The organism is Limosilactobacillus reuteri (genome assembly GCF_013694365.1).
Taxonomy (GTDB): Bacteria; Bacillota; Bacilli; order Lactobacillales; family Lactobacillaceae; genus Limosilactobacillus; species Limosilactobacillus reuteri_E.
The window spans coordinates 519,042-576,712 of the sequence record NZ_CP059275.1; the positions used below are offsets into that span (position 1 = coordinate 519,042).

Here is a 57,671-nt window from a genome sequence, read left to right on the forward strand (position 1 = left end):
ATATGTGCTTGATGAAAATAGTTTCCCTGCTGATCATCATTTTACGGCCGGGGAACAGACCTATACTATTACCTTAAAGAAATTAGTAGCAGTAACCCCTCATGGTAATAGTGAGGCAGAATCAACAATCGAACAAATTAAGTCGAACGATGATGATAAAACTGGAAATAAAAAGGAAATCTTTGCTGCATTTAAAGGCTATTTTAAATAAATGATGAAGATGACAAATAAAGTTTTAGCAAGTTCATTAGTAATTTTAGCAGCCCTTGGACTAGCTGGGTGTACCAATAGCGCAGCAGCTCCAACAAAGACATCTACTTCTGCGACAAAAGTAAGTCAACAAACAAGTAAAAAGGCGGCCTCCTCCACTAGTAGCGAAAAGGCAAAGGAGCAAACCTCTGCACCTACTAGTGTACAGTCCACTTCTTCAACAAATACAAGCTCAACAAGCGCAAACTCAAAGGTAGCTAACAGTTCAGAAAAATCAACTAATCAAACGGTAAAAGCTCCTAGTTCATCCATAACTAGTAGTTCTAGCAGCCAATCAGCAACTACCAATTCCACTTCCTCAGCACAAAACGATCAACAAGTCCTAACGAGTTTTGTCAAGACAAGTGGTGTTCAACAAGATGGCAATCATTATTACATGACTAAGAATAATCAAAATAATAATTATCAAATTGAAGTTCGCAATAACCAAGGCGGCGATCCAAATGTAGCTCACCTTACTGGTACCTATCAATATGACCCCGCTACAAATCAAATCCATGAAATGAACCCAATCACCGGCAATTATGATAATTAAATGAATAAATACGATTTAACAATTACTAAATTACACCAAATGGTTAAAGAGGGAGTTGTTCCAGGAGTTAGCTATTTGATTTTTGATCATCAACATACGATTAAGGAAGTAACAGGGATGGCCCAAATTTATCCCGAGACTGAAATATTAAAACCAGGCATGCTCTATGATATTGCTTCACTAACGAAAGTGATAGGAACAGTTCCGGTTATTGCCCAGCTTATTCAGAAAGGAACATTGTCTTTAGATGATCCGGTAAAGAAGTTCTTACCAGAATTTAATGATGACCGACCAACTATTCGCAATCTTCTTACCCATACTTCTGGGATTACTGGTTATATTCCCCATCGTAATGAGTTGACTGCCTCCGAACTAAAGAATGCTTTTTTGACGAAAATGCATGTGGAGGATAGCTTGAACCGCCAAATCAAATATGCGGATGTAAACTATTTGTATTTAGGATGGATTATTGAACGAATTTATAATCAACCAGTTCAAAAGGTTATTACAGAACAGGTCCTTAAACCATTAAATATGCCAACTGCGACATTTAGGCCTCAACCAGCTAACTGTGTACCAACAGAAGTACAAGAAAAACGGGGCTTAATTAGAGGAGAAACTCACGATCCTAAAGGGTATATTTTGGGAGAAAGTTGTGGATGTGCTGGCCTCTTTGCATCGTTGAAAGATTTAGAGGTCTTTAGTCACGCACTTATTGAAAATAATTTAAAAGGTCTTCTTACTTCTGAAACAACTGATCTTCTTTTTACAGATCAAACACGAATTCCTGGTCCACATAGTCGCTCTCTTGGATGGAAACTGTTTCACGCTAAAGACCACCACCTTTTGATTAGTCACACTGGATTTACGGGAACTTGGATGGTATTAGATCGTCAAACTGACCAAGGCTTTATTGTATTGACAAATCGCGTCCATCCCAGTGCTAAAAATCAAGAATATTTAGATGCTCGTGACCAACTTTTTGCAATTTATTTAAAAGAAAAAGAAAAAACTTTGTGAATGCAAAGTCCAATTCACGTTACATCAGAAATTGGAAAGCTTAAGACAGTTATGTTGCATCGACCAGGTAAGGAAATCGAAAATGTTTATCCTGAAATTCTTCACCGGATGCTCGTAGATGACATTCCATACTTACCGATCGCTCAAGAAGAACATGACCTTTTCGCCCAAACGTTACGCGATAATGGCGCTGAGGTATTGTATCTTGAAGATTTATTAACAGACGCACTAGCAGATGATAATATCAAAGAAGAATTCCTTGAAAAGATCATTGCTGAATCCGGTTATGCTGCTGGAGCAATCCATGACGGCTTAAAGGAATTCTTACTTAGTTTCAGTACTAAGGACATGGTTAACAAGATTATTGCTGGTGTACGTAAAGATGAGATTAAAACTAAGTATGCTTCTCTTACAGAATTAGCAGAAGATAGGGATTACCCATTCTATATGGATCCAATGCCAAATGCATACTTTACTCGTGACCAACAGGCATGTATCGGGGATGGAATTACCATTAATCACATGACCTTTAAGGCACGCCAACGTGAATCTCTCTTTACTGAGTACATCATTAAGCACAATAAGCGTTTTGCTGACAAAGGTGTTGAAGTATGGCGAAACCGTTATCCTGAAGGCCGGATTGAAGGTGGAGATGAATTAGTTCTCAGCGATCATGTATTAGCAATTGGTATTTCTCAACGAACATCTGCAAAGGCTATTACAGAATTAGCTGAAAGTCTCTTCGAAAAGTCTGATTATGATACAGTAATTGCTATCCATATTCCTCACAATCACGCAATGATGCACCTTGATACTGTGTTTACAATGATTAACTATGATCAATTTACAGTTCATCCAGCAATCTTACATGATGGCGGACATGTTGATGCATACATTATGCAGCCAGGTAATAATGGTGAAATTTCAATTACTCATGAAACAAATCTTAAAGAAATTTTGAAGAAGGCACTTGATAAGCCGGAAATTGATTTGATTCCTACTGGTGGCGGTGACCCAATTATTGCCCCACGTGAACAGTGGAATGACGGTTCTAACACACTAGCAATTGCCCCTGGTGTAGTTGTAACTTATGATCGGAACTATGTCTCAAACGATTTGCTGCGTAAGCATGGTATTCTCGTTCACGAGGTTCGTTCAAGCGAATTATCACGGGGTCGTGGTGGTCCACGGTGCATGTCATGTCCAATTGTTCGTGAAGATCTCAAGAAATAAATGGATCGAAAGGCAAGAAGAAAATATATTGAACAAGTGGTTAATGATCGTAAAATTGAGACACAAGAAGAATTGCTTAAGCTGTTAACTGAGGCGGGTTTCGAAACAACACAAGCAACAATTTCAAGAGATATTCATGCGTTGAATATTGTTAAAGCAAATGATGGCGATGGTCATACCCATTATGTTCAACTTCATGTGACACCCGAACATAATTTTGAGCGCTTATATCAAGGGATTCATGATAATGTGCGGACAATTGAAACTGTTCAATTTATGAACGTAATCAAAACCGCACTAAATTCTAGCTATGCGACGATTTTGGCTGGAATGTTTGATGAACTTGATATTCCGGAAGTTGTGGGCACACTTGCTGGAAACGACACCTTGATTATCATCAGTAAAGATAATGATGATGCTAAAATGGTCTATGACTTAATCATTCAACATATGCATTCATAAATGGATGAACAAAAGAAAGGTATTGGTAGAGGCGAATTAATCGCCTTAATTGTAAGTTCATGTATCGGTACCGGAATATTTGGTATCACTAGTGATGTAGCGGCAGCGGCAGCGCCAGGACCTGCATTATTGGCCTGGATCTTTGTTGGAATTGGCTTTTTAATGCTGGTTCTCTCGCTAAATAATTTATCCGAAAAGCGACCAGATCTTACTTCAGGGATTTTCTCATACGCTGGTGCCGGCTTTGGACCATTAGGTGAATTTATTTCTGGATGGTCTTACTGGTTATCCGCATGGCTGGGAAACATTGCTTTTGCCACCATGTTGATGAGCTCGATTGGAACGTTCTTTCCAACATTTAAAGGTGGTCAAAACTTACCATCAATTATTATTGCCATCATCTTCTGTTGGCTATTGACAATCTTAGTTAACAATGGTGTTGAAAGTGCATCCTTTGTTAATATGATTGGGACAATCTGCAAGGTTTTACCATTGGTTATCTTTATTATAATGATGGTTGTTTGCTTCAAAGCCGGGATGTTTACAGCAGATTTCTGGGGACGGGTTGCTAATAATGCTTCTCGCGGTACCACAACTGGTTCTGTTTGGGAACAAATGAAAGGTACCCTAATGACATTAATTTGGGTATTTATCGGTGTTGAAGGTGCCTCTGTTATGGCAAGTCGTGCTAAGTCACTTACAGCCGCTCGTGAAGCTTCTCTTATTAGTTTTGGCCTTTTAGTAGTTATTTATGTATTGATTTCGATTTTGCCTTATGGTGCATTAACTCGGGCAGAATTAGCTGGAATGGGTCAACCAGCTATTGGTCATGTTCTTCAAGCAACTGTTGGTAGTTGGGGCTCGATTTTAATCAATGTTGGTTTAATCATCTCAACAATTGTTTCCTGGCTTTCTTGGACAATGCTTCCAGCCGAAACAACGATGTTAGTTGCCGATGATAAAGCAATGCCAAAGCTTTGGGGAAAGGTTAATGCTAAAAAGGCACCAACTGCTTCCTTGATGATTACAGCGGTATTGCAAACAATCTTCTTGTTCTCGTTGCTTTTCACTGATAAAGCCTATGAATTCGCATATTCCTTATGTAGTGCAGCAATTTTATTCTCATACTTATTTGTTGGACTTTACCAAATGAAATACAGTTCTGCACACCAAGAATGGGGACAATTTACAATTGGTTTGCTCTCGGCTGCATTTATGTTCGCATGTATGTTCCTTGCTGGATGGCAAGAAGTATTATTAGTTTCAATTAGTTTTATTCCTGGATTCTACATTTACTACTTAGCATGTAAAGAAAATGATCGTAAAGTTACAACTGCTGAAAAGTGGACAATGGCGCTGATTTTAATCCTAAGTATCATTGCAATTTGGCTTGTTGCTAATGGAACTATTGCCATTAGCTAGGTGAAGGAAAAGAAGTTAAATCTCTTCCTCTTAATCACCTTAATTGTAGGAACGATTATTGGTGGTGGGATTTTTAATAGTCCAACCGATTTGATTTTGAAAGCAAATCCAATGGCTGCGTTAATTGCATGGTTAATTGGTGGCTTCGGAATTTTGATGTTAGTATTAGTCTTCTACAAGCTTTCTGTTGTCAAACCGGAGATGAACGGTGGAATTTATACTTATGCAAAGGAAGGCTTTGGCAACTATATTGGTTTTAACTCCTTTTGGGGATATTGGATGGGAGCAGTTTTTGGTAACATTGCTTTTATCTCGCTCTTTTTTAAGACCTTAAATAGTATGCTCGGGACGCATCAACTTTCGCCATTAATGTGTTTTATCGGGGGCTCAATTATTCTGTGGGGATACACTGCGATTACATGGTTTGGTGTCCGCGAGGCAAGTATTCTCAATGCCATTATTACGATTATTAAGATCTTACCGCTTTTATTAGTTGTTATTGTTGGTGTTTTTGCATTTCAGCCGCATGTTTTTAATGTTCCTGATTGGACAAGCATTCTTGCTGTTAATCAAACGCATGTCCCATTTAAAGACCAAATTAGTGGTGCGATGAGTACTATTGTGTGGTGTTTTGTTGGGATTGAAGCAGCTGTTTCAATGTCACGTCGGGCAAAGCAGCCACGTGATGTTGGATTAGCAACGATTATTAGCTTTGTAATTGTATTGGTCCTCTATATTTCAATCTCTATTATTCCAATGGGGATTCTACCTGCTAAAGAACTTAGTCAGACTTCAGTTCCACTGGCAGCAGCCCTTAGTCATACAGCATTAGGAATAGTGGGAAGCCTTATTATTAAAATTGGCTTACTGATTTCTCTATTAGGAGCATTATTGAGTTGGTTTATGATTGGACCAGAAATTGCATATGTAACCAGTTATGATCGGGATATGCCGCGAGCATTTAAACTTGTTAATCGCCATGGTGTTCCTGGGTTTGCATTAATTGTATATACAATTATTATGCAAGTATGTTTACTAGTTTTACTGCTTCCACAGCTTCAAATGGCCTATACAATTGCATATACTTTAGCTGCGACGATGACCTTAGTTGCTTACCTGCTCTCTGCGTTATATGGGTTGAAATTAGCAATTAGCGAAAAGATGGGCCTCGGCTTTAAGATTATTGCTACGTTAGCTTCTCTTTATTCCGTCTATATGTTAGTTGCTTCGGGACTTGAATATGTATTTGCAAGTGCGATTATTTTTGCGCTAGGAATACCATTATTTGCCAGGGCTCCTAATAAAATGAGTAAGAAAGAAAAGTGGTTAGCAACAATTATCGCCTTAGCAGCTGTGATTGCGCTGATGCTGATTATTACTGGAAAGATTAATTTTTAAGTGAACCAAACCATAACATTTGTATTTACCATTATTTTTTTGCTAGAAAGTTTTTGTGAAGTCCGTCTTTTCTCCCAACTACAAGCACTAGCCATTCAAAATCCAACTAGAATCCCACCACGCTTTGCAAAAGTTATTCGTCTTGAGCGTCGTTGGAACTGGATATCTTGGATCCTAATCATCTTACTATTTCTTACTTCATCAAATTTCACGATTTTATGGGTAAGCCTAATCACATTGATTGAAACCTATGTTGTCTGGCGAATGGATAACATGAAAAGTAAGATGACTAGCGAAGATTAGATGGCAAAATATCACTTACACCTCGCCCACCTCTACGGCGATTTATTAAATACTTATAGTGATGTCGGTAATATTATCGCCCTTCAATATTACGCTAAACAGATGGATACCGATATTAATGTCAAAGTCATTAGTATCGACAACGACTTTAATCCACAAGATTTTGATTTAGCTCTTTTCGGCGGTGGACAAGATTACGAACAACTTGTTGTCTCCAAAGATCTTCCAAACAAAAAAGCAGGCATTGACAAGTTTATTAATGATGGAAAGCCGCTGCTTGCTATTTGTGGAGGTTATCAACTTCTCGGCCACTATTATATCGGTGCTGATGGCGAAAAGATTCCGGGGCTTGGCATCCTTGATCACTATACTTTAAGCCAGGATAATCACCGTTTCATTGGTGATATCACCATCAAAAACGAAGAAAGCAATCAAGAGTACCATGGTTTTGAAAATCACAACGGCCGCACATTCTTAGGAAAAGGTGAGCGTCCGCTTGGTAAAGTAATTTCTGGTAATGGAAATAACGGTGAAGATCATACCGAAGGAGCAATCTATAAAAACACTTATTGCTCTTATTTCCACGGTCCCATTCTTACAAGAAATGGTGAGATTGCTAAAAAGATTCTTTTAGCAGCTCTTGAGCATAAATACCCCGATGCCGACTTAAGCAGTCAAAAAGCCCTAAAAATTAAACCTACATTTTAAATGACAGTTCGAAGTTCATTTGCCGAATTTGCCGGGCGGTCAAGCTATTGGTTCCTCCATACTTTTATGAACGGAGGAAGTTCCCTTCCAGGAAAATTAACCTTAAAGCTTGATCCAAATATTCTCCAAGCCTTTAGCAAAAAGTACGACCTTGTTATTGTAACAGGGACAAATGGAAAAACATTAACCACCGCATTAAGCGTACGAGTTTTACGGGAAAAGTATGACCAAGTTCTTACTAATCCGACTGGTTCCAACATGGAGCAAGGAATCGTAACTACCTTTATTACGGCTCCCTATCCAAAGAAAAAAGGGCTGGCCATCCTCGAAGTCGATGAAGCAAATGTAGTTAAAGTATGTAAATACATCACCCCAATTGCCTTTGTCTTCACCAACATTTTCCGTGATCAAATGGATCGTTACGGTGAAATCTACACCACTTATAATAAAATCTTAAAGGGGGTTAAATTAGCACCAAAAGCAACCATCATCGCTAACGGGGATGAACAACTCTTTAACAGCAAAGACTTGCCTAACCCAATCATCTATTATGGCTTTAACCACGAAGAAAAAGAGCCTTTCAACGCCCCAGCTAACACTGATGGTCTCCTTTGTCCTAAATGTCAACACATTCTAAAGTATCGAATGCGAACTTATGCCGGGCTAGGTAACTACTTCTGTCCAAATTGTGGTTTCCATCGACCAGAATTAACGTATGCTGTTACCAAAATTGATAAGCTTACCCCCACGCATTCAACTTTTGAAATTGATGGGCAAAAATACACCATCGGAATCGGTGGTTTATATAACATCTATAATGCTCTTGCCGCTTACTCTCTTGGTCGTTTTCTCGGAGTGAGCCAAGCACAAATTAAAGATGCTTTTGAATCAGACGAACGAGTTTTTGGCCGCCAAGAAGTCATTAATATCGATGGAAAACAAGTTACTTTGATCTTAGTTAAAAATCCAGTTGGTCTTAATCAGGTTTTAGATATGATTGAGACAGATGACAAGCCCTTTAGCTTTGCCTTCTTACTAAATGCTAACTATGCTGATGGAATTGATACTAGCTGGATCTGGGACGGCGACTTTGAAAAACTTACCCAACATCAAATCCCACAATACATGACGGGAGGAGAACGCTATAAAGATATTACCACTAGATTAACAATGGCTGGCGTAAAAGATATGTGGCATGAACCAGACCTTACCCAGGTAATTGATAAAATCAAGGAAATGCCAACTGAACATGTCTATATTCTGGCAACATATACAGCCGTTCTGCAATTACGCAAACAACTAGCAGAAAAGGGCTATATTAAAGGAGGAATGGACTAAGTGGCACAACTATTCTTTAAATATGGCGCGATGAATTCTGGTAAGTCAATCGATATTTTGAAGGTTGCTCATAACTATGAAGAACAAGGGAAACCGGTTGTTTTAATGACGAGTGGTGTTGACGATCGTTCTGGTCGAGGCATCATTGCTAGTCGGATTGGCCTAGAGCGTAAAGTAAAACCAATTATGGATGATACCAATATTTACGATTATGTTAATAAGATGGACCGTAAGATATATTGTGTATTGATCGACGAAGCACAGTTTTTAAAGAAAGAGCATGTCTTACAATTAATCAAAATTGTTGATGAGCTAAATATTCCGGTAATGGCTTTTGGACTAAAGAATGACTTTCGGAATGAATTATTTGAAGGTTCAAAATATTTACTGATTTATGCTGACAAAATTGAAGAGATGAAAACAATTTGTTGGTTCTGCCCTCATAAAGCTACAATGAATTTACGGATTCATAATGGCAAGCCAGTATATGAGGGAGAACAAGTCCAGATAGGGGGAAATGAATCATATTACCCAGTATGCCGGAAGCACTATTTTCATCCCCAATTAAAACAATAGATGGAAATGGAAGAAATTTTCGATAAGCTTCAAGCAGTTGCTGATCGTTACGATGAACTAAATGAATTGATCAGTGATCCAGAAGTAATTGCCGACTCGCAACGTTTTATGAAGCTTTCAAAAGAAGAAGGAAGCTTACGTGAAACAGTTGAAAAATATAATCAATATAAAAAAGTCACCCAAACGATTAGTGATGATGAAGAACTATTGCGTGAAACAAATGATGATGATTTAACGGCCTTAACCAAGGAAGAGTTAGCGGAAGCGCGCGAAGAACAAGCACAATTAGAAAAAGAGCTTGAAGTTCTACTAATTCCTAAAGACCCTAATGATGATAAAAACATTATCATGGAAATCCGTGGAGCTGCCGGAGGGGATGAAGCAAGCCTCTTTGCTGCTGATCTATATAACATGTATCTTCGTTATGCTGAAAAGCAAGGCTGGAAAGTAGAAGTTGTGGATCGAAATGAAACTGAAGTCGGTGGCTTTAAGGAAATTGCCTTAATGATTACTGGGGATAAGGTTTATTCTAAGCTTAAGTTTGAGAACGGTGCGCATCGTGTTCAACGGGTTCCTGTTACTGAATCTGCTGGACGTGTTCATACGTCAACTGCGACGGTTGGGGTAATGCCAGAAGCTGAAGATGTGGATGTAGATATCGATCCTAAAGATATCCGGGTTGATGTTTACCGTTCAAGCGGTGCTGGTGGTCAGCACGTTAACAAAACTTCATCAGCTGTTCGAATGACCCACTTGCCAACAGGGATTGTTGTTGCAATGCAAGATGAGCGTTCACAACAGCAGAACCGGGCTAAGGCAATGCGGATTTTGAAGTCACGGGTTTATGATTATTACCAACAACAAGAACAGAGCGCCTATGATCAAAAGCGGAAAGACGCGATCGGGACAGGTGATCGGTCAGAACGGATTCGTACTTACAACTACCCACAAAACCGGGTAACAGATCACCGTATTGGATTAACATTAAATAAGCTTGATAAGATTATGGCTGGTGACCTCGATGAAATTATTGAAGCATTGATTGTTGCCGACCAAACGCAAAAGTTGGAGCAATTACGGAATGAGTAGATGAGTAGTTTCGTACCGACCAACTACTTTATGGCTCAGCGATGGGCAAAAGAACAATTACAAGGAACAGATATTGACCCAGGTGCCCCTCAGTTTTTACTTCAGCAATCACATGGTTGGGATGCGACTCACTTACTTTTGCATAATCGTGATGAGATGCCAGCTGACGAAGTAGACTGGTGGAAGGATGCCATAATAAGATTGCTTAATCATGAGCCTGCTCAATATATTGTTGGGCAGGCCCCATTTTATGGACGAACTTTTAAAATTAATAAAAATGTTTTGATTCCAGAAGCTGAGACAGCAGAGTTAATCGATTGGGTGTTACAAGAAATGCCATCTCGCCCATTAAGAGTCCTTGATTTAGGAACGGGGAGTGGAGTGATAGGCATTACCCTTGCACTTGAACGGCCAAATTGGCATGTAAGTTTAAGTGATATTTCACCCGCTGCGCTTGCTATTGCTCAGAAAAATATGGCTAAGTTTAACCTGGAGTTGCCGTTAATTAAAAGCGATTTATTTGAAAATATTGATCAGCAATATGATTTAATTGTGACTAATCCGCCTTATATTGACTCGGACGATACTAGTGAAATTGATCAAGCGGTCCTTGAAAACGAACCAGCCCTAGCCCTATTTGCTAGTGAACATGGGTTAGGATTCTATCATCGCTTATTTAAGCAAGCAGGGCAATACCTAACTACAACTGGTCAAATATTTGGCGAAACTGGTTATGATCAAGAGGAGTCAATTCAAGAATTACTACATCAAACCGATGAACACGCACAGATATGCCCACGACATGATGTGGCAGGAAAAATGAGGATGATACACGCATGGGATTTTTCAAACGTAGGAGGAAGATAGATGGATACGAAGATTTTTCGACATGGTGAGATTGCCCAAGCAGCAGCTGCGATTAAGCGCGGTGAATTAGTGGCTTTTCCAACCGAAACTGTTTATGGATTAGGGGCTGATGCGACCAATGAAAAAGCCGTTAAGAATGTTTATTTAGCAAAAGGGCGGCCAAGTGATAATCCATTGATTGTTCATGTTAACTCCATCGCAATGGTTAAAAAGTATGCTGCCGAGATTCCTGATAATGCCCGAAAGTTGATGGATGCATTTTGGCCTGGTTCTTTAACTATTATCTTGAAGATTAAGAAGGGTGCGCTTTCAAAAACCGTCACAGGTGGTTTGAAAACTGTCGCCTTTCGTTACCCCGACTGTCAACCAACCCTTGACTTAATTGAAGAAGCTGGTGTTCCGATGGTGGGACCATCTGCTAATACTTCTGGGAAACCGAGCCCGACTACTGCCCAACACGTTTATCATGACTTGCATGGTAAGATCTCTGGAATTGTGGATAATGGTCCGACACGGGTAGGAGTTGAATCCACTGTCCTTGATATGTCAACAGACCACCCTGTAATTTTACGTCCTGGTGCTGTTACGAAGAAGGACATTGAAAAAGTGATTGGATCCATTGACCTTAATCATCATAAAGTAGGCAAAAATGAAACTCCTAAAGCACCCGGAATGAAATACAAGCACTATGCACCTAAGGCCCAAGTATATATTGTTGATGAAGATACTGATTGGGATAAAGTTGTTGAATGGATACGACAACAGCCATTTGACGTTGGGATGATGGCTGAAGAAAAGGTTCTCCAACAAGAAGTATTGCCGATGAATGCTATTCAATTTTCATTAGGAAAAAATGTTCAAGATGCCAGTGCTCGTCTATTTGATGGCTTACGGCAATTTGATGACCAACCTAATGTTAAAGCGATTGTCACTCAAGCATTTCCAGCTCATGATTTAGGGGGCGCATACATGAATCGGTTAAATAAGTCGGCTGGTGGTATGCACTTTGATAGGAATGCGGTAAAATAAATGAACTATGGTAAAAAATCACCCCAATTATGGGCAGCCATTGAAAATGAAGAACAACGCCAGCAAGATACGATTGAGCTCATTGCCTCCGAGAATATTGTTTCAGATGCTGTTCGTGAAGCTCAAGGGTCAGTTCTAACAAATAAGTATGCTGAAGGATATCCTAATAAGCGGTATTACGGTGGTTGTGAGTTTATAGATCAAGTTGAACAATTAGCAATTGATTATGCTAAAAAGTTATTCAATGCAGCATATGTTAATGTTCAACCTCATTCCGGATCACAAGCTAATATGGCAGTTTATCAAGCACTTCTCAAGCCCGGAGATGTGATTTTAGGGATGGGGATGGATGCTGGTGGGCACCTAACTCACGGAGCAACGGTCAATTTTAGCGGAAAACTATATAAGACGTATGGCTATGGCCTAAATCCAGATACTGAAGAGCTTGATTATGATGAAATTATGGCTTTAGCTAAAAAAGTAAAGCCACAATTAATCATTGCGGGTGCTTCTGCCTATAGTCGAATTATTGATTGGCAGGAATTTCGGAAGATTGCTGATGAAGTTGGGGCTTACTTGATGGTTGATATGGCCCATATTGCCGGACTAGTAGCAACTGGTGTCCATCCAAGTCCACTTCCAATTGCTGATGTCGTTACTACTACTACTCATAAAACTCTTCGGGGCCCACGGGGAGGAATGATCCTCTCTAAATCGACTAAATTAGGACGGAAAATTAATTCAGCAGTTTTCCCTGGGATCCAAGGCGGACCACTGGAACATGTAATTGCGGGGAAAGCTCAAGCATTTTATGAAGATTTGCAACCAGAATATACGGAATATATCCAACAAGTTGTAAAAAATGCTCAAGCAATGGAAAAAGTATTTAATACTAGTAAACAAATTAGGATGGTTTCAGGAAAAACTGAAAATCATCTTCTCGTTCTGGATCTTACTAAGACTGGTTTAACAGGAAAAGATGCGCAAAATCTCCTTGACCGTGTCCACATTACAACCAATAAGGAGGCCATTCCGAATGACCCACGAAGTCCATTTATTACAAGTGGTTTGCGGATTGGGACTCCTGCTATTACTAGCCGCGGATTTAAGGAAGAGGATGCGCAAAAAGTTGCGGAATTAATCAGTACAGCTTTAACTAATCCCACCGATGAAGAGTGTCTACAAGAGGTCGCAAAAGGGGTACACGAACTAACCACAAATTATCCGCTTAACTAAATGGGTAAATTTGAAGTGTTAGATCATCCATTGATTCAGCACAAGCTAACAATGATTCGGGATAAAAATGTTGGGACAAAGTTTTTCCGGGAAACTGTCAAAGAAATTTCAACTTTAATGGCTTATGAAGTTGCACGCGACATGCCATTAAAGGATGTTGAAATTGAAACGCCAATTGCTAAAACGACCCAGAAAGAATTGGCTGGTAAAAAGGTGGCGATTATTCCAATTCTTCGGGCCGGAATCGGAATGGTTGATGGGATGACGGACCTTATCCCCGCAGCTAAAATTGGTTTTATCGGAATGTACCGGGATGAAGAAACCTTAAAGCCACATGAATACTTTGTTAAGTTACCTAATGATATTACAGAACGGCAATTATTCATCGTTGACCCAATGCTGGCAACTGGTGGTTCAGCAATGATGGCAATCGAAGCCTTAAAGAAGCGCGGTTGCTCAGAAAAGAACATGAAATTTGCTTGCTTAGTTGCAGCACCTGAAGGAGTTAAGGCTGTGCGCGACGCTTATCCAGATGTTGATATTTATACAGCAGGACTTGATGATCATCTTAATGAAGATGGATATATTGTTCCTGGGTTAGGTGATGCTGGTGACCGTCTTTTTGGTACTAAGTAGATGGAGACCCAAATTAATGGAATTGCAGCCAGTGATGGAGTGGGAATTGCACCTGCTTACTTATTGACGAAGCCTAATCTTAGTTTTGAAAAATATCATATTAGTGACCCCGATAGTGAAAAAGCGAGATTACACTATGCTTTTGAGAAGATCATTCAGAAACTAAAGGAAACCAAAAAGAAGCTTGTTAATAAACTTAATGCAGAAAATTTGGCAATTTTTGATACCCACATTGCAATCTTAAATGATCCTGAAATGATTAAACAAGTTGAAAATCGGATTACCAATCAACGCTTAAATGCAGAATCGGCTTTTGCAGAAGTAATTACTAAGATGATCAAAACCCTTCAGGCGATGACTGGAAATGAATATATGCAAGAGCGGGCATCTGATTTTCAAAATATTCAAGACCAGGTTTTAGCAGAGTTAGAAGGGAAGAAGCTCCCTAATTTACGTGAATTAGATCACCCTGTCATTGTAGTCGCCCATTCGATTGGTCCGGCCGATACTTCACAGATGGATGGCCGCTTTGTTAAGGGAATTATTACTGATTTGGGTGGGCGGACTAGTCACGCAGCGATTATGGCTCGTTCTTTACAGATTCCAGCAATTGTTGGGTGTAACGACATAACCAAAAAGGTGCAGAATGGCCAACGAGTAATTGTTGACGGCTTTGAAGGGAGTGCAATTGTTGAACCATCAACAAATGATGTTAAACAATACCAAAAAATTACTGATAAGTTTATGAATGTCCGTCAGCAATGGAAAAAAATGATTAACCAGCCCTCAGTAACCGCCGATGGTCAACGGTACAAGATTTCAGCTAATATTGGTTCTTCAGTGGATATTTCGTCAGCAATAGAAAATGGTGCTGATGGTGTTGGCCTATTTCGAACCGAATTTCTTTATATGAAAAGTGACCACCTCCCAACCGAAGAAGAGCAGTTTAATGCTTATCGCCGAGCTGTTGAACAGTTAAATGGGAAACGGTTAGTGGTTCGGACCTTAGATATCGGTGGAGATAAACCACTTCAATTTATGCCCTTACCCAAAGAAATGAATCCATTCCTTGGGTACCGGGCTATTCGGATTACTCTTGATCGACCAGAAATGTTTAGGACTCAGCTGCGGGCCTTACTCCGAGCATCCGAGTTTGGGAAGATTAATATTATGTTTCCAATGATTACCACGCTTGAAGAATTACGAGCAGCTAAGAAAATCTATTATGAGGAGCAGCAGAAATTAGCTGTTGATCATCCAGGAATTGGCCGCGATATCCATCTTGGGATAATGATTGAAGTTCCATTAGCCGCGTTAAATGCTGATCGCTTAGCAGCAGAAGTTGATTTCTTTAGCATTGGAACTAATGACTTAATTCAATATTGTTTTGCGGCTGACCGTGGTAATGATTCAGTTTCGTACCTTTACCAGCCGCTAAATCCAACTTTTTTAAAATTAATTAAGCACATTATCGATGCTGGGCATGCTCATAATACAACGGTAGCGATGTGTGGAGAGATGGCAGGAGATCATTATGCGTTGCCACTATTAATCGGGATGGGATTGGATGTCTATTCGATGAGTGCTAGTTCTATTTTACGGACACGTTCAATGATGAAGCAATTAGACAGCAAAAAATGTCAGAAACTCTACCAACAGGCTGTTACAACTTGTGATTCAATGACCGGTGTGAAAAAGTTAGTTCAAGATTGGTTGGTAGCAAACTAAGTGATTAAGCAATACTGGACAAAGCAAAGAATCTGGTTGTTAATTTTTTTAATGGTTGTTGGAATTGGTGCTCTCTTATTTACCAGCCATAATGAACAGTTTTATCAACAACCAATTGCTAAAGTAATCAGCAAAAAAACGATGAGTAAACAAAGAGTAAAAGACCAGTTTGATAATGTTGACCATCAATATAATCAACAACTCCAAGTAAAACTAATGAATGGCAAATATCGCGGGCAAAAATTAACAGTCCAAAATACATATAGCGATTCGCAACCGATGGATCAACGTTATCGGGTAGGGAATGAAGTATTTTTAACCCAGCTTCGCAAACGAGGCGGAAAACTGACCGCCAATGTTAACGGTTATAAGCGAGACACAGTAATTGTCTTTTTACTTTGGCTTGTTGTCTTGATGCTGCTTCTCCTTATGGGGCGTTCAGGGATGTTTGCATTCTTAAGCGTAGTAATTAATGCTCTTTTGTTTATAATTGCAATTGAGATCGACTTAAAGCAAAATGGTCAGCATATCATGCTGCTTTTTAGCGTTCTTGCCATAATTTTTACGTTTATTAGCTTATTATTAGTTCTTGGTTTTAGTAAAAGGATGCTGGCGACTTTTGCGGCAACAGTTATTGGAACATTTGTTGCCTTGGGAGTAAGTATGCTTGTATTTATGTGGACGCATGAACGGGGGATTTACTATGAATCAATGGAATATGTTACGCAAGTTCCTCGACCGCTTTTCTTAGCTGAAACATTGTTGGGGTCTTTAGGAGCGGTAATGGATGAATCAAGCGATATTATTGCCACACTTTTTGAGTTAAAGCAGTTAAATCCAGCTGCTACCCGCAAACAGTTATTTATCTCTGGCCGTAATGTTGGTAAATCAATTATGGGACCGTTAATAAATGTTTTGTTTTTAATTTTTATGGTGGATACCTTTACTGGTAGTCTTTTGTATATCAAAAACGGTAACTCGTGGGGATATACCTATGCAATGAATATGAGCTTAGGGACTATTCAGAGCCTGATCAGTGGGATTGGAATTGTCCTTTCAGTTCCCCTTGTCAGTCTATTTGGGGCATTATTATTAGGGAAGAAGGTGCAAAGATGAATGACGACAATTACGGGTCTTGGCTTAGTATTGCTAATTTTGATGGTCCTTGTGGGAGGGAAACAGGGCTGGACAGCTTTTTTAAGCTTGCTTCTTAATTTTGGCTTTTTATATTTTGCAATTATTTTAGTCGCGTTTCATGTTCCCCCGTTATTTGTAACGGTAACTATTGGGATTACAATTTTGGCAATAACTATTTTCATGGGGGAAGATGATTTGCGGACAACCGTGACGGCATTTTATGCTTCACTCATCGTGCTATGCTTAATTTTAGTGCTGATCTTTATTGTCGAGCACTGGGCAATGGTGCAGGGCTTTGGAACAGAAGATAGTGATGAGTTAGAAGGGATGTCAATTTTAATTGGAATTAGTTATTTCAAAGTTTCTGTTACTACTACTATTTTGAGTTCACTCGGAGCAATTGCAGAAGCGGCGATGGCGATCTCCTCTGGCCTTACCGAAATCCTTGAGAATCATCCTGAAAGAACTAATCGTCAATTAATTCATAGCGGGATGGCAATTGGGCAACAGATTATTGGAACAACATTTAATACGCTTTTCTTTGGCTTCTTTGGAGGATTCTTAGCACTATTTATTTGGTTCTTAGGTCTCCATTATTCCTTTGGTACAATTATGAATAACAAAATTTTTGTGGCAGAAATGATTGAAATTCTGATCTCTTTCATCGGGGTGCTGATCACTGTTCCTATGACCGCTTGGGTGATGACAAAGCGTCGTAAATCTGTTGTTGACAATTACCCTAAAACAAAGTAAATGGCGCACCGTGATAATGTTGTTTTAGATGTAGATGAACGACCAGCTCCCTGGCAGTGGTTTGGCTTATCTTTGCAACATATGTTTTCTATGTTTGGCTCCACTGTCTTGGTCCCAATTTTGGTAGGATTAAATCCAGGAATTGCTTTATTTAGTTCGGGAGTAGGAACCCTGATGTACTTACTCATTACTAAGCATAAGATTCCGGCTTATATGGGATCGAGTTTCTCATTTGTGGTCCCGATGATGGCCTTAATGAAAACTACTGGTTATCCGGGTATTGCACAGGGGACCATTGCAGTTGGGTGCGTATATTTAATCGTATCAGTAATTGTAACGTTGGTTGGCTCGCAATGGATTGACCGCATTTTGCCACCAATTGTTGTCGGTCCGATTGTTGTTGTAATCGGATTATCATTAGCAGGAACTGCCGCCAAAGATGCTACCATCAATTCGGCTACTGGCCATTATGATTTGCGCTTTTTTGCGGTCGCAATGCTTACGATGGCAATAACAGTTATCTTCAATATGTATTTTAAAGGATTCCTCGGTTTAATTCCGATTTTGATGGGGATTGTCGCTGGTTATATTATTGCGGTCTTATTTGGCATTGTGGATTTTTCTCCAGTTGCGCATGCACATTGGTTTAGTTTGCCAGACTTTCAGATTCCATTTGTTGATTATCATCCCCAATTATACTGGGGTGCGATTTTGAGTATGGCCCCAATCGCTTTTGTTACCATGACAGAACACTTAGGTCATATTATGGTTCTAAACGAGTTGACTGAGCGAAATTACTTCAAGGAACCAGGATTGAACCATACGCTTGCGGGAGATGGGACGGCTTCGATTATTGCTGGTTTCGTTGGCGGCCCTCCCGTAACTAGTTATGGTGAAAATATTGGGGTAATGGCAATTACGCGTGTCCATTCAGTTTACGTTATTGCTGGAGCAGCTGTATTTGCCATCTTCTTTAGCTTTATTGGTAAATTAAGTGCCTTGATTGAATCTATTCCTTCACCAGTTATTGGTGGGATTTCATTCCTACTATTTGGTGTGATTGCTTCTAGCGGATTGCGCGTAATGATTGAAAACAAAATTGATTTTAATGAAAAAAGAAATTTGATGATTTCATCGGTTATTTTAGTAATTGGGATTGGAAATGCCTATCTTCAATTAGGAAAATATCAATTCTCTGGATTAGCTGTTGCAGCTGTCCTCGGGATAATAATGAATTTAATCCTTCCACAAAAAGCCAAAAGTGAAATGTAGATGGGCGGTGATGCTTTAACTTTTAAGCTTTTCGGACTTACGTTCAATACTACGAACATTGTTTCTGGACTGATTATCTACGCAATCGTGTTCTTCACTCTTTACGGGATGTCACGAAAGATCCAAATGAAGCCTACTGGTGCACAAAATGTATTTGAGTGGCTAGTTGACTTCACTAATGGAATTGTGCGAAGCCAGATGCCAGCATCCGAACAAGGTCACTATAGTTTCTTTGCCTTTGTTTTGTTTGTTTTCATCTTCTTTGCAAACCAATTCGGTTTAATTTTCCAATTCCATTGGAACGGAGCTGAGGTGCTTAGAAGTCCAACGGCAGATCCAGTTGTTACGTTAACACTTTCTTTAATGGTAATGGTATTAGCATTCGCTGCTGGAGTAGCACATAATGGCCTTGGTGGATACCTGAAAGGGTACACTAAACCATTTACTTTAATGCTTCCTGTTAACATTATCGAAGACTTTGCTAACTTCTTAACTCTTGGTCTCCGTATTTTTGGTAACATTTTTGCCGGTGAACTTTTAATGAGTTTGATTGCTAATATGGCATTCTCACATGGAATCCTAACTATTATTCCAGGGTTGTTCTTGGAACTAGCATGGCAAGGATTCTCCGTATTTATCGGTTCGATTCAGGCATATGTCTTTGTAACATTAACGACGGTTTATATTTCTCGGAAGATTTCCGAATAAATGGCATTAGGAGCAATTGCTGCAGGACTCGCGGCTATGGGTGCCGCTATCGGTGGTGGTATCGGTGACGGTATCTTAATCGGACACACAGTTGACAGTATCGCACGTCAACCAGAATTACAAAGTAGATTACAAGCAACGATGTTTATTGGTGTTGGTTTGATTGAAGCCATGCCTATTATTGCCATCGTTATTGGCTTCCTTGTTATGAACAAGTAAATGTTTGTAAACAGTGTGTTAGCTGAATCAAACAGTTTATACATTGGTGACTTGGTATTCTACATCGTTACTTTTATCATCTTAATGCTATTAGTTAAGCATTTTGCTTGGAAACCGGTAACAGATATGATGAAGAAACGTGCAGATAAGATTGCTAATGACATTGATAATGCTGCTCGTTCACGTGAAAGTGCTGAAAAGATGGCTGCAAAGCGACAAGCTGAGTTACAAAGCTCACGGCAAGAAGCTGCTGAGATTGTAAGTAATGCTAAAAAGTCTGGGGAAACTCAGCGAGCACAGATTGTTGAAACAGCGCAAAAAGATGCCCAAGCTCTCAAGCAACAAGCACAAAAAGATGCTGAGCAAGCACGTCGCGATGCATTAAACAGTGCTAAGGATGACGTTGCAAACTTATCTATTGAGATTGCTTCCAAACTCATCCAAAAAGAATTAAAGGCAGACGATCAAAAAGAATTGATCGATTCCTATATCGAAGGGTTGGTAGAACATGAGTCTTGAATGAGTCTTGATAAGAAGACAGTTGCTGATCGCTATGCGAAAGCACTGTTTGAATTGGTCGATGCTGATAACGAACTCGATCAAACTTATCAAGAATTGATTGCTTTACGCCAAGTCTTTGAGGACAACGAGGGATTGGACGCCGCACTTGCGGGAGTTCAACTGTCACTTGATGAAAAGAAATCATTGATTAAAGATTTACAGCAAGGTGCTTCAAAGTACGTTGCTAACTTAATTCAAATGGTTTTCGATTACGGCCGTATTGACTGCATGGTCGCAATTATTGATGAGTTTGAACGGCGGTATGACCGTAAAATGAAGCGGATGCATGCTGACGTTACCACAGCGATCCAACTCGATAAACAACAAGAGGATCAACTAAAGGCTAATCTTGCAAAACGTTTTGGTGCTAATGAAGTTACCTTAACAGAACATGTTGATCCAGAAATTTTAGGTGGGGTTATTGTCCATGTTGATAATAAGACATTAGATGGTAGTCTCAGCTCAAAGATTAAGCAAATTCGTCGTTTACTAGTTAGATAAATGAGCATTAAAACTGAGGAAATCAGTTCACTCATCAAAAAACAACTCGCCAACTACCAAGACAAAGTATCTGTCGAAGAAACCGGTACTGTTACCTATGTTGGTGATGGAGTTGCTCGTGCCGATGGCTTAGATAATGCTATGGCTGGTGAGTTGCTCGAATTTAGTAACGGGGTCTACGGAATGGCTCAAAACCTCGAAAGTAATGATGTAGGTATTGTTATTTTAGGGGATTACACAGGCATTCGTGAAGGAGACACCGTTAAGCGGACGGGTCGAATCATGGAAGTACCCGTTGGCGATGCATTATTAGGACGGGTTGTTGACTCATTAGGTCGTCCAATTGACGGTCTTGGTGAGATTAAGACAGATAAAACTCGTCCAATTGAACGTAAAGCTCCAGGTGTTATGGAGCGTAAGAGTGTTAGTGTACCACTTCAAACTGGTATTAAGGTTATTGATGCCTTAGTTCCAATTGGACGTGGTCAGCGTGAATTGATTATTGGTGACCGTAAGACAGGTAAAACTGCCATTGCGTTAGACACTATTATTAACCAGAAGAACCAAGACGTAATTTGTATTTACGTTGCTATTGGTCAAAAGGAATCAACTGTTCGGGCTAGTGTTGAAACCCTTCGTAAGTATGGAGCATTAGATTACACAATTGTTGTTTCAGCTAGTGCTTCAAATCCTGCTCCAATGTTATATATTGCGCCATATGCAGGGGCTGCGATGGGTGAAGAATTTATGTTCAACGGTAAAGATGTTCTTATTGTTTATGATGATTTATCAAAACAAGCGGATGCATACCGTGAACTTTCATTAATTCTTCGTCGTCCTCCTGGTCGTGAAGCTTACCCTGGTGATATTTTCTATACTCACTCACGGTTGCTAGAACGTGCTGCTCGTTTGTCTGATGATCTTGGTGGTGGTTCAATGACCGCCTTACCAATCATTCAGACGCAAGCTGGTGATGTTTCTGCATATATTCCTACTAACGTTATTTCTATTACTGATGGTCAGATCTTCTTAGATTCAGATGAATTCTATGCAGGTCAACGTCCAGCTATCGATGCTGGTACTTCAGTTTCTCGTGTTGGTGGTGACGCTCAGATCAAAGCAATGAAGAAAGTTGCTGGTACTTTGCGTTTGGATATTGCTTCATACAACGAATTAGCATCCTTTGCTCAATTCGGTTCCGACCTTGATGCAGCTACGCAAGCTAAATTGGCTCGTGGTCAACGGACTATGGAAGTCTTAAAGCAGGGATTACATGATCCGCTACCAGTAGAAGAACAAGTTGTAACATTATTTGCTCTTTCACGTGGTTTTATCGATAAAGTCGAAATTGAAGATGTTCAACGTTACGAAAGTGAATTGGCTGCTTACATGCATGCTAACCACCAAGACCTCTACGACACCATCAAGAAGACTGGTAAGCTACCAGAAGGCGATGACTTGCAAAATGCTGTTGCTAAGTTCTCTGAAACATTTCAAGGAACTAAAAAGCAAGCCGCTGAAGAAAAATAGGTGCCAGCTTCACTCGCTGCAGTTAAACATAAGATTGATTCCACTAAGAGTACGCGTCAGATTACTTCGGCGATGCAAATGGTTTCAACCGCAAAACTGAATCAAATTCAACACCACACTCAGACCTACGAAGTATATGCTGAGAAGGTTAAGCAAATGTTGTCTGATCTGGTTAAATCTCACAGCGCAACATCTGCAGCTTCGCAAGATGATGTTTACGCTGCACTGTTTAAAAAGCGCGCAGTTAAAAAGACTGGGGTGCTTGTGATTACGTCTGACCGAGGTTTGGTTGGTAGTTACAACAGTAACATTATCAAGCAAACGTTAGATATGATGGCTAAGCACAATCTTGATAAAGACAACACAGTATTTTTGACGGTCGGTAAAACAGGGACAGAATTCTTTAAGAAGAGGGGAATGAATGTCGTTTACGAATATTCAGGCGTTAGCGATGTTCCTACCTATCGTGAAGTTCACAGTATTGTGAAGACCGCTGTTCAAATGTACAGTGATCAAGTATTTGATGAAATGTATATGGTTTACAGTCATTACGTTAACCGGATTACATCAAATGTTATTGTTCACGATGTACTCCCAATTACTGAAAAGTCATTACTCAATGACGAAAATGAAGCACAAGAAAATACAGAATTAAATAATTCTGATGTAAGTACTGCGCACGTTTCTGCCGAGTATGAATTTGAACCGTCAGATACAGAAATCATTTCTGCATTGGTTGCCCAATATGCAGAAAGTTTGATTTACGGAGCGATTCTTGATGCCAAGACATCAGAACACTCTTCAAGTGCGAATGCAATGCGTTCAGCTACAGATAATGCTGATGACATTATCTCTACTCTCGAATTGCAATATAACCGAGCACGGCAAGCAGCAATTACCACCGAAATTACAGAAATTACTGGTGGTATGACTGCTCAAGAATAAATGAGTTCTGGTAAAGTTTTACAAGTTATCGGACCAGTTGTTGATGTTGAATTTCCCTTAGACGAAAAACTTCCTGAAATTAATGACGCTTTGAAGATTAAGGAAAGCGATGGTAAGACTTTAACAACTGAAGTTGCCTTGGAATTAGGTGATGGTGTTGTTCGAACAATTGCCATGGACGGTACTGATGGTCTTCAACGTGGTATGGAAGTTGAAAACACTGGCGCATCAATTAGTGTACCAGTTGGTGATGATACTCTGGGACGAGTATTTAACGTCTTAGGGGAACCTGTTGACAACGGACCGAAATTTGGCCCTGATGCAAAGCGGATGCCTATTCACCGCGATGCACCAAAGTATGATGACTTAAACAATGCTACCGAAATTTTGGAAACTGGGATCAAGGTTATTGATTTACTAGCTCCATATGTTCGTGGTGGTAAGATTGGTCTATTCGGTGGTGCCGGTGTTGGTAAAACCGTTTTGATTCAGGAATTGATTCATAACATTGCTCAAGGTCATAATGGTATTTCTGTCTTCACAGGGGTTGGTGAACGTACCCGTGAAGGTAATGACATGTACTATGAAATGAAGGCCTCTGGAGTTCTTGAAAAGACGGCCATGGTTTATGGTCAGATGAACGAACCACCTGGTGCCCGTATGCGGGTTGCCTTAACTGGTTTAACAATTGCGGAATACTTCCGTGATGTAAAGGGACAAGATGTTTTGCTCTTTATCGATAACATCTTCCGGTTTACACAAGCTGGTTCAGAAGTTTCTGCCCTCTTGGGTCGGATTCCTTCTGCCGTTGGTTACCAGCCAACATTAGCTACTGAAATGGGTCAGTTACAGGAACGGATTACTTCAACTAAGAAGGGATCTATTACGTCTATTCAAGCCGTTTATGTTCCAGCTGATGACTATACCGACCCTGCACCAGCTACGACATTTGCCCACTTGGATGCAACTACTAACTTGGAACGTCGATTAACCCAAATCGGTATTTATCCAGCCGTTGACCCATTAGCTTCAACTTCTACTGCTCTTACTCCAGAAATTGTTGGTAAAGAACACTATGAAGTTGCTACACAGGTTCAACACGTTCTTCAACGATACCATGAACTTCAAGATATCATCTCTATTTTAGGTATGGATGAATTATCTGACGAAGAAAAGACAATCGTTGCTCGTGCACGGCGGATTCAAAACTTCCTTTCCCAAAGCTTTAGTGTTGCTTCCCAATTTACAGGTTTACCTGGTAAATATGTTCCATTAAAGGAAACAATTAAAGGCTTTAAGGAAATTCTTGCTGGTAAGTATGATGATCTTCCAGAAGAAGCTTTCCGGTTAGTTGGACCAATTGAAGACGTTGTTGAAAAGGCAAAGAAAATGAAGGCTGAGACTGACGAAGATAGCTCAGAAGACTAGATGGCTGAAAATACTTTTAAGGTCACTATTATTACTCCAGATGGCACCGTCTATGATAATGATAAGGTTACTATGCTCGTTATGAACACTGCTGGTGGACAAATGGGAATCATGGCTAACCACGTACCATTAATTGCTGCACTTGAAATCAGTACAGTTCGAATTAAACATTCTGAAGGCACTGATGAAGTTGCAGCGGTTAACGGTGGGATCATTCAATTTGATGGTCAAAATGCTACAATCGCAGCTGATAGTGCTGAAATGCCTGAAGCAATTGACGTTGAGCGGGCACAGAGAGCTAAAAAGCGTTCTGAGTCTGCAATCGAAGAAGCAAAGAAGAAGCATAACCAGAGCGATTTATCACGTGCAGAAGTTCACCTCAAGCGTGCAATTAACCGTTTGAATGCTGCTTCTAAGCAACGCAATATCTAAATGATTGAATTTAGTTTAAAAGAGGGTGATCGATTGCAAATTACAGGATTACGAGCGCTAATAGAAATAATAGTGCAACTGGCATTTGTCTGGTTAGCGTTTTTTGCTATTCAAGGGATACATTTTGAGCATTTTTTTAACCGACCACCACGTACATTGCCTCTACTTATTGTTTTGATGGCTACTGGACTAGGATATTTATGTGCGACATTTTTCTTAAATATCCTAAGTGCAATTGGTAATTTGACATATTTAATTCGATAGATGGAAAAAATTGTTGTTAAGGGCGGTCAGAGGTTAACCGGTCGAGTTAAAGTTGAAGGAGCAAAAAATGCAGTCTTACCAATTCAAGCGGCATCTATTTTGGCTTCTAGTGGAAACATTAAATTATCAAATGTTCCCATTTTATCGGATGTAACGACAATGAATCAGTTATTACGGTTCTTAAATATAAAAGTAGATTTTGATAAAAATAAGCATGTTTTAACAATTGATGCAGCTGACCCTGTATTATCTGAAGCACCATTAGAATATGTTAGCCGGATGCGGGCATCGATGGTAGTCTTAGGCCCCTTGCTAGCTCGGACAGGTCATGCGCAAATTGCGCTTCCTGGTGGATGTGCGATTGGTTCGCGGCCAATTTATTTACATCTTAAGGGATTACGTCAATTAGGAGCGGTTATTGAGCAACACGATGGATACTTAGAAGCACGGGCTGAACACTTAATTGGTGATCATATTTATCTAGATTTTCCTAGTGTCGGTGCAACACAAAATCTGATGATGGCAGCAACCCTTGCGCAGGGAATTACAACAATTGAAAATGCCGCCAGTGAGCCTGAAATTGTTGATTTAGCAAATATGTTGAATAAAATGGGTGCACGTGTTCATGGTGCTGGAACAGACATTATCCGGATTCAAGGGGTTAATTTCCTTCATGGTTGTGAACATACAGTAATGCCAGATAGAATTGAGGCAGGAACATTTATGATTGCGACAGCCATTACTAATGGTGATGTAGTGGTTGAAGGAGCAATCGCTGAGCATAACACCTCACTAATTGCTAAATTGGAGGAAATGGGGGTGACAGTCATCGTTCAAGAAGACGGGATCCGTGTTCTTGGGACTTCTGTTCTAATTCCCACGAATATTAAGACTCTTCCATACCCAGGATTTCCTACTGATCTTCAACCACAAATGTCCGTTCTCCAGCTTTTGGCAAATGGGACCAGTACCCTAGATGAGACGATTTTTGAGAAGCGTTTTATGCATTTAGAAGAATTACGACGAATGAACGCCGATTTTCAAATTAATGGTCCAGTTGCGGTTTTAAATGGTCCCACGTGTTTTAGTGGCGCTGAAGTAGCTGCCTCTGATTTACGAGCGGGGGCTGCTTTAGTATTGGCCGGGTTAGTTGCTGATGGAATTACCCAGGTTCGTAACCTAAAATATATTGATCGGGGATATTACCATCTTCACCAAAAGTTACAACAATTAGGGGCCAAGATTGATCGAATTGATGTCGAGGATAAAATTAAATTGGCGGTAAAGCCTTCTAAGAATAAAACAAATCAAGATTAAATGGCAAAGGATATTGGAATTGATTTGGGAACTGCCAATGTTTTGATTTATGTTCAAGGCAAGGGTATTGTTCTAAATGAACCGTCAGTTGTGGCGGTTGATACAAAAACCAATAAAGTATTGGCTGTTGGTTCAGAAGCATACCGAATGGTTGGACGTACTCCTAGTAACATTCGGGCTATTCGTCCATTAAAGGATGGAGTTATTTCTGATTTTGATGTTACTCAAGAAATGCTTTCCTACTTTATTGGTAAACTAAGCGTTAAAGGGTTTATGTCAAAGCCAAACATCATGATCTGCGCACCAACGAATATTACTGAGATTGAACGAAAGGCAATTATTCAAGCCGCTGAACAATCTGGTGGTGGTAAAGTTTACCTTGAATACGAGCCTAAAGTAGCAGCAATTGGTGCTGGATTAGACATTTTTAAACCTCGTGGAAACATGGTCATTGATATGGGTGGTGGTACCAGTGATATCGCCATTCTTTCATTAGGCGATATTGTCTCAAGCCAGTCAATTCGGATGGCCGGTGATAAGATGAATAGTGATATTGCTTCTTATATTAAGAATAAGCACGGCCTAGTAATTGGTGAACATACTGCTGAAAAGATCAAAATGGAACTCGGGACTGCATTACGGGTTGATGATCCTGAAACAATGGATGTTCGTGGTCGTGATGTAGCTACTGGAATGCCAAAGCAAATCACGGTTAATGAAAATGAAATTGAAGAAGCATTGCACGATACGCTTGAACAAATTGTTTCAGCCGCTGTAAATGTATTAGAAACAATTCCACCAGAGTTAGCTAGTGATATTATTGACCGGGGAATAATGTTAACCGGTGGTACTTCTTTGTTAAAGGGTGTCGATCAATTATTCAGTGCTCGTCTAAAGGTACCGGTTGTTGTTTCACAAGACCCATTAGACAATGTTGCTAAGGGTGCTGGTGAAATGTTAGAACGGATGCAAAAGACTGAACGAAAGAAGTAAATGGTAAGGATTTTATGTGACCTTATACGCTGGTATCAACAAGGCATTTCCGCCCAACGACCATTTCGTGTATGTCGCTTTACCCCCTCATGTTCACAGTACATGTTAGAAGCTTTACAACGCTTTGGTTTAAAGGGGATATTGCTCGGAAGTTGGCGGCTCCTTCGTTGTCAGCCGTTTTCTCGTGGTGGCTATGATCCGGTACCTAATCATTTTACTTTTCGTCGTCAGGGGTAAGTGTCAAAGAAAGATAAAAAAGTAGAAGTCAGCGTTAAAGATATTGAACGTCGTAATCAACCGGTTCAACAAATTTTTATTGGAGACCGATTGATTGGTGAAGTTGTAACCGATAATGAACGTTTCAAAGCAATGCTGATAAGTGACCAGAGCGAATTTTATGTTCGTTCTCAAGAAGAGGGATTAGAAATAGTCCTTCAACAATATCATCTTCACCAGCATTAGATGCAACGTTCGCAAAATGATGTAGAAAGTCGGATTGACTGGGGAATTATATTTTGTGTTCTTTTGTTAGCCTTGATTGGTCTTGCTTCAATCTATGTAGCGGCAGTTCATGATCGGCAGCAAACTAGTGTAGCACGACAGGTTATTACCCAGTTGGTTTGGTATGCGGTTGGAACAATCCTTATTATTGTCATTATGCAATTTGATGCTGAACAATTATGGAAATTAGCACCAATTGTATACTGGCTAAGTGTATTTTTAATGTTCGCAATCCTAGTCTTTTATAGTCGAGCCTATTATGCTAGTACCGGGGCTAAGAGTTGGTTTGCAATTGGACCATTTACGTTTCAGCCTTCGGAAATAATGAAGCCTGCCTATATTTTAATGATGGGGCGTGTTATTACGACTCATAATAACCGATATAGTGTGCATACTGTTGATTCAGATTGGCGATTAATTGGGACGATGTTCTTATGGCTATTACCAATTTTAATTTCGCTGAAGTTTCAAAATGACTTTGGGACTGGGTTAGTATTCTTCGCTATTTTCTGTGGAATGGTCTTAGTTTCTGGAGTTACTTGGCGAATTTTGGCGCCAGCAGCTACGATATTAGTTGTTGTTGGGGGCTCAGCCTTAGCGATGGTAACTAGTTCGGTTGGGCGACAAATACTTGAACATGTTGGGTTTCAAGCATACCAGTTTGATCGGGTTGATACCTGGCTTCATCCAGAACAGGATACAACTAACCAAGGGTATCAGTTATGGCAGAGTATTAAAGCGGTTGGTTCGGGTGGTATTACTGGAACTGGTTTTAATAACTCAAAGGTTTATGTTCCGGTTCGTGAATCAGATATGATTTTTTCCGTTATCGGTGAGAATTTTGGGTTCATTGGTGGGGTTTTATTAATCCTTATCTACTTGTTACTGATCTACTTAATGATTCGAGTAACATTCGATACCAAGAACGAATTCTATGCTTATATCTCAACCGGAGTTATCATGATGATTTTATTCCACGTTTTTGAAAATATTGGAATGAACATCGGTCTATTACCATTAACAGGTATTCCGCTTCCATTTATTAGTGCTGGGGGATCCTCATTAATTGGTAACTTGATTGGGATTGGAATGGTAATGTCGATGCGTTACCATCATCATTCTTATATGTTTAGCAGTAATCGTGAATTTAGATAGATGGCAAAAGATTATTTTTGGGTAAAAGAGCAAGCAGATGGTACTAAGCGTGTCGGCTTAAACGATGAAGGCCGTGATGAGTTAGGAGAAGTAAGTTTCATCGATGTACCAGCAGTAGGGACAACTTTGAAACAAGCTGACAAATTTATTGCAGTTGAAGCAGAAAAAGCAGTTACCGATGTGGATAGTCCCATTGATGGTAAGATTACCAAAATAAATGAAGCTATTATTGATGATCCGGCTGGATTAAATTCAAGCGATATGGAAAAAAACTGGATTGTTGAAGTTAAATAAATGACCAAAAAATTACACATCGCTTTATTATTTGGTGGTAACTCCTCTGAACATGATGTGTCAAAGCGATCAGCACATAATATCTATGATGCTCTTGATAAGGAAAAATATGATGTAAGTCTTTTTATGTTTACAAAGGATGGAATTCTATTAGGCAATGAGGATTCTCAAAAGATCTTTGATGGTGAACCTGAAGACCAAGTGGTAGCAGAAGCATATCAAAAGATGGATATGAGTAGTCCATTAGCACCAATTATGGCCTTAAACGAACAAAAGGAAATTGATTTCTTCTTCCCTGTTATCCATGGTAATTTAGGTGAAGATGGTACAATTCAAGGCCTCTTTAAGCTCCTTAATAAGCCATACGTTGGTTCAAATATTGCAGCTAGTGCGATGTCTTTTGACAAGGATCTTACTAAGAAGATTATTAGTCAAGCTGGTATTCGCAACACCCCTTATGTAGTAGTTACGCCAGAAAACCGGGCTGATTATTCATGGAGCCGGATTGAAGAAAAATTAGGTAATCTCACTTTTGTAAAGCCAGCTAAGCAAGGTTCCTCCGTTGGAATTCATCGAGTTACTAACGCTGAAGAATATGAAAAAGCGTTAGATGATGCTTTTAAGTATGATTACAAGATCTTAGTAGAACAGGGGATCGCTAATCCTCAAGAAATTGAGATTTCAATCTTAGGAAATGAACATCCAATTGCCTCTAAGTTAGGAGCTGTTCGTGTACCTAAGGACGATCCATTCTATGATTACGAAAATAAGTTTGTGGATGCCAGCGGGGTTGTTTTTGAACTTCCTGTTAAATTACCACAATACTTAGTTGATGAAATTACAGATATGGCTTTGAAAGCATACAAGGCATTAGGAATGAAGGGAATGGCTCGGATTGACTTTTTAGTTGACAGCAATAATGTCCCTTATCTTGGTGAACCAAATACATTACCAGGATTTACTAACATTAGTCTGTACCCTCAAATGTGGGAAGTTTCTGGTATTTCATATACTGACTTGATTGATCGGTTAATTCAATTAGGATTACAAGAATTTGAACGAAACAGCAAGATTAAATACGACTTCCGTAAGCTTGGTACTGAACGTGTTGGTCAAAAGAAATATAACGAAGACTAAATGAGACTCCGAGGAGACGTATTAAAACAAATTCGTCGCAAGCGTGGATTGTCCCAAACGGCTTTAGCTGAAGGGATTTGTACTCAAGCGACAATCAGCCTAATGGAAAAACAAAATCGCTTACCCAAAATGGATATTTTAACGGCAATATGTGAACGCTTAAATATTTCTTCTGATCGAATTGTCGAAAATGAAGTTAGTGGAATTAATGAAACATTCAACCAAATCGTTGATAATTTGATTTCACGCAATTTTGAAGATGCTTCAGCGCTTTTGAAGAAGGTTCATGTAAAAAATCTAGAAAGTGATTTTGATAAACAACGTTACTACTATCTAGTAGGAATGGTTCAAGTTGAAAGTAATCAAATTGATGAAGCCATTTTTAATTTTGAACTTGTTTTAACTCAATTTGCTACTACTAGTGCTAATATTTATTTAGCTATGACAACTGCAGGAATGGCGCTTGCTTACTTAAAACGTGGTGATAAAGAACGGGCAGCACGGTTAACTAACCGGTCTGTAAAACTGATTGATAATAAAAAATTGATTGGGAGCCTTTATCAATGGGCATCAATTGATTGTCAAATTGCAGAATTATATCTGCAACTTGAAGACCCTGATAACGCTATTGAAGTTGCTAATAAGGGAATTGAACTTTGTCGGGAACATGATTCATTATTCTTATTAGATGAACTATATCTTTGTATAGGTCGTAGCTACATCCTAAAGAACGACAAGGAAGAAGCTAAAAAGGCTTTAAAGATTGCTGAAAGTCTTAGCATTGCTCGTAATGGATCAGTAGCAGAAGATACAATTCTATTAGAGTTAAAGAATTTAGAAATTTAAGTCCCGAAATGTCAATTTAAGTTAGAAAAAAAGTAGTTGCTCATCAGTGACATACTTCATGAATACCTCGTAAGGTGTTTGATAGCCCAATGACTTGCGAGGAATGTTGTTCCGGTAACTCATTATTTGAGCAACCTCTTCATCAGCTAGGTGGCGGAGATCGCGGCCTTTGTGGAGCCCATCGCGCCGCAGAAGGCCGTTGTTGTTCTCGTTTAACCCCCGTTGGTTAGGTGCCCCCACCTCGGCAAAGTAGGTCTGGAGGTCAAATTGGTTGGCAATTACTCGCCAGTCAGCGAACTCCTTCCCATTGTCGAAGGTAATCGACTTGAAGAAGTGGGGTGGAAACTTTGCCAACCATTCCTGTAAGTGCTGGATCACACTGGTGGCCGTCTTACTATGGACGTTAAGCTTAACGTCCATAGTAAGACGGCCACCAGTGTGATCCAGCACTTACAGGAATGGTTGGCAAAGTTTCCACCCCACTTCTTCAAGTCGATTACCTTCGACAATGGGAAGGAGTTCGCTGACTGGCGAGTAATTGCCAACCAATTTGACCTCCAGACCTACTTTGCCGAGGTGGGGGCACCTAACCAACGGGGGTTAAACGAGAACAACAACGGCCTTCTGCGGCGCGATGGGCTCCACAAAGGCCGCGATCTCCGCCACCTAGCTGATGAAGAGGTTGCTCAAATAATGAGTTACCGGAACAACATTCCTCGCAAGTCATTGGGCTATCAAACACCTTACGAGGTATTCATGAAGTATGTCACTGATGAGCAACTACTTTTTTTCTAAATTAGTCGATTGGCGACTAATTTTATAAATAATTTAAAATCCGGACTACGATTTTTGAATCGATCAAAAATCATAGTCCGGATTTTACTGTTAGAGAACCAAGAATTAATAGTTAATTCCCAGTCTCTTGGACATTGCCCAATTATCTACACAATTAAAAACTAAAACCCCAGCAATGGTATATTTAATTTTAGGGAAACAACAGGTCCTTCAACAGCAGGCAATTGATGCCTTTATAAGCCTTATTCCAGAGAATGAACAGGTTATGAATGTTGGTCGATATGATATGGAAGCCACACCATTGGCAGTTGCTTTGGATGATGCGATGGCGACTCCATTTTTTGGTGAACGACGATTAGTTATTATCAATAAACCGTTCTTCTTAACTGGTGAGAAAAGACATTCGAAAGTTGAACATGATTTGGATAGCTTAAAAAAGTATCTTGAACACCCTGAACCGTCTACAATTTTAGTTTTTGCGGCCCCTTATGAAAAGCTTGATGGACGAAAAGGGATTGTAAAGCAATTAAAGAAGACAGCAGTTTTAGTTGATGCTAGTCCACTTGATGAACGAGCAGCTCGTCAAAGAGTGAGAACTCAATTATCAACTGCTGGTTTTGAAATATCAGAAGCTGCTTTGGATGAGTTGGTTCAACGGACTAATGCGGATTATGGGATGATGGATGCAAGCTTAACTAAATTAAAGATTTTGGCTTACCATGAAAAAAAGATTGATCAAAACATGGTAGCCGCTCTAGTTCCGCAATCATTAGATGAAAATGTATTTGATTTAGTCACTGCGGTTCTTAAGCATAATCAAATAAAGGCCTTAGATCTCTATCAACAGCTATTAGCGGGCCAGCAACCGCCGTTAAGGATTAATGCAGTGCTAGTAGGGCAGTTTCGGCTGTTGATTCAAATAAAAGTATTAAGTAAACGCGGCCTTACGCAAGGGAGTCTAGCGAGTCAGCTTAATGTCCATCCTTATCGGATTAAATTGGGATTAAAAACTGCGCGTGATTTCTCAATGCAGGCGTTAGAAAACGCCTATTTGGGATTAATTCGTATTGAACAATCGTTAAAAACGACACAACGCGATCCTTCACTTTTGTTTCAGTTATTTATGTTACAGTATTCTCAGCAGAGCAAAGGAGCATGAGTGCTGATATGTTTATTGATGGCGATTTTATGTTACAGTTTACAAAAAAATTGGACAACTATTACGGCGAATAAGCAAATGGAAGTTACTCAAAAAATATTAGTTTACCCTGATGAATTAAAATTCAATGGAAATTTTATGACAGGAACTGCAATCGACATTCAAACTGGACAACGTGAAGCAATAATGATGTCGTTTAAGTCACCCCAGATGCTAAAAAATATTGATAAGCTTACAACACCCTCGATATGGCTTATTAATGGGCAATTAAAACCGATTATTCCCCGTACAAATGAAAATCAATTTGATAATTTGACTTATAATCACCATCGCCGGATCTGTAATCAAGTTCAAATTAACCGGGTAGAGCAAATGGTTAGGCAAAAAAGAGGAATAGTTGGCTGGTGTCATACATTAAGAAAGCGAATCGGCCTCTACTTTGAAACTTTACCGCCTCCTCTTAGTACGTATTGCCAACAATTAATAATTGGTAGCAGTAATGAGGATTCGGCTGAATTAATGGTAAGTATTAAAAGGCTTGGTCTGCTTCATCTTTTTTGCATTTCAGGAATGCATATCGTGCTTTTCACTGATTTATTACGGCGGCTGTTAGTTCATTTATGGTGGCGTAAAGAATCAATTGATTTATTTTTAATTATCATTTTACCGTTTTATCTTCTCGTTGGTGGTGGAGCAACAAGCTTGATAAGAGCAACCATTATGGCTGAGCTTGGTCTTCTTCATCGATATTTAAATTTGGACAGTCTTGATGGATGGGCACTGAGCTTATTAATTGGATTAGTTATTGATCCGTTGCTATTGCTTACATTAGGCGGTCAATTAAGCTATTTGCTTTCTTTTATTCTTCAAGTTCTTCCAGAATCAGTACGTGGTTTTAAGCAGTCTTTATTATTGAATTTAATTAGTTTGCCTTCGTTATTGAGTTATGTATATGAGGTTCATCTTCTGAGTTTTGGGGTTAGTTATTTAATAATTCCGCTATTTTCGACAGTTGTTTTTCCAGCGGTCTTGGTTGGGGCACTTAGTTTTAAGCTTTTTGAACCACTCGCGTATCTAATTAATGCTGGTTTAAAATGTTTTCAATATATTTTAAATTGGTTATCTGATTTTCCAGGAATGATTCATTTTGGGAAGCCACCGTTAATTTTGGCCCTTCTATTATTTGCGGCATCTTTATTTGTTATTTCTCAAGAGACATCTTTAAAATCATGGAAGATATTAGCCTTATTGTATGTAATTACTGGAGGGATAATTCATTTTCCACTTAATGGCGAAGTTACCTTTGTTGATATTGGACAGGGGGACTCGATAATTATTAGAGAACCTTTTAATCGACGGGTAACAATGATTGATACAGGAGGCAAATTAAATTTTAAAAAGCCGGATTGGGCGACTTCAAAGCATTCTCAAGATGATGCCCAACGAATAACCATTAATTATTTGAAAAGTAAAGGCATCAGGCAAATTGATAATATTTGTTTAACTCACCATGATGCAGATCATATCGGCTATTTAACAACGATTTTGGATAATATAGCAGTGAAAAGACTGATTGTCCCAGCGGGGATGGAAAGACAACCAGCACTTCTTAATAAAGTAAGGACTGCTGAAAAGTCATCGCCAATGATAATTCCGGTGACTGATAATGTTAAGTTGTCATCATTTCCATTGCAAATTCTACATCCTTTTGTTCCGGGTGAAGGGAAAAATGAAGATTCTTTAGTGTTAGCTGGGAAATTTGGTGGGAAAAGATTCCTTTTTACTGGGGATTTGGACCAGGAAAATGAAGAAAAAGTTATTCAAAAGTATCCGCAACTAAAGTCAGATATCTTAAAAGCTGGTCATCATGGCAGTAAAACTGCTAGTAGTTATTTATTTTTGCAGACAGTTGCTCCTAAGTATGCGATAATTTCAGCTGGACGATTTAATAGGTATCGCCATCCTGATGAAATAACAATAAAAAATTTTCAAAGATTAAATATTAATTACTTATCAACGCAGCAATTTGGAATGATACAATATGTATACCATGGTCGAAATGGAAAAATAAAAACAACATTGAGGGGAGATGAGACAAGTTGGACATTGCCCAATTATCTACACAATTAAATGAAACCGAGAATTGATTGGGACCAGTATTTTATGATTCAAGCAGCTTTATTGGCGTCGCGAAGTACCTGCAACCGCCTTTCAGTAGGTGCAGTTTTAGTTCGTGATAAGCGAATAATTGCCGGTGGGTACAATGGATCAGTTGCTGGCGATGCACATTGTATTGATGAAGGCTGCTATTTACGTGATGGACATTGTGTACGAACTATTCATGCAGAAATGAATGCTCTTTTACAGTGTGCTAAGTTTGGTATTTCTGCTGATGGGGCAAGTATTTATGTAACAGATTTTCCTTGTTTACAATGTACCAAAAGTTTATTGCAGACTGGAATTAAGGAGATAAATTATATTCGTAATTATCACAATGATGATTATGCAATGAAATTACTTAAACTAAAAAATGTTGCGCTTCATCAGATTAAATTAGATAGTGATATTTTAGAAGAGGTCGATCTGGACCAGTATATCAACCCAGATCAAAAATAGATGCAGCAATTATCAGAATTATGGATAAAATATCGAGTACAAGTGCTGATGATAGTGATTGCTGCAGTAGTTGGGGGATATTGGATACTTAATAAAAATAATAACGATGCTTTAATTTCAAATACTAATGCTGTTTTAACAAGTAGCGAAACAGGAAGTAGTTTAACTTCTACCACTACGATGAAAGGGACCGTTGCAATTGATATAAAGGGTGCCGTAAAAATGCCCGGAGTTTATGAATTGAAAGCAGATGATCGTGTGAACGAAGCCTTGAAAGCGGCAGGTGGACCACTACCCAATGCAGACTTGCGCCAAGTAAATCTTGCTAAACAATTAACAGACCAGCAGATGATCTATATTCCTCTTCAAGGCGAAACGCCAATAGTTTCCAGCAGTACAGAACCATCAGCAGCTAATAATGAAAATGGCAGCGATAGTTCTGCAAAGATAAATCTAAACACGGCTACCAAAGAACAACTATGTCAAATTACAGGGATTGGCGATAAAAAAGCCGATTTAATATTGCAATATCGACAAGAACACGGTCAATTTAAGAGTATTGACGAACTTAAAGAAATAAATGGTTTTGGCGAAAAAACTGTTGCTAAACTAAAAGATCACCTATCTATCTAGTTGCGACGGATAGGAATTATTTTAGGGCTTGTCCTTTTACTAGGCTGCTTTTTGTTCTGGCCCCTAAATTCTTATATTGAAAGTCCGGGAACAGCTGCTGATTTACAGTCTTTTGTTAAAATAAAGGGACACCCCGATCGATATAAGGGAAGTTTTATGTTGACGTCGGTGGCGATTCAACGTGCCCATCCTGCAACATATTTATATGCCAAAATGATGCCCTATATGTCAATTGAGAGTGCGGAAGATGTAACTGGTGGTCAAAATAGTGCAACGTATGACCGTGTCCAAAAATTTTATATGGATAGCTCGATTAACGAGGCAATTGCAGTTGCTTATAATGCCGCTCACCAAAAAGTAACGCGACGCTATCTAGGAATTTATGTATTGCAAGTTCAGCCTAATTCTAAATTTAAACATGATATTCATGTTGGGGACACAATTACAAAAGTAGATGGTCATCACTTTAATACCGCTCAAGGCTTTCAAAAATATATTGGTGCTAAAAAAGTTGGCACTCCGTTAGTGGTTACTTATACTCGAGATGGGAAAACTAAAACTGTCACCCATCCGCTTGTTAAAATTACCAATACTAATAAGCCAGGAATTGGGATCATTCTTACTAACAATATGCAAGTTAAGACTAAGGTTCCAGTAAAGGTTGATGCTGGTCAATATGGCGGGCCATCTGGTGGCTTAATGTTCAGTTTGCAAATATATCAACAAATTAGTGGAAAAGATTTGCAACGGGGACGTAAAATCGCTGGAACTGGAACAATAAATTCAGACGGGACCGTTGGAGAAATTGGTGGAATTGACAAGAAAGTAATCGCTGCGCACCGTGCGGGAGCCACTATTTTCTTTGCCCCTTATATAAAACCAACGAAAGAGATTCTTAAGTATGAAGAAGGTCATCTGACTAATTATCAAATGGCTAAAAAAGCAGCTAAGAAATATGCACCAGGAATGAAGGTTGTCCCTGTCACTTCCTTTGACGAAGCAGTGAAATATTTACAAACGCATAAGTAAATGAAAGTTGCAGTTTTTCCTGGATCATTTGACCCATTAACACTTGGACATTTAGATTTAATTAAGCGAGGAAGTGCGTTGTTTGATCAATTGGCAGTGGCGGTAATGACTAATGAAAGTAAAAACCCGCTGTTTACTGTTGAAGAACGAGTAGCGCAAATTAAAGAGGCTGTTAGTGGGCTAGATAATGTTTCGGTTATTACAACGGAAGGCTTAACTGTTGATCTAATGAACCGCATTGGTGCAGATTACTTAATGCGTGGTTTGCGTAATACTACTGATTTTCAATATGAACGTGATATTGCGGCGATGAATAACTTTTTAGATGATCAGTGTGAGACCGTCTTTTTCCTTGCTAAGCCTGAATATCAGCACTTATCTAGTAGTTTGCTGAAAGAAGTAACATCGGCTGGGGGAGATATCTCAGCTTACCTTCCCGCTAATATTAATGAAGCACTAAAAAAGCGTTTAATGGAACGAGAAATGTTACGGGTTAAGAAAGACAATGAAAAAGCAAGATAAATGAGAATTGTTGCAGGAGACTTCGGGGGACGAAAGCTAAGTGCTGTTCCGGGAATGGCAACTCGTCCAACAACTGATAAAGTTAAAGAAGCATTATTTAATATAATCGGTCCTTACTTTAATGGCGGAACCAGTCTAGATTTGTTTGCCGGAAGCGGTGGATTAAGTATTGAAGCTGTATCGCGCGGAATCAGTCAGGCAGTCTTAGTTGATCGTCAATATCAAGCAATCAAAACAATTAAGAAGAATATTGACGTTACAAAACATGTTGAACAATTTAAAGTTTATAAAATGGACGCTCACAAAGCGTTGAATTTGTTTGCAAAAGACAAATTGAAATTTAACCTGGTCTTTTTAGATCCGCCCTATGCTAAACAGCAAATTGTTAATGATATGGAGCAGATGGTTAAAAATAATTTGCTAGCTAAAGATGCAATAATTGTGGCAGAAACAGATCAGAATGCGAAATTGCCGACAGATTTAGCTGAGTTTAACTTTATTCGTCGTCAAGAATATGGAATTACGGTTTTAACAATTTATCAATATAAAGGAGAATCAAAATAAATGTTTAAATTAATTCCACGGCGTTCCCTAATAATTTACATTAACAATAATCGTGTGATTCGAGCTCTTCGTCATTATGGTCAGATTGATTATATTTCCCGACGAATGCATTATGTGGTAATGTATGTAGACCAAAGTGATGTCGAAAAAATAAAAGAGAAGATAAGTCGATTACGCGCAGTGAAAAAGGTTGAATTATCAGCTCGGCCAGATTTAGACCCGACGTTAGCTGATCTTGAATTAACAGGGGTCTATCAATTACATGATGAGGATGATAAAAAATGAGTGAAGAAAAAGAAATTAAGATTCCGTAAGATTCGTTCTGTATGGAATAACGTCCGCTACCTTGATTATTATATTTTAGTTCCTTACCTTGCTTTATGTTTAGTAGGAATTGTAATGGTCTATTCAGCTAGTGCTTCCATTGAAATGCAAAATGGTGGAACCCCATTAGGATATTTAGTAAAACAAACAATCTATGTTGTAATGGGAGTTGCGGTAATGGCATTTATGGCAAATTATCCTTTGCGGCATTATCGAACGCCAAGGTTTTTACGAGATTCAACATTGGTAGTTGGTGCTTTACTTGTCATTGTTTTGGTTTTTAGTCGGGCTGTTAACGGAGCTAAAGGTTGGATATCCTTGGGCTTCTTTAATATTCAACCGGTGGAAATTTGTAAGCTATATTTTATCTTATATTTAGCTGATCGAATGGCTAAAATTAGGCAACGTGGACAACATTTTACCACTGATGCTAAAGGTCCTTGGCTCATAATTGCAGTTTTTCTCGGGTTGATTATGATTCAACCAGATATTGGAGGAATGGCGATTAACGGAGCGATTATTGCAATCATGCTTTTAGCGGCGGATTATAAATGGGGCGTTGGTTTGGAAATAATTCTTGTCTTACCAGCGCTTGGCTACCTTGGATTGGAACGACTAGTTGAAAGTGGTTTGCTTCAAGGCGGTGGATACCAAGTTGCGCGTTTTGTTGCCTTTCTAAATCCCTTTGGAAATGCTAGTGGTTCAGGAAATCAATTAGTTAATTCCTATTATGCAATCAGCAATGGTGGTGTATTTGGGGTTGGACTTGGAAATAGTATTCAAAAAATGGGATATTTGCCAGAGCCCAATACCGACTTTATTATGTCAATTACTAGTGAAGAATTGGGTCTAGTCGGGGTAACGGCAATTTTAGTTACTTTACTCTTTTTGATCTGTCGTATTATTCAAGTTGGGGTGCGGGCAGATAGTTTGTATCAAACGCTCATCTGTTATGGCTCAGCAACATTCTTTACGATTGAAACACTCTTTAATATTGGTGGAGTTCTAGGACTCTTGCCGATTACGGGGGTTACCTTCCCATTTATTAGTTACGGGGGATCAAGTATGTTGATTCTTTCTGCAACGGTAGGCATTATAATGAATATTAGTATGCAGCAAAATCGGGATCGCTTGGTTATGGGGAAACCATTTATTCCTGAAACAGGAGGCGTAAAGAATGTTTAATTGAAAACTCGTGACGACATTCGTAACATTGCGATTATTGCCCACGTTGACCACGGTAAGACTACCTTAGTTAACGAAATGTTGAAGCAATCAGATACTTTACCAGAACACTTCTCAATTGAAGATCGTGCGATGGATACTAACGCTATTGAGCGTGAACGTGGTATTACTATTCTTTCAAAAAATACTGCTGTTAAATATGATAATCACCAAATTAACATCTTGGATACACCAGGACACGCGGACTTCGGTGGTGAAGTTGAACGTGTTATGAAGATGGTTGATGGTGTATTACTTGTTGTGGATGCTTTCGAAGGGACAATGCCTCAGACACGGTTCGTCCTTAAGAAGGCCCTTGAACAACACTTAACACCAATTGTTGTGATTAACAAGGTTGACCGTAAAGGTGCTCGTCCTGAAGAAGTTGTGGATGAAGTTCTTGACCTCTTTATCGAATTAGGTGCAGATGAAGATCAACTCGACTTCCCAGTTGTTTACACTTCAGCAATGAACGGTACTTCAAGTTATGATTCAGATGTTTCTACTCAAGAACACACCATGAAGCCATTGTTTGATACTATTATCAAGACAATCCCTGCTCCAGTAGACAATTCTGATGAACCACTTCAATTCCAAGTTGCTATCTTAGATTACAATGACTTCGTTGGTCGAATCGGTATCGGTCGTGTCTTCCGTGGTAAGATTAAGGTCGGCGATAATGTTACCTTAATGAAACTTGATGGCTCAAAGAAGAATTTCCGGGTTACTAAGCTTTTTGGTTTCTTCGGTTTGAAGCGGTTGGAAATTAATGAAGCTGAAGCTGGTGATTTGATTGCGGTTTCTGGGATGGAAGACATCAATGTTGGTGAAACTGTAGCTGATGCAGAACATCCCGAAGCAATTACTCCATTACGGATTGATCCACCTACATTACAAATGACTTTCCGGACTAACGATTCTCCATTCGCTGGTCGTGAAGGTAAATTTGTTACTGCCCGTCAGCTTGAAGATCGTTTGAAGCGTGAAATGCAAACTGATGTGTCCTTAAAGGTTGAAGATACTGATGATCCAGGTGCATGGACTGTTTCTGGTCGTGGGGAATTACACCTTTCTATCTTGATCGAAACATTACGTCGTGAAGGATATGAGTTATCTGTATCACGTCCACAAGTTATTTACCGTGAAATTGATGGAGTAATGAGTGAACCATTTGAAGAAGTTCAAATCGATACTCCAGATGAATATACTGGTGCAGTTATTGATAGCCTTTCTAAACGTAAAGGTGAAATGAAGAACATGGAACCAGGCGAAAATGGTCAAACTCGTCTTATCTTCTTAGCACCATCACGTGGCTTGATTGGATACTCAACTGAATTTATGACTATGACCCGTGGTTACGGAATCATGAGCCATACCTTTGAAAAATACGCACCAGTTATCAAGAACTGGAACCCTGGTCGTCAAAAGGGTACTCTTGTGTCCATGAATGCTGGTAAGGCTACTACTTACGCAATGATGGGTATCGAAAGTCGTGGTCAATTATTAATTGATCCAGGTACGGAAGTTTACGAAGGTATGATCGTTGGTGAAAACAGTCGTGAAAATGATATTACTGTTAACATCACCAAGGGTAAGAACTTAACGAACGTTCGTGCTGCTGGTTCTGATGAAATGGCTCACATTAAGACCCCTACTCACTTCTCCCTTGAAGAATCACTCGAATTCTTAAATGAAGATGAATACTGTGAAGTAACTCCAGAAAATATCCGTTTACGGAAGAAGACCCTTAACACAAATGCCCGTGAAAAGGAAGCTAAGCGTCGTCGTGCTGCTTCACGGAAGTAAATGATTAGTATTGAAGAGTTAGATCAAAAAGCACAACAAATAATTCGTCAAGCAGGTCAAAATGCATACCAGAAAATGGAAAATGATTACCAGATTGATACAAAGACGAATTATACTGACCTTGTAACGACAATTGACCGGGAAAATGAACAATTAATAAATGATCAACTACGAAAAATTGATCCTGATAGTCAAATTTTAAGTGAAGAAGGATTTGGCGACAAACAAATAAGCAATATGCAAGGACATGTTTGGATTGTTGATCCGATTGATGGAACAATGAATTTTGTTAAGCAGCATAATAATTTTGCTGTTATGTTAGCATTGTATGTTGACGGTCAACCGATGCTTGGCTATATTTTAGATGTAATTAATAATCGTCTTTACCATGGTCGAAAGGGTGCTGGTGTTTATGTTAACAACCAAAAAATTGGCCAGCCAGCTGACTTAGGCTTGCGAGAGAGTTTGTTAGCGATGAATCGGACATTAACTTTAAGTGGTGATTCAGCATTAAAGAAAATCGCTCAAGACGCAATAGGCTTACGGATGTATGGAAGTGCGGGCATTGAGGTGATTGGTGTGATCACAGGTCAATTAGGTGGATATATCTCTAATTTGAAGCCATGGGACCTTGCTGCTGGGCGAATGTTAGCAGAAGAATTAGACTTAGTTGTGAAATCAATTGACGGTAGTTCTATTAATGTGTTATCATCTAATCTTGTATTAGTAGCAACGAGGCAGGTTAGTCGAGATATTCGACAGATCATCAATTAGATGAATTCACATAACTATAGTTATCCCCTTGATCTATCATGGACAACTAAAGAGATGGAAACGGTAATTGCCATGTTTAGGGCGGTTGAAGATGCTTATGAAGTTGCGATTGATAGAGATAAAATTTTAGATTGTTATCGTGCCTTTAAGCAAGTCGTTCCCTCAAAGGCTGAAGAGAAACAATTGGGTCGCGAATTTGAAAAGAATTCGGGTTATGTTCTCTACCGTGTTGTCAAAGCAGCACAAGAGTCAACAGATAAGCGAATTAAGATGGTTAGGCAAAAAAATGATTAGATGGCTGATGTTGAACAAAAGGATACAGTAATTGTTGGTGGAGGTCCTGGTGGTTATGTAGCCGCTATTCGAGCTTCAGAATTAGGTCAAAAGGTTACCTTAATTGATAAGGGAGAACCAGGTTTAGGTGGTGTTTGTTTAAATGTTGGATGTGTACCATCTAAAGCATTAATTGCTGCTGGCCACCGTTACCAAGAAACTTTAGACTCATCTATTTATGGTATTTCTAAAACCGATGCAAAGCTAGACTTTACTAAGACTCAAGAATGGAAGGACCATAAAGTTGTCGACCGTATGATTCGTGGAGTTAAGATGCTTTTGAAGAAGCATAAAGTTGAAATCATTGATGGAGAGGCAATTCTTGATAATGACCACCAACTTCGTGTAATCAAGCCTGGTCCAAAGCAATTCATGGATAATGATAATGGTCGTACTATCACGTGGAAGAATTTAATTCTTGCAACAGGAAGTCGTCCAGTAGAAATTCCTCATTTTAAGTTTGAAGGTCGTGTTATTGATTCAACCGGTGGCTTAAACCTTAAGAAAGTACCAGAAGAATTAGTTGTAATTGGTGGGGGCTACATTGGTACAGAATTAGCTGGTGCCTATGCTGATCTTGGTGCTCATGTAACGATTATTGAAGGTACTGATTCAATTCTTGGTGGATTTGACCACGATATGGTTGATATTGTTGTCAAGAATCTTGAAAAGAAGGGCGTAGACATTGTAACTAAGGCAATGGCTAAAGATTCTCAGCAAGATGAAAATAGCGTTACTGTCACTTATGAAGTTGATGGTAGCGAAAAGAGCATTAAAGCAGACTACTGCATGGTATCTGTTGGTCGTAAACCAAATACTGATGATTTTGGGCTTGATATGACAAATGTTAAGTTAAACGACCGTCATCAAGTAATTGTTGATGAACAAGGCCGGACGAATGTACCTGGTATTTGGGCTATTGGAGATATTGTTCCTGGTCCTGCACTTGCTCACAAGGCATTCTTTGAAGCTAAGACTGCCGCTGGTGCCATTGCTGGTAAGAATACTGCTAACGATTGGGTTGGAGTACCAATGGTTTGTTTTGCTGATCCAGAATTAGCTCAAGTTGGTATGACGGTTGAAGAAGCTAAAGATAAAGGAATTGATGTATCTACTGCTCAATTCCCATTTGCCGGTAATGCCCGTGCTGTTTCTCTTGATGCTGCCGAAGGATTTATTCGCTTAATCTACACTAAAGATAAGAAAAATGTTATTGGTGCTCAAGGTGTCGGTCCTGGTGTTAGTGACCTTACTGGTGAACTTTCATTGATTGTCAACTGTGGTATGAATGTTGAAGATGTTGCTTTAACAATTCACCCACACCCAACATTGAATGAACCTGTTCAAGAAGCTGCAGATATTGCGCTTGGCTTCCCAACACATATTTAAATGGCATACATTTTTAGACTACCAGAAATGGGAGAAGGATTAACTGAAGGTGATGTTGCTTCTTGGCTCGTTAAAGAAGGAGAAGCAATTAAAGCTGATGATCCTTTAATTGAAATTCAAACTGATAAATCGACTACTCAATTGGTATCCCCAGTTGATGGAACTGTCAAAAAATTATTTGTAAAAGAAGACGACCACGTTGAAAAGGGCGACAAGCTCGCTGAAATTGATGATGGTAAGCCTGGTATTAGTACAAACGTCGAAAGCGAAGACGACGATGATGAAACTGATACAGGCAGTGAAGAAGCTACTGAAAGTGAAAAATCCACGGCTCCAGCTGCAGATTCTCCTTCAGAAGATAATTCTCCAAAGGGTGGAGTAGCTCCACTTGCAGAACCAAACAAGCTTGTAATGGCAATGCCTTCTGTTCGTCAATATGCCCGTGATAAGGGTGTTGATATTTCACTTGTTCAACCAAGTGGTAACCACGGTCAAGTTCTTAAAGAAGATATTGATAACTTTAATGGGTCAGCTGCTCCAGCTAAGGAAGAAAAGAGTGCAGCTATGTCAGCTAAGACTGCTCCAGTTGCAGCTAAGACCGCTGGTAATACAATCAAGCCATGGAATACCGACCTTGAAGAACGTGAACCAATGTCTAATATGCGGAAGATTATCGCTAAGACTACTCGTGAATCAAAGGATATCTCGCCACATGTTACATCATTTGATGAAGTTGAAGTATCTGCTCTAATGGCTAGTCGCAAGAAGTACAAGGCAGTTGCTGCAGAACAAGATATTCACTTGACTTTCTTGCCATACATTATTAAGGCTTTAGTTGCCACATGCAAGAAGTTCCCAGAATTAAATGCTTCAATTGATGATTCTACTCAAGAAATTGTTTACAAGCACTACTATAATGTTGGGATCCTTACAAACACTGACCACGGTCTCTATAATCCAAATATTAAGAATGCAGATTCTAAGAGCATGTTTGAGATTGCAAAAGAAATTACCGAAAATACTCAAGCGGCCTTTGATAACAAGCTAAGTCCGGAATCAATGGCTGGTCGGACTATCAGTATCAGTAATATTGGTTCAATTGGCGGTGGCTGGTTCACCCCTGTTATCAACCAACCAGATGTTGCCATTCTTGGTGTTGGTCGAATTGACAAGGAACCATACGTTAACGAAGATGGTGAAATTGTTGTTGGTCGAATGATGAAGTTATCATTGACTTACGATCACCGTTTAATTGATGGTGGACTTGCACAACATGCATTGAACTACATGAACAAGTTATTACATGATCCAGAATTATTGATGATGGAGGGCTAGATGGCTAAAAAGACTTATATCAAAGCTATTACTGAAGGTATTGACATCGCTTTAGCCGAAGATCCTAAGACTTTAGTATTCGGTGAAGATGTTGGTAAAAACGGTGGTGTTTTCCGTGCGACTAATGGGCTTCAAGAAAAATACGGTGTTGATCGAGTATTTAGTACCCCTCTTGCCGAATCAGGTATTTTAGGAATGTCAATTGGTTTAGCAGTAACTGGCTGGCGTCCAGTACCAGAAATTCAATTCATGGGCTTTACTTTTGAAGCAATGGATTCTATCGCTGCTCAAATGTCAAGGATACGTTTCCAATACAATGGGACTAAGCATGCACCAATTACTATTCGGACTCCTTATGGTGGTGGTACTCATACTGCTGAACTACACGGGGATGATCTTGAAAACTTCTTCGTTGGTATTCCAGGATTACGGGTTGTTGCACCAAGTTCTGCCTATGATGCTAAGGGATTAATTATTTCTGCAATTGAAAATAACGATCCAGTTCTTTTTCTTGAAAACCTTCGTCTCTATCGTTCAGTCAAAGGTGAAGTTCCTGATGACAAGTATACTGTTCCGTTGGATAAAGCAAATGTTGTTCAAGAAGGTACTGATGTTACAATTATCGCTTATGGTGGTGAAGTATCAGAAGCACAAAAAGCCGCTAAGAAATTAGCTAAGGACAATATTTCTGCTGAAATTATCGACTTACGTTCTCTTTACCCACTTGATACTGACACGATCTTTGAATCAATTAAGAAGACGCACAGAGTAGTCATTGTTCAAGAAGCGCAAAAGATGGCTGGTGTTGGTGCCCAAGTTGCATCAGCTATTTCAGAAGGTGCAATTATGTATCTTGATGCTCCTGTTACCCGGGTTGCTGCTCCTAACTCAGTATATCCATTCCCACAAGCTGAAAATGTTTGGCTTCCAGGTGCACGTGATATTGAGGATGCCGTACGAGAAGTAATTAATTACTAAATGGCCAATACCAAAGCTGTCAATTTTGCTGAGATTAAAGCCAATGAAGGGGTACCTTATGCAAAACCCGTACAAATTCTGGATAACGACGGAAATGTTGTTAACGAAGAATTAATGGCTAATTTCAATGATGAATTATTAGTTGACTTAATGAAAAAAATGGTTTGGGCACGTGCCTTGCATGAACAAACAATGAGTTTTTCAAAGCAAGGTCGATTAGGTTTCTATGCGCCAACTTGGGGTGAAGAAGCTTCTGAAATGGGAACAGCTGCTGCATTTAAGAAGCAAGACTTCCTTTTCCCTGCTTATCGTGATTTGCCACAATTAATTCAACATGGAGCAACTGTTGCTCAAATGTACTTATGGTCAAAGGGACACATCAAAGGTAACCTTTTTGATGCACGTGCTCTCCGGCCACAAATTATTATCGGAGCGCAGATGGTCGAAATGGCTGGTGGTGCTCTTGGAATTAAGAAGAATGGTGAAAAGGACACTGTTGCCTATGCTTACACTGGTGAAGGTGGAAGCTCACAAGGGGATACTTATGAAGGAATGAACTTTGCTGGTGCATTCCAAGTACCTGGTGTATTTATTATTCAAAATAATGGATGGGCTATTTCGTTCCCACGAAAGCTACAAACTGAAACACAAACAATTGCCCAAAAGGCTGTTGCTGCTGGAATTCCAGGTGTCCAAGTTGATGGAATGGATGTCCTTGCATGTTATGAAGTTGCTAAAGAGGCACGTGAATTTGCTGCTGCTGGTAATGGACCAGTGCTAATCGAAACATTAACATACCGGTTTGGTGCTCACAGTTCAGCAGGTGATGATCCTACTCGTTACCGGACTGAGGATGAAACAAAGCCATGGTTTGATAAAGATCCATTGATTCGTCTTCGCAAGTACCTAACGAAAAAGGGGCTTTGGTCTGAAGAAGAAGAACAAAAATATGCTGATGAATGCAAACAAAGCTTTAAAGAAGCAATGAAAGAAGCAGACTCAGTAGAACCTGAAAAAGTTAGCGATATGTTGAAGCGGACGTTTGAAGTACCAACTCCAGACATTAAAGAACAAATTAAGAAGTACGAAGAAAAGGAGTCGAAGTAAATGTATTTAATGAAAGATATTACCCGTGATGGCAATCCCGTTTTACGTAAACGAGCTGCTAAGGTCTCATTTCCCCTATCTGATGAAGACCAAAAATTAGCAAAGGATATGATGCAATACTTAGAAGTAAGCCAAGATCCTGAATTATGTGAAAAGTACAAGTTACGAGCTGGAGTTGGCCTTGCCGCTCCTCAAGTTGGTGTTTCAAAGCAAATGGCTGCTGTCCTTGTTCCCGCACCTGCTGAAGGTGAAAAGCCCTTATTTAAGGACGTTATCATTAATCCAGTAATCGTTAGTGAATCGGTTCAATATGGTGCTCTTACTGAAGGCGAAGGTTGTCTTTCAGTTGATAAAGACGTGCCTGGCTACGTACCACGACATGACCGCATCACATTACGTTATCAAGACGTTAACGGTGAAACTCATAAGGTACGATTAAAGCATTATCCAGCAATTGTTTGTCAGCATGAAATTGACCATTTGCATGGGGTGCTATTTTACGATCATATTAATAAAGATCAACCATTTGAGGCGCCTGCAGATACAGTAATGATTAGTTAAATGGTTATATTCTTAATCTGTATTTTAGCAGCAATAATTGTTATTGCTCTTTATTTAACGATCCATCGCGTATTTCTTAAGCGAGCAACGATGATGGTACAGAAAAACGCTCAAGACGTTACTGATGCAGCGTTAAATACTAGTTTGAAAGAAATGTTACATTGGAATAAAAATCTAAATTCTCAAATTGTTGCCGATGTTTGGGGAAAAGGTGTGCTTGCTTTTGAATACCATTTTGATTATAAAAAAGAAAATATTAATCTTGATGATTTCACACGTCAAAAACTAGCAGCAGAACTTAATGAATATGCAAAACGACACCATTTAAAGATGGCTCCCAAAGCCTCTCAACCGTTTATTATAACCGATTGGTGGAAATATGAGGGGATTTTGCATATCGATATTGCCTATTTGATAAATGAAGCAACTGTTGAGTACATTGAAGATTTAAAAAAATTAAATCAAAATAGTAATTAGATGACTTTTAAAGTATACTACCAAGCTGATAAGACAAAACGCCCAGTTCGTGAAAACACTCAATCATTGTATATTGAAGCTGATTCAGAAGCTGAAGCACTTTTAATGGTTGAACACAATACTGACTACAATATTGAATTTGTAGAACAACTTGATGAAAAGGCCCTTGCTTACGAAAAGCAAAACCCTAACTTTAAGTTGACGACGTTCTAAATGAATTATTCAATCATCCTCAACCGTCATGCTGGTAATGGTAATGCAGAAAAGGCATGGTCGTCAATTAAACCGGTCTTAGATCAACAACAAATTGATTATCACATGGAAACAACTAAGTATCCTAATCATGGAGAATACCTTGCCAGCCAAATCGCCCAATCTCATAATGCGAGATCAACAATTGTCATTGCGATTGGTGGTGATGGTACGCTACATCAAGTTGTTAATGGACTTATGAAGACGGCCAAGCGATTGAATAAAAAACCACTTGCGGTTGGATATATTCCTGCTGGGACAGGAAATGATTTTGCCCGCGGTTACGGGATTTCTATGCATCCACAAAGGGCATTAAATCAAATTTTAACTGCAGACGCACCACAAAAAATTAACATTGGTCATTATCATGAGGCGATTCGGGGTGAAGAAGGTTATTTTCTTAATAATTTAGGGATTGGTTTTGACGCGGCAATTGTTAGTCGTGCTAATACGTTTAAGGCTCGTCACAAGAAAAATCATATTGGGCGTTTCACCTACCTCCAAAAGGCAATTGGAGTAATCTATGATCAAGAGCCCTTTACCCTGATGATTCAATCTGGGCGTGAACGCTTTATTTTTCCTAAAGCTTACATCGCAATTACCAGCAACCATCCATTTATCGGTGGTGGATTTAAAGTTGCCCCAAGTGCTTCGTTAAAGAAACCATCATTGGAATTAGTCGTCGCTGAACGGAAAGGATGGCCTATGACAATATGGCAATTGCTGCAATTAGCCCAAGGCAATTTAGATCAATCAAAATTTGCCCACCACTTCCAAAGCGATAATCTCCACATCACAACTACTTCACTAGAATTTAGTCAAACTGACGGAGAAGAAATAGGTAATCGTTTTATCGACCTCACCCTAGACATTAGTCAATATCCAATTTGGCAAACAACAGAAAAATAAATGAGTAACAAACATGAAATTGAAGAAGATTTATACCGTGCACAGTCCCGTTTGGATGATTTATGTAAACAAGAGGGACAGGAAAATACGGGCACTCAGACTGTTACTATTCAACCAAAATACGGTGAAGAGATGCAATCTTTACGGGAAGAATGCAGTCAGTTACGGATTATTTTAGAAGCAATGGAAGCTTCTGAAGATTAAATGAGTAAAAAAAGAACACATCATTCAAATAACCATCGATCTCGTGGCGTTTTTGCAGGAGCAGTTAGTGCCTTAAGTTTATTAGCAGTGACAACACAAGCAGTTAATGCTGAACAGCTTACTGTTAAGTCTGGTGACACTATTTGGGGGCTTGCAAAACAACATGGACTTTCTATTAGTGCATTAGAACAAACAAATCCTTCAGTTAAGAAGATAAGTGATAGCATCGACTTAATTACAGTTGGTCAACAATTAACGTTGCCTACTACTCAACATGATGCTAACGCGGATTTGAATACTGATGGTAGTTATACTGTTAAGCCTGGCGACACGCTTAGCTCTATTGCAGATCGTTATAATGTAACTGTTAGTCAATTAATGTCATGGAATAACTTAAGCTCTAATGATTCATTATACATTGGACAACAACTCAGTGTAACAGGTCCTGCGATCTCAACTGCTGTAAACGCGCCCGTTGTAAGTACCCCTGTTGCTGATGCGAGTGTATCGGCTCAGCAACCGGCTGCTCAATCGACGGACACAACTTCATTGATCCAGGTTCAAACTTCAGCAGTTGCCTCTGCTTCTGTGCCTCAACAAGATGTGGCTAGTAGCCAACCAGCAGGAACTTCACAAGCAACTCCTGCTTTGAGTGCAACGCAACAAGTTTCAACTTCTTCAACAGTAGCTGCTCCTAACCAAAGTGCAGCCAACAATAGTAGTACCACTATTGCGAATAGTACAACTTCGACTTCTGCTGCTGTAACGTCCTCAGCAACTACTAATAGTCCAGCCATTACAACAGTTGCTGCTCAACCTGCTACAGCTAATAATGTTCAGGTTGCTTCTGCCTCAGCTGAAAATAGTGTTGCACCGCAAACACAAAGTTTTGCTGTTAGTCAAGCTACTTCAACAGCTGTGAATACTGCTGCTTTATATGGACAATCATTTGTTCAAGTAGCACCAGTAGCAAGTCAAGCTTCACAATCACAGACTGCACCAGCATCACAAGCGACGGATAACGTTCAGAATAGTAATGCTGCTTCGCAACAAACAACTGTTATAACGTCACAAGCTCAACCGCAACAATCACAAGCGGCTGCTAGTCAACCTGCACAGCAAGCAGCAACTACTAATCAAGATTTACAACATGGTTCTGTAGTTAGTCTTGCCACTAAGATTGCTAACTCTAATAGTGTTCCATACGTATGGGGTGGTGAAAGTCTTAGTGGAATGGATTGTTCTGGATTAGTTAAGTATGTTTATGCTAATGCGGAAGGTAAGCAATTACCACACTATACAGGAGCACTTGAAAACTGTGTGGACCAACATCCAGTTAGTGAAGCTAAGCCAGGCGATCTCTTATTCTGGGGTAACCATGGTTCAACTTACCATACAGCTATTTACACAGGAAATAATCAATATGTGGCCGCTGCTCACCCAGGGACTAATGTTTCGACTTACACAATCAGTCCATACTTTAATCCAAGTTTTGCCGGAACGGTTAAATAGATGAATAGTCTAATAACGTTTATTATTTCAATTGCCTTTTTAGGATTAGTGATTTGGGAAAATCGTTTACATAGTCAACTTGGATTCTTGGCAAGTCAACGACCAGATAAAGTTACAAAGGATTTTATTCGGGTAGTTCGTCAAGAAAAACGGTTGAATTGGATCTTGTGTATACTAGCAATTATTGTTTTCATGACGACTAGTCGTTACTCAGTTCTATTAATGAGTATTATTACAATTATTGAATTGTTATTAGTAACTCGTATGGATCGTGTAAAAAATGAAATGATAGATTAAATGGAAGATAATAAATATCAATATGATGAAAACGGCTTTCGTGAAGATTTAAAAGATGATCCAGATGTCCTCCACCAGCCAGATGCTGACCGTACACAGCGCGATTTAATAACTCTGGACTATGATGAGACGTTGGCATTTCTTAATGGTGAAAAGGAAGTTAAGACTGTTTATGACTTTTCAGATGATGTTTTGGAAAAAATAAAAGAAAAATATCCAACCCTAAATGATACACCGATCAATAAAGTAATCATGGAAAAATATCAGCAGATTTTATCCGCTCGATACAATGAATCACAAGCAAATAATAAGACGGTGCATGCCGATGATAGCGAGGATAATGATGAATAGATGAAATTTGTAATTGCTCCAGATTCATTTAAAGGCGGACTAACAGCAAAAGAAGCAGCAAATGTGATGGCAGAAGGAATTAAAAGAGTGTTTCCGAATGCCGAGTATGTTTTAGTTCCAATGGCTGATGGAGGAGAAGGAACTGTTCAATCCTTAGTTGATGCGACTAACGGTCGAAAAATGATTGCTAAAGTCCACAACCCATTAAATAAATTAGTTAATGCTGAGTACGGAATATTAGGTGATGGGGAAACAGCAGTGATTGAAATGGCAGCGGCAAGTGGCCTTCAATTTGTTAATAAGGAGACTGCGAACCCGCTTATTACAACTACATATGGTACCGGCGAGTTAATTAAGGATGCTCTTGACCATAACATAAAAAAAATAATTATTGGAATTGGTGGAAGTGCAACCGTTGATGGCGGGGCGGGAATGGCCCAAGCACTTGGAGCACGTTTACTGGATGCTGATAATCATGAAATTGGTTTAGGCGGTGGTGAGTTAGCAAGTTTAGAGCAAATAGATTTTGGAGACTTAGATCCTCGCTTAAAAAATGTAGATATTCAGATTGCATCAGACGTTACCAACCCATTAACAGGAAAAAATGGGGCCGCCCCAGTATTTGGCCCGCAAAAAGGAGCTGATGACGAAATGGTGAACATCTTGGACAAAAATCTTCATCATTATGCACGAAAAATAGTTGCAGCTGGTGGGCCAGACGTTGAACAAACGGCAGGTGCAGGGGCAGCCGGTGGTTTAGGAGCCGGATTAATAGCATTTACCGGTGCGACAATGAAGCGAGGAGTAGAATTAGTGATTGAAGCAACTCAACTACAAAAAAAGGCAGTTGGCGCTGATTATGTTTTTACTGGTGAAGGAGGAATTGATTTCCAGACTAAATTTGGTAAAACGCCATATGGAGTCGCTAAGGCAACTAAAGAGGTGGCTCCTAATGCTCCAGTAATTGTGTTGGCTGGAAATATTGGTAAAGGTGTAAATGATCTATATTCATCCACGGCCATCGATGCAATTTTTGCAACTCCTGAAGGGGCTAAACCATTAAAAGCAGCATTAGCAGATGCACCTATTGATATTGCGCAAACAGCAGAAAACGTTGCGCGTTTAATTAAAGTGAGTCATGTTAATAATTAGATGATTTCTTGGTGGGGAGCATTAATAGGATTAGCACTTGCGATTTTTTTAATTTTACGAAAATTAGATCCAGTATATTCATTATTACTAGGTGCAATAGTCGGCGCCGTTATTGGTGGGGCTGGTTTAGAAGGAACTATTAATATTTTGGTTAAAGGTGAACAAAGTGTAATGGGAACGGTCCTTCGAGTATTAGCAGCAGGAATGTTAGCTGGTGTTATGATGGATTCTGGGGCTGCCGAAACCCTTGCACGGACAATCGTTAATAAATTTGGTGATCGGTTAGCTATTTTTGCATTAGCTCTAGCAACGATGATAATTACAGCTGTGGGTGTCTTTATCCCAGTCGCTGTTTTAATTGTTGCACCAATTGCCCTTGAAGTTGGTCGCAATATGCATATTTCAAAATTATCTTTATTGGTTGCCTTATCTGGTGGAGGCAAGGCAGGTAACATAATCTCACCAAATGCAAATACAATTGCAGCAGCAAAGGGTTTTGGGCTTGAACTAAGTCAAGTAATGATTGCTGATTTTATTCCTGCCGTCATCGCTTTAATAGTTACAGTTGTTGTAGCTAGAATGATCCGCAAAAAAGGTAGGGCAGTTCTAGAACAAGATCTTGAAGATAGTGCAAAAACAATCAAGCAAAGTGATTTGCCGACATTTAAACAAGCCATCGTTGCTCCTGTTATTGCAATAGTTTTACTTTTATTAGGACCAATTGGAACTATTTGTCATTTACCATTATTAGCAAAAGTAAATTTAGATGCTACCTATGTTTTGCCATTTGCAGCAATAATAGGTGCTCTAGCAATGGGAAAAGGTGAAAAAATTAAGAGTTATGCTCAGACCGGTGTTAGTCGAATGACTGGCGTAGTAATGATTTTAATTGGTGCAGGTGCAATTGGTGCTACTATTACTGCGTCTACTTTCCCAGAGTTATTAATCGAACTTATTAAGGCAAGTCATGTGCCTGGTGTCTTATTAGCACCACTTTCTGGTATTCTCATGGCCGGAGCAACTGCTTCAACCTCTACGGGTGTTATTTTAGCTACTGGTTCTTTTGCCAAGTCTATTTTAGGATTTGGTGTTGCACCACTTGCAGCGGCTGCAATGGTTCATACTGGGGCGATTGTCATTGACCAATTACCTCAAGGAAACTATTTCCACGTTACAGCGAATGCAATGCATATGGATATTAAAGAACGATCGCAAGGTATTTTTTATGAATTCTTAGTTGGAGGTTCCGCAATGTTAACCGCAACTATCTTGTATGGCTTTTTGCATTTACTATAAATGGAACTCAAACCAGAACTTGCACAATCAATTGTCGATCATATGATGACGCAAATACCGTATAACATTAATATTATGAATAAGAAAGGTTATATTATTGCAAGTGGAAATAAAAGCAGGATAAATACTTTACATGTTGGAGCTGTTGATGCGATAAAACACTACCAATGGAGCAACAATATGGAAATCATGGACAGCCAGGCGTTAATATGCCCTTAAATGCCCTTAAAATTTAAAAATGAAATTATTGGTGTTGTTGGAATTACTGGTGACCCTAATAAAGTTACTCCCCTAGCATCATTGCTAAAAACAGCAGTCGAGCTCTTGCTACAGCAAAAACAAGAAAATGAACAAGAGCACGAAATTGAAAAAGTTAAACAAAGATTTATTTATAGGTGGATTAATGTCAGCAAGTATCAAAATCCGCAACTTGATAGTGAACTAGTTGAGGAAGCAAATCGTCTAAATATAAATCTAGCAAAACAACGACTTGTAATTGCAATTGCTGGGAGTTCTCAGATAATCAAAAACCTTAAACTAGATCAGGAAACAATTATTTTTTCTCTTACTAATCACATTGAGTTGATTATCCTCAGTTCAAAGCACCAAGAAACATATATTCAACAAAAACTTGAACATCAAGAAATTGAATACGGTATCAGTAATTGGGGTAATTTGCTTGGTAGATTAGCGGAGCAAGCAGTTACAACACTGCGATTAAGTAATATTTTTGGAAAGCCATCATTTAGGCATTACTCACAAGTCTCTTTTATTAAACAGGTATTAGATAGTGATTTAAATTTAATAGCAGTTAATGATCAATATGAAGCTTTACTAAAAAGAAAAGATGGGAAAGAATTGATCGATACAATCCGTGAGTTCATTAAGTGTAATATGAGTGTAAATCAAACTGCGCATAATTTATTTGTACACCGTAATACACTTAATAACCGATTACTTCGCATTAAAAAACTTTTTGAACTAGATCCTAAAAATACTGAAGACTTATTTCAACTTTTTATTGGCTACATTACTTTTTACTATCGACAAACTTTATAAATGAGTAAAGAATATAATGTCGCAATTTTGGGTGCTACTGGTGCAGTTGGTACACGGATGATTCAGCAATTGGAACAATCAACAATTCCAGTAAAGAGTGTGAAATTACTGGCATCTGCTAAGTCAGCTGGTAAACAATTATCATTTAAAGGCCAACCGATCACTGTTGAAGAAACGACACCTGATTCTTTTAATGGGGTTGATATTGTGCTTTCATCTGCTGGTGGATCAGTATCAAAAAAGTTCCTTCCAGAAGCAGTAAAACGGGGAGCAGTTTGTGTTGATAATACGAGTGCTTTTCGAATGGAACCTGATGTACCGCTAGTAGTTCCAGAAGTAAATGAAGAGGCGTTAAAAAATCATCACGGAATCATTGCTAATCCTAACTGTTCGACAATTCAAATGGTGGTAGCATTGGAACCAATCCGCCAAGCATTTGGATTAAATCAAATTATTGTTTCGACTTACCAAGCAGCTTCAGGAGCAGGCCAATCAGCCTTAAATGAATTACGACAAGAAACTCAAGACTACCTTGATGGTAAAGATATGCAAGCAGATGCCAAGATTTTGCCAACAAAGGGTGACAAGAAGCATTATCCATTAGCTTTTAATTTATTACCCCAGATCGATGTCTTTGAAGATGATGGTTACTCCCATGAAGAATGGAAGATGATCCACGAAACAAAGAAGATCATGTTAAACGACATGGACGCTAAGGATATTAAGGTTACTGCCACTTGTGTTCGTGTACCTGTCCCAATTGCTCATGGAGAATCGATTTACTTTACTGTTGATGATCCAACGGTAACTGTTGACCAATTGCGGGCAGTATTAAAGGACGCTCCCGGGGTAGCTCTGCAGGATGATCCTGCGCACCAGGTTTATCCTCAACCAATTAATGCTGTTGGCAAGCGTGACACTTTTGTTGGTCGTCTCCGTGCAGATGAAGAAAATCCTGGTTCCTTTAATATGTGGGTTGTTGCTGATAATCTCCTTAAAGGGGCGGCTTGGAATACCGTTGAAAATGCAGAACGTTTAGTCGCAAATGGGTTAGTTTAAATGCCAAGACTCCATGCTGAATTAGCAACAACCGTAAATAGTCATCTGGCAGCTGTTCCGCCAGCACAGATTCGCGCATTTGATGAAGAAATTTCTGCCGTTCCTGGACTA

65 protein-coding genes and 3 pseudogenes (2 of these 68 cut by a window edge) are annotated in these 57,671 nt (G+C 39.3%); 67 read left to right on the top strand and 1 reads right to left on the bottom strand.

Going from position 1 to position 57,671, the window contains the following annotated elements; translation table 11 throughout:
- The 36 genes from HHK02_RS03025 to HHK02_RS03200 form a co-directional block, all read left to right on the top strand.
- Positions 1 to 211 carry the final stretch of a mucin-binding protein gene (locus tag HHK02_RS03025; protein ID WP_231124897.1) on the top strand. 2,822 nt of this gene lie to the left of the window's left edge, so only the last 211 of its 3,033 coding nucleotides appear in the window; its start codon lies off the left edge, out of view; it ends in the stop codon at positions 209 to 211.
- Positions 212 to 805: a hypothetical protein gene (locus HHK02_RS03030; protein WP_085649454.1), complete on the top strand. Its 594-nt coding sequence runs from the start codon at positions 212 to 214 to the stop codon at positions 803 to 805.
- Positions 806 to 1,825 carry a serine hydrolase domain-containing protein gene (locus HHK02_RS03035; protein WP_078009133.1) on the top strand — a complete coding sequence of 340 codons (1,020 nt, stop codon included), beginning with the start codon at positions 806 to 808 and terminating at the stop codon, positions 1,823 to 1,825.
- A complete protein-coding gene (arcA, locus tag HHK02_RS03040; RefSeq protein ID WP_181462752.1) occupies positions 1,826 to 3,058 on the top strand; it encodes an arginine deiminase in 1,233 nt (410 codons plus the stop codon).
- Entirely contained in the window at positions 3,059 to 3,520 is a 462-nt protein-coding gene (locus HHK02_RS03045; protein WP_003666533.1) for an arginine repressor, read from the top strand.
- Positions 3,521 to 4,942, top strand: coding sequence for a basic amino acid/polyamine antiporter (locus HHK02_RS03050; protein WP_085720267.1), 1,422 nt, complete (start codon positions 3,521 to 3,523; stop codon positions 4,940 to 4,942).
- Entirely contained in the window at positions 4,943 to 6,340 is a 1,398-nt protein-coding gene (locus tag HHK02_RS03055) for an amino acid permease (RefSeq protein WP_181462753.1), read from the top strand. It begins immediately after the preceding gene.
- Positions 6,341 to 6,643: 303 nt separating this feature from the next.
- The gene (locus tag HHK02_RS03060) at positions 6,644 to 7,351 is read left to right on the top strand and encodes a type 1 glutamine amidotransferase (protein WP_085680307.1); all 708 of its coding nucleotides are present in this window, start codon (positions 6,644 to 6,646) and stop codon (positions 7,349 to 7,351) included.
- Positions 7,352 to 8,689 (top strand): Mur ligase family protein, encoded by a 1,338-nt coding sequence (locus tag HHK02_RS03065; protein ID WP_181462754.1) that lies wholly within the window; start codon positions 7,352 to 7,354, stop codon positions 8,687 to 8,689.
- Complete coding sequence (locus HHK02_RS03070) at positions 8,690 to 9,265, top strand: thymidine kinase (protein ID WP_003667548.1); 576 nt, start codon at positions 8,690 to 8,692, stop codon at positions 9,263 to 9,265.
- A 6-nt stretch (positions 9,266 to 9,271) separates the two neighbouring features.
- Positions 9,272 to 10,354, top strand: coding sequence for a peptide chain release factor 1 (gene prfA, locus HHK02_RS03075; protein WP_003676159.1), 1,083 nt, complete (start codon positions 9,272 to 9,274; stop codon positions 10,352 to 10,354).
- The gene (gene prmC, locus HHK02_RS03080; protein WP_181462755.1) at positions 10,355 to 11,221 is read left to right on the top strand and encodes a peptide chain release factor N(5)-glutamine methyltransferase; all 867 of its coding nucleotides are present in this window, start codon (positions 10,355 to 10,357) and stop codon (positions 11,219 to 11,221) included.
- Positions 11,222 to 12,250: an L-threonylcarbamoyladenylate synthase gene (locus HHK02_RS03085; protein WP_078009141.1), complete on the top strand. Its 1,029-nt coding sequence runs from the start codon at positions 11,222 to 11,224 to the stop codon at positions 12,248 to 12,250.
- On the top strand, positions 12,251 to 13,486 hold the full coding sequence (gene glyA, locus HHK02_RS03090; protein WP_078009142.1) for a serine hydroxymethyltransferase: 1,236 nt from the start codon (positions 12,251 to 12,253) through the stop codon (positions 13,484 to 13,486).
- Positions 13,487 to 14,122, top strand: coding sequence for a uracil phosphoribosyltransferase (gene upp, locus HHK02_RS03095; RefSeq protein WP_003676152.1), 636 nt, complete (start codon positions 13,487 to 13,489; stop codon positions 14,120 to 14,122).
- Positions 14,123 to 15,850 (top strand): phosphoenolpyruvate--protein phosphotransferase, encoded by a 1,728-nt coding sequence (ptsP, locus tag HHK02_RS03100; protein WP_181462756.1) that lies wholly within the window; start codon positions 14,123 to 14,125, stop codon positions 15,848 to 15,850.
- Positions 15,851 to 16,966 carry a YibE/F family protein gene (locus tag HHK02_RS03105; protein ID WP_003672570.1) on the top strand — a complete coding sequence of 372 codons (1,116 nt, stop codon included), beginning with the start codon at positions 15,851 to 15,853 and terminating at the stop codon, positions 16,964 to 16,966. It abuts the gene before it with no gap.
- Entirely contained in the window at positions 16,967 to 17,740 is a 774-nt protein-coding gene (locus tag HHK02_RS03110; protein WP_078009145.1) for a YibE/F family protein, read from the top strand.
- A complete protein-coding gene (gene uraA, locus HHK02_RS03115) occupies positions 17,741 to 19,012 on the top strand; it encodes a uracil permease (protein ID WP_003666556.1) in 1,272 nt (423 codons plus the stop codon).
- Complete coding sequence (gene atpB / locus HHK02_RS03120) at positions 19,013 to 19,720, top strand: F0F1 ATP synthase subunit A (RefSeq protein WP_003666558.1); 708 nt, start codon at positions 19,013 to 19,015, stop codon at positions 19,718 to 19,720. It begins immediately after the preceding gene.
- Entirely contained in the window at positions 19,721 to 19,939 is a 219-nt protein-coding gene (gene atpE, locus HHK02_RS03125) for a F0F1 ATP synthase subunit C (RefSeq protein WP_003666561.1), read from the top strand.
- Positions 19,940 to 20,458 carry a F0F1 ATP synthase subunit B gene (atpF, locus tag HHK02_RS03130; protein WP_003666564.1) on the top strand — a complete coding sequence of 173 codons (519 nt, stop codon included), beginning with the start codon at positions 19,940 to 19,942 and terminating at the stop codon, positions 20,456 to 20,458.
- Positions 20,459 to 21,001 carry an ATP synthase F1 subunit delta gene (atpH, locus tag HHK02_RS03135; protein ID WP_003666566.1) on the top strand — a complete coding sequence of 181 codons (543 nt, stop codon included), beginning with the start codon at positions 20,459 to 20,461 and terminating at the stop codon, positions 20,999 to 21,001.
- A complete protein-coding gene (gene atpA, locus HHK02_RS03140) occupies positions 21,002 to 22,531 on the top strand; it encodes a F0F1 ATP synthase subunit alpha (protein WP_003672565.1) in 1,530 nt (509 codons plus the stop codon).
- Positions 22,532 to 23,476, top strand: coding sequence for a F0F1 ATP synthase subunit gamma (locus HHK02_RS03145; RefSeq protein WP_003672563.1), 945 nt, complete (start codon positions 22,532 to 22,534; stop codon positions 23,474 to 23,476).
- A complete protein-coding gene (gene atpD / locus HHK02_RS03150; RefSeq protein ID WP_003666573.1) occupies positions 23,477 to 24,904 on the top strand; it encodes a F0F1 ATP synthase subunit beta in 1,428 nt (475 codons plus the stop codon).
- Positions 24,905 to 25,336 carry a F0F1 ATP synthase subunit epsilon gene (locus HHK02_RS03155; RefSeq protein WP_019254221.1) on the top strand — a complete coding sequence of 144 codons (432 nt, stop codon included), beginning with the start codon at positions 24,905 to 24,907 and terminating at the stop codon, positions 25,334 to 25,336.
- Positions 25,337 to 25,600, top strand: coding sequence for a DUF1146 family protein (locus tag HHK02_RS03160; protein ID WP_003667560.1), 264 nt, complete (start codon positions 25,337 to 25,339; stop codon positions 25,598 to 25,600).
- The gene (gene murA / locus HHK02_RS03165; protein WP_181462757.1) at positions 25,601 to 26,917 is read left to right on the top strand and encodes a UDP-N-acetylglucosamine 1-carboxyvinyltransferase; all 1,317 of its coding nucleotides are present in this window, start codon (positions 25,601 to 25,603) and stop codon (positions 26,915 to 26,917) included.
- Positions 26,918 to 27,910, top strand: a complete 993-nt coding sequence (mreB, locus tag HHK02_RS03170; RefSeq protein ID WP_003666578.1) for a rod shape-determining protein — start codon at positions 26,918 to 26,920, stop codon at positions 27,908 to 27,910.
- Positions 27,911 to 28,147 carry a membrane protein insertion efficiency factor YidD gene (gene yidD, locus HHK02_RS03175; RefSeq protein ID WP_011953410.1) on the top strand — a complete coding sequence of 79 codons (237 nt, stop codon included), beginning with the start codon at positions 27,911 to 27,913 and terminating at the stop codon, positions 28,145 to 28,147.
- Complete coding sequence (locus tag HHK02_RS03180; RefSeq protein WP_003666580.1) at positions 28,148 to 28,372, top strand: DUF2969 domain-containing protein; 225 nt, start codon at positions 28,148 to 28,150, stop codon at positions 28,370 to 28,372.
- Complete coding sequence (locus HHK02_RS03185; protein ID WP_003666583.1) at positions 28,373 to 29,566, top strand: FtsW/RodA/SpoVE family cell cycle protein; 1,194 nt, start codon at positions 28,373 to 28,375, stop codon at positions 29,564 to 29,566.
- Positions 29,567 to 29,860 carry a glycine cleavage system H family protein gene (locus HHK02_RS03190; protein WP_003672558.1) on the top strand — a complete coding sequence of 98 codons (294 nt, stop codon included), beginning with the start codon at positions 29,567 to 29,569 and terminating at the stop codon, positions 29,858 to 29,860.
- Positions 29,861 to 30,997, top strand: coding sequence for a D-alanine--D-alanine ligase family protein (locus tag HHK02_RS03195; RefSeq protein ID WP_181462758.1), 1,137 nt, complete (start codon positions 29,861 to 29,863; stop codon positions 30,995 to 30,997).
- Positions 30,998 to 31,843 carry a helix-turn-helix domain-containing protein gene (locus HHK02_RS03200; RefSeq protein ID WP_003672385.1) on the top strand — a complete coding sequence of 282 codons (846 nt, stop codon included), beginning with the start codon at positions 30,998 to 31,000 and terminating at the stop codon, positions 31,841 to 31,843.
- 21 nt (positions 31,844 to 31,864) lie between these two features.
- Here the strand turns inward: HHK02_RS03200 and HHK02_RS03205 are convergent.
- Positions 31,865 to 32,254, bottom strand: a pseudogene (locus HHK02_RS03205) (IS30 family transposase); the annotation flags it as partial.
- On the opposite strand from HHK02_RS03205, the pseudogene HHK02_RS03210 reads away from it, so the two are divergent.
- The 31 genes and pseudogenes from HHK02_RS03210 to HHK02_RS03360 form a co-directional block, all read left to right on the top strand.
- Positions 32,246 to 32,638, top strand: a pseudogene (locus tag HHK02_RS03210) (IS30 family transposase); the annotation flags it as partial. The pseudogenes HHK02_RS03205 and HHK02_RS03210 overlap by 9 nt on opposite strands.
- A gap of 127 nt (positions 32,639 to 32,765) precedes the next feature.
- Positions 32,766 to 33,797, top strand: a complete 1,032-nt coding sequence (gene holA / locus HHK02_RS03215; protein WP_003671201.1) for a DNA polymerase III subunit delta — start codon at positions 32,766 to 32,768, stop codon at positions 33,795 to 33,797.
- A gap of 18 nt (positions 33,798 to 33,815) precedes the next feature.
- Positions 33,816 to 35,927 (top strand): DNA internalization-related competence protein ComEC/Rec2, encoded by a 2,112-nt coding sequence (locus tag HHK02_RS03220; RefSeq protein WP_181462759.1) that lies wholly within the window; start codon positions 33,816 to 33,818, stop codon positions 35,925 to 35,927.
- A complete protein-coding gene (locus tag HHK02_RS03225) occupies positions 35,928 to 36,413 on the top strand; it encodes a ComE operon protein 2 (RefSeq protein ID WP_003666825.1) in 486 nt (161 codons plus the stop codon).
- The gene (locus HHK02_RS03230; RefSeq protein ID WP_003671206.1) at positions 36,414 to 37,046 is read left to right on the top strand and encodes a helix-hairpin-helix domain-containing protein; all 633 of its coding nucleotides are present in this window, start codon (positions 36,414 to 36,416) and stop codon (positions 37,044 to 37,046) included.
- A complete protein-coding gene (locus HHK02_RS03235) occupies positions 37,047 to 38,075 on the top strand; it encodes a SepM family pheromone-processing serine protease (RefSeq protein ID WP_181462760.1) in 1,029 nt (342 codons plus the stop codon). It abuts the gene before it with no gap.
- Positions 38,076 to 38,597, top strand: coding sequence for a pantetheine-phosphate adenylyltransferase (gene coaD, locus HHK02_RS03240; RefSeq protein ID WP_003668252.1), 522 nt, complete (start codon positions 38,076 to 38,078; stop codon positions 38,595 to 38,597). It begins immediately after the preceding gene.
- Positions 38,598 to 39,161 carry a 16S rRNA (guanine(966)-N(2))-methyltransferase RsmD gene (gene rsmD / locus HHK02_RS03245; protein WP_085678194.1) on the top strand — a complete coding sequence of 188 codons (564 nt, stop codon included), beginning with the start codon at positions 38,598 to 38,600 and terminating at the stop codon, positions 39,159 to 39,161.
- Positions 39,162 to 39,446 (top strand): YlbG family protein, encoded by a 285-nt coding sequence (locus HHK02_RS03250; protein WP_003666818.1) that lies wholly within the window; start codon positions 39,162 to 39,164, stop codon positions 39,444 to 39,446.
- Positions 39,447 to 40,670 carry an FtsW/RodA/SpoVE family cell cycle protein gene (locus HHK02_RS03255; RefSeq protein WP_085719464.1) on the top strand — a complete coding sequence of 408 codons (1,224 nt, stop codon included), beginning with the start codon at positions 39,447 to 39,449 and terminating at the stop codon, positions 40,668 to 40,670.
- Positions 40,671 to 42,515 carry a translational GTPase TypA gene (gene typA, locus HHK02_RS03260; protein ID WP_003668260.1) on the top strand — a complete coding sequence of 615 codons (1,845 nt, stop codon included), beginning with the start codon at positions 40,671 to 40,673 and terminating at the stop codon, positions 42,513 to 42,515. It begins immediately after the preceding gene.
- A complete protein-coding gene (locus HHK02_RS03265) occupies positions 42,516 to 43,289 on the top strand; it encodes an inositol monophosphatase family protein (protein WP_085719463.1) in 774 nt (257 codons plus the stop codon). It begins immediately after the preceding gene.
- On the top strand, positions 43,290 to 43,583 hold the full coding sequence (locus tag HHK02_RS03270) for a UPF0223 family protein (RefSeq protein ID WP_085678185.1): 294 nt from the start codon (positions 43,290 to 43,292) through the stop codon (positions 43,581 to 43,583).
- Entirely contained in the window at positions 43,584 to 45,011 is a 1,428-nt protein-coding gene (lpdA, locus tag HHK02_RS03275; protein WP_181462761.1) for a dihydrolipoyl dehydrogenase, read from the top strand. It abuts the gene before it with no gap.
- Positions 45,012 to 46,346, top strand: a complete 1,335-nt coding sequence (locus HHK02_RS03280) for a 2-oxo acid dehydrogenase subunit E2 (protein WP_085649562.1) — start codon at positions 45,012 to 45,014, stop codon at positions 46,344 to 46,346.
- The gene (locus HHK02_RS03285; RefSeq protein WP_003671734.1) at positions 46,347 to 47,324 is read left to right on the top strand and encodes an alpha-ketoacid dehydrogenase subunit beta; all 978 of its coding nucleotides are present in this window, start codon (positions 46,347 to 46,349) and stop codon (positions 47,322 to 47,324) included.
- The gene (gene pdhA / locus HHK02_RS03290) at positions 47,325 to 48,431 is read left to right on the top strand and encodes a pyruvate dehydrogenase (acetyl-transferring) E1 component subunit alpha (protein WP_085649561.1); all 1,107 of its coding nucleotides are present in this window, start codon (positions 47,325 to 47,327) and stop codon (positions 48,429 to 48,431) included. It begins immediately after the preceding gene.
- Entirely contained in the window at positions 48,432 to 48,992 is a 561-nt protein-coding gene (gene def / locus HHK02_RS03295; protein WP_013923994.1) for a peptide deformylase, read from the top strand.
- Positions 48,993 to 49,469, top strand: a complete 477-nt coding sequence (locus HHK02_RS03300; protein WP_085649560.1) for a hypothetical protein — start codon at positions 48,993 to 48,995, stop codon at positions 49,467 to 49,469.
- Complete coding sequence (locus HHK02_RS03305) at positions 49,470 to 49,682, top strand: DNA-directed RNA polymerase subunit epsilon (RefSeq protein ID WP_003666803.1); 213 nt, start codon at positions 49,470 to 49,472, stop codon at positions 49,680 to 49,682.
- Positions 49,683 to 50,630 (top strand): diacylglycerol/lipid kinase family protein, encoded by a 948-nt coding sequence (locus tag HHK02_RS03310; RefSeq protein WP_181462762.1) that lies wholly within the window; start codon positions 49,683 to 49,685, stop codon positions 50,628 to 50,630.
- Positions 50,631 to 50,834, top strand: a complete 204-nt coding sequence (locus tag HHK02_RS03315; RefSeq protein ID WP_003668273.1) for a hypothetical protein — start codon at positions 50,631 to 50,633, stop codon at positions 50,832 to 50,834.
- Positions 50,835 to 52,346 carry a LysM peptidoglycan-binding domain-containing protein gene (locus tag HHK02_RS03320; protein ID WP_181462763.1) on the top strand — a complete coding sequence of 504 codons (1,512 nt, stop codon included), beginning with the start codon at positions 50,835 to 50,837 and terminating at the stop codon, positions 52,344 to 52,346.
- Positions 52,347 to 52,643, top strand: a complete 297-nt coding sequence (locus HHK02_RS03325) for a hypothetical protein (protein ID WP_181462764.1) — start codon at positions 52,347 to 52,349, stop codon at positions 52,641 to 52,643.
- The gene (locus tag HHK02_RS03330) at positions 52,644 to 52,994 is read left to right on the top strand and encodes a hypothetical protein (RefSeq protein WP_172467509.1); all 351 of its coding nucleotides are present in this window, start codon (positions 52,644 to 52,646) and stop codon (positions 52,992 to 52,994) included. It abuts the gene before it with no gap.
- On the top strand, positions 52,995 to 54,146 hold the full coding sequence (locus HHK02_RS03335; protein WP_085719461.1) for a glycerate kinase family protein: 1,152 nt from the start codon (positions 52,995 to 52,997) through the stop codon (positions 54,144 to 54,146).
- Positions 54,147 to 55,442, top strand: coding sequence for a GntP family permease (locus HHK02_RS03340; protein ID WP_181462765.1), 1,296 nt, complete (start codon positions 54,147 to 54,149; stop codon positions 55,440 to 55,442). It begins immediately after the preceding gene.
- Positions 55,443 to 55,829: pseudogene (locus HHK02_RS12545) on the top strand (sugar diacid recognition domain-containing protein); the annotation flags it as partial.
- 471 nt (positions 55,830 to 56,300) lie between these two features.
- Positions 56,301 to 56,501 carry a helix-turn-helix domain-containing protein gene (locus HHK02_RS12550; protein WP_269204229.1) on the top strand — a complete coding sequence of 67 codons (201 nt, stop codon included), beginning with the start codon at positions 56,301 to 56,303 and terminating at the stop codon, positions 56,499 to 56,501.
- Complete coding sequence (locus HHK02_RS03355) at positions 56,502 to 57,560, top strand: aspartate-semialdehyde dehydrogenase (protein WP_181462767.1); 1,059 nt, start codon at positions 56,502 to 56,504, stop codon at positions 57,558 to 57,560. It abuts the gene before it with no gap.
- Positions 57,561 to 57,671, top strand: partial view of an aminotransferase class I/II-fold pyridoxal phosphate-dependent enzyme gene (locus tag HHK02_RS03360; RefSeq protein ID WP_003671755.1) — the beginning only. It continues 1,074 nt past the right edge of the window; 111 of the gene's 1,185 nt are visible here — the first part of the coding sequence; its start codon is at positions 57,561 to 57,563; the stop codon falls past the right edge of the window. It begins immediately after the preceding gene.

Bases quoted from the DNA above. Each gene is read 5' to 3' on its own strand.
- HHK02_RS03030 (WP_085649454.1), top strand. From the start codon at position 212: ATGATGAAGATGACAAATAAAGTTTTAGCAAGTTCATTAGTAATTTTA.
- HHK02_RS03035 (WP_078009133.1), top strand. From the start codon at position 806: ATGAATAAATACGATTTAACAATTACTAAATTACACCAAATGGTTAAA.
- arcA (WP_181462752.1), top strand. From the start codon at position 1,826: ATGCAAAGTCCAATTCACGTTACATCAGAAATTGGAAAGCTTAAGACA.
- HHK02_RS03045 (WP_003666533.1), top strand. From the start codon at position 3,059: ATGGATCGAAAGGCAAGAAGAAAATATATTGAACAAGTGGTTAATGAT.
- HHK02_RS03050 (WP_085720267.1), top strand. From the start codon at position 3,521: ATGGATGAACAAAAGAAAGGTATTGGTAGAGGCGAATTAATCGCCTTA.
- HHK02_RS03060 (WP_085680307.1), top strand. From the start codon at position 6,644: ATGGCAAAATATCACTTACACCTCGCCCACCTCTACGGCGATTTATTA.
- HHK02_RS03065 (WP_181462754.1), top strand. From the start codon at position 7,352: ATGACAGTTCGAAGTTCATTTGCCGAATTTGCCGGGCGGTCAAGCTAT.
- prfA (WP_003676159.1), top strand. From the start codon at position 9,272: ATGGAAGAAATTTTCGATAAGCTTCAAGCAGTTGCTGATCGTTACGAT.
- prmC (WP_181462755.1), top strand. From the start codon at position 10,355: ATGAGTAGTTTCGTACCGACCAACTACTTTATGGCTCAGCGATGGGCA.
- HHK02_RS03085 (WP_078009141.1), top strand. From the start codon at position 11,222: ATGGATACGAAGATTTTTCGACATGGTGAGATTGCCCAAGCAGCAGCT.
- glyA (WP_078009142.1), top strand. From the start codon at position 12,251: ATGAACTATGGTAAAAAATCACCCCAATTATGGGCAGCCATTGAAAAT.
- upp (WP_003676152.1), top strand. From the start codon at position 13,487: ATGGGTAAATTTGAAGTGTTAGATCATCCATTGATTCAGCACAAGCTA.
- ptsP (WP_181462756.1), top strand. From the start codon at position 14,123: ATGGAGACCCAAATTAATGGAATTGCAGCCAGTGATGGAGTGGGAATT.
- HHK02_RS03110 (WP_078009145.1), top strand. From the start codon at position 16,967: ATGACGACAATTACGGGTCTTGGCTTAGTATTGCTAATTTTGATGGTC.
- uraA (WP_003666556.1), top strand. From the start codon at position 17,741: ATGGCGCACCGTGATAATGTTGTTTTAGATGTAGATGAACGACCAGCT.
- atpB (WP_003666558.1), top strand. From the start codon at position 19,013: ATGGGCGGTGATGCTTTAACTTTTAAGCTTTTCGGACTTACGTTCAAT.
- atpE (WP_003666561.1), top strand. From the start codon at position 19,721: ATGGCATTAGGAGCAATTGCTGCAGGACTCGCGGCTATGGGTGCCGCT.
- atpF (WP_003666564.1), top strand. From the start codon at position 19,940: ATGTTTGTAAACAGTGTGTTAGCTGAATCAAACAGTTTATACATTGGT.
- atpH (WP_003666566.1), top strand. From the start codon at position 20,459: ATGAGTCTTGATAAGAAGACAGTTGCTGATCGCTATGCGAAAGCACTG.
- atpA (WP_003672565.1), top strand. From the start codon at position 21,002: ATGAGCATTAAAACTGAGGAAATCAGTTCACTCATCAAAAAACAACTC.
- atpD (WP_003666573.1), top strand. From the start codon at position 23,477: ATGAGTTCTGGTAAAGTTTTACAAGTTATCGGACCAGTTGTTGATGTT.
- HHK02_RS03155 (WP_019254221.1), top strand. From the start codon at position 24,905: ATGGCTGAAAATACTTTTAAGGTCACTATTATTACTCCAGATGGCACC.
- HHK02_RS03160 (WP_003667560.1), top strand. From the start codon at position 25,337: ATGATTGAATTTAGTTTAAAAGAGGGTGATCGATTGCAAATTACAGGA.
- murA (WP_181462757.1), top strand. From the start codon at position 25,601: ATGGAAAAAATTGTTGTTAAGGGCGGTCAGAGGTTAACCGGTCGAGTT.
- mreB (WP_003666578.1), top strand. From the start codon at position 26,918: ATGGCAAAGGATATTGGAATTGATTTGGGAACTGCCAATGTTTTGATT.
- yidD (WP_011953410.1), top strand. From the start codon at position 27,911: ATGGTAAGGATTTTATGTGACCTTATACGCTGGTATCAACAAGGCATT.
- HHK02_RS03185 (WP_003666583.1), top strand. From the start codon at position 28,373: ATGCAACGTTCGCAAAATGATGTAGAAAGTCGGATTGACTGGGGAATT.
- HHK02_RS03190 (WP_003672558.1), top strand. From the start codon at position 29,567: ATGGCAAAAGATTATTTTTGGGTAAAAGAGCAAGCAGATGGTACTAAG.
- HHK02_RS03195 (WP_181462758.1), top strand. From the start codon at position 29,861: ATGACCAAAAAATTACACATCGCTTTATTATTTGGTGGTAACTCCTCT.
- HHK02_RS03200 (WP_003672385.1), top strand. From the start codon at position 30,998: ATGAGACTCCGAGGAGACGTATTAAAACAAATTCGTCGCAAGCGTGGA.
- HHK02_RS03220 (WP_181462759.1), top strand. From the start codon at position 33,816: ATGGCGATTTTATGTTACAGTTTACAAAAAAATTGGACAACTATTACG.
- HHK02_RS03225 (WP_003666825.1), top strand. From the start codon at position 35,928: ATGAAACCGAGAATTGATTGGGACCAGTATTTTATGATTCAAGCAGCT.
- HHK02_RS03230 (WP_003671206.1), top strand. From the start codon at position 36,414: ATGCAGCAATTATCAGAATTATGGATAAAATATCGAGTACAAGTGCTG.
- coaD (WP_003668252.1), top strand. From the start codon at position 38,076: ATGAAAGTTGCAGTTTTTCCTGGATCATTTGACCCATTAACACTTGGA.
- rsmD (WP_085678194.1), top strand. From the start codon at position 38,598: ATGAGAATTGTTGCAGGAGACTTCGGGGGACGAAAGCTAAGTGCTGTT.
- HHK02_RS03250 (WP_003666818.1), top strand. From the start codon at position 39,162: ATGTTTAAATTAATTCCACGGCGTTCCCTAATAATTTACATTAACAAT.
- HHK02_RS03265 (WP_085719463.1), top strand. From the start codon at position 42,516: ATGATTAGTATTGAAGAGTTAGATCAAAAAGCACAACAAATAATTCGT.
- HHK02_RS03270 (WP_085678185.1), top strand. From the start codon at position 43,290: ATGAATTCACATAACTATAGTTATCCCCTTGATCTATCATGGACAACT.
- lpdA (WP_181462761.1), top strand. From the start codon at position 43,584: ATGGCTGATGTTGAACAAAAGGATACAGTAATTGTTGGTGGAGGTCCT.
- HHK02_RS03280 (WP_085649562.1), top strand. From the start codon at position 45,012: ATGGCATACATTTTTAGACTACCAGAAATGGGAGAAGGATTAACTGAA.
- HHK02_RS03285 (WP_003671734.1), top strand. From the start codon at position 46,347: ATGGCTAAAAAGACTTATATCAAAGCTATTACTGAAGGTATTGACATC.
- pdhA (WP_085649561.1), top strand. From the start codon at position 47,325: ATGGCCAATACCAAAGCTGTCAATTTTGCTGAGATTAAAGCCAATGAA.
- def (WP_013923994.1), top strand. From the start codon at position 48,432: ATGTATTTAATGAAAGATATTACCCGTGATGGCAATCCCGTTTTACGT.
- HHK02_RS03300 (WP_085649560.1), top strand. From the start codon at position 48,993: ATGGTTATATTCTTAATCTGTATTTTAGCAGCAATAATTGTTATTGCT.
- HHK02_RS03305 (WP_003666803.1), top strand. From the start codon at position 49,470: ATGACTTTTAAAGTATACTACCAAGCTGATAAGACAAAACGCCCAGTT.
- HHK02_RS03310 (WP_181462762.1), top strand. From the start codon at position 49,683: ATGAATTATTCAATCATCCTCAACCGTCATGCTGGTAATGGTAATGCA.
- HHK02_RS03315 (WP_003668273.1), top strand. From the start codon at position 50,631: ATGAGTAACAAACATGAAATTGAAGAAGATTTATACCGTGCACAGTCC.
- HHK02_RS03320 (WP_181462763.1), top strand. From the start codon at position 50,835: ATGAGTAAAAAAAGAACACATCATTCAAATAACCATCGATCTCGTGGC.
- HHK02_RS03325 (WP_181462764.1), top strand. From the start codon at position 52,347: ATGAATAGTCTAATAACGTTTATTATTTCAATTGCCTTTTTAGGATTA.
- HHK02_RS03330 (WP_172467509.1), top strand. From the start codon at position 52,644: ATGGAAGATAATAAATATCAATATGATGAAAACGGCTTTCGTGAAGAT.
- HHK02_RS03335 (WP_085719461.1), top strand. From the start codon at position 52,995: ATGAAATTTGTAATTGCTCCAGATTCATTTAAAGGCGGACTAACAGCA.
- HHK02_RS03340 (WP_181462765.1), top strand. From the start codon at position 54,147: ATGATTTCTTGGTGGGGAGCATTAATAGGATTAGCACTTGCGATTTTT.
- HHK02_RS03355 (WP_181462767.1), top strand. From the start codon at position 56,502: ATGAGTAAAGAATATAATGTCGCAATTTTGGGTGCTACTGGTGCAGTT.